This is a genomic window from Bacteroides sp. 3_1_23, from assembly GCF_000162555.1.
Lineage (GTDB): Bacteria > Bacteroidota > Bacteroidia > Bacteroidales > Bacteroidaceae > Bacteroides > Bacteroides ovatus.
In genome coordinates, this window is record NZ_GG774949.1 from 887,268 (window position 1) to 944,938 (window position 57,671).

Annotated in this window: 47 protein-coding genes, 1 tRNA gene and 1 pseudogene (2 of these 49 cut by a window edge); 28 read left to right on the forward strand and 21 right to left on the reverse strand. The window is 43.7% G+C overall.

The features are described 5' to 3' along the window. From HMPREF9010_RS20990 to folK, 11 genes are all read left to right on the forward strand, one after another. Positions 1–2,999, forward strand: partial view of a hypothetical protein gene (locus tag HMPREF9010_RS20990; protein WP_008646984.1) — the 3' portion only. The gene continues 157 nt to the left of window position 1, outside the view; the window shows 2,999 of its 3,156 coding nt (coding positions 158–3,156); its start codon lies off the left edge, out of view; the stop codon is at positions 2,997–2,999. A gap of 47 nt (positions 3,000–3,046) precedes the next feature. Next, positions 3,047–8,002: a DUF6443 domain-containing protein gene (locus HMPREF9010_RS20985; protein WP_032852439.1), complete on the forward strand. Its 4,956-nt coding sequence runs from the start codon at positions 3,047–3,049 to the stop codon at positions 8,000–8,002. Positions 8,003–8,561: 559 nt separating this feature from the next. Beyond that, positions 8,562–9,029 (forward strand): Imm65 family immunity protein, encoded by a 468-nt coding sequence (locus tag HMPREF9010_RS20975; RefSeq protein WP_008646987.1) that lies wholly within the window; start codon positions 8,562–8,564, stop codon positions 9,027–9,029. A gap of 92 nt (positions 9,030–9,121) precedes the next feature. Then, positions 9,122–9,451: a DUF6984 family protein gene (locus HMPREF9010_RS20970; RefSeq protein ID WP_008646988.1), complete on the forward strand. Its 330-nt coding sequence runs from the start codon at positions 9,122–9,124 to the stop codon at positions 9,449–9,451. 387 nt (positions 9,452–9,838) lie between these two features. After that, positions 9,839–10,738: a methyltransferase domain-containing protein gene (locus HMPREF9010_RS20965; RefSeq protein WP_004302886.1), complete on the forward strand. Its 900-nt coding sequence runs from the start codon at positions 9,839–9,841 to the stop codon at positions 10,736–10,738. A gap of 3 nt (positions 10,739–10,741) precedes the next feature. Further along, on the forward strand, positions 10,742–11,623 hold the full coding sequence (locus tag HMPREF9010_RS20960) for a cell division protein FtsX (RefSeq protein ID WP_008646992.1): 882 nt from the start codon (positions 10,742–10,744) through the stop codon (positions 11,621–11,623). A gap of 113 nt (positions 11,624–11,736) precedes the next feature. Then, positions 11,737–11,979, forward strand: coding sequence for a DUF3098 domain-containing protein (locus tag HMPREF9010_RS20955; protein WP_004298881.1), 243 nt, complete (start codon positions 11,737–11,739; stop codon positions 11,977–11,979). A 2-nt stretch (positions 11,980–11,981) separates the two neighbouring features. Beyond that, positions 11,982–12,836, forward strand: coding sequence for an undecaprenyl-diphosphate phosphatase (locus tag HMPREF9010_RS20950; RefSeq protein ID WP_004322592.1), 855 nt, complete (start codon positions 11,982–11,984; stop codon positions 12,834–12,836). Beyond that, positions 12,836–13,558: a tRNA pseudouridine(55) synthase TruB gene (gene truB / locus HMPREF9010_RS20945; RefSeq protein ID WP_004298886.1), complete on the forward strand. Its 723-nt coding sequence runs from the start codon at positions 12,836–12,838 to the stop codon at positions 13,556–13,558. The genes HMPREF9010_RS20950 and truB overlap by 1 nt, the downstream gene beginning before the upstream one ends. Before the next feature lie 17 nt (positions 13,559–13,575). After that, positions 13,576–14,634, forward strand: a complete 1,059-nt coding sequence (gene queA / locus HMPREF9010_RS20940) for a tRNA preQ1(34) S-adenosylmethionine ribosyltransferase-isomerase QueA (protein ID WP_004298889.1) — start codon at positions 13,576–13,578, stop codon at positions 14,632–14,634. Beyond that, entirely contained in the window at positions 14,634–15,119 is a 486-nt protein-coding gene (folK, locus tag HMPREF9010_RS20935) for a 2-amino-4-hydroxy-6-hydroxymethyldihydropteridine diphosphokinase (protein WP_004298891.1), read from the forward strand. Before queA ends, folK begins: the two co-directional genes overlap by 1 nt. Here the strand turns inward: folK and HMPREF9010_RS20930 are convergent. Continuing rightward, positions 15,094–15,282, reverse strand: a complete 189-nt coding sequence (locus HMPREF9010_RS20930) for a hypothetical protein (protein WP_004302899.1) — start codon at positions 15,280–15,282, stop codon at positions 15,094–15,096. The genes folK and HMPREF9010_RS20930 overlap by 26 nt on opposite strands. Positions 15,283–15,512: 230 nt before the next feature. Here HMPREF9010_RS20930 and metK point away from each other — a divergent pair, with 230 nt between their 5' ends. From metK to HMPREF9010_RS20875, 11 genes and pseudogenes are all read left to right on the forward strand, one after another. After that, positions 15,513–16,805 carry a methionine adenosyltransferase gene (gene metK, locus HMPREF9010_RS20925; protein WP_004298895.1) on the forward strand — a complete coding sequence of 431 codons (1,293 nt, stop codon included), beginning with the start codon at positions 15,513–15,515 and terminating at the stop codon, positions 16,803–16,805. A gap of 180 nt (positions 16,806–16,985) precedes the next feature. Further along, positions 16,986–18,649, forward strand: a pseudogene (locus tag HMPREF9010_RS20920) (tetratricopeptide repeat protein). Positions 18,650–18,775: 126 nt separating this feature from the next. Next, positions 18,776–19,147: a DUF3244 domain-containing protein gene (locus tag HMPREF9010_RS20915; protein ID WP_004298899.1), complete on the forward strand. Its 372-nt coding sequence runs from the start codon at positions 18,776–18,778 to the stop codon at positions 19,145–19,147. Between the two features lie 504 nt (positions 19,148–19,651). Further along, the gene (locus HMPREF9010_RS20910) at positions 19,652–20,239 is read left to right on the forward strand and encodes a TIGR00730 family Rossman fold protein (RefSeq protein WP_008646994.1); all 588 of its coding nucleotides are present in this window, start codon (positions 19,652–19,654) and stop codon (positions 20,237–20,239) included. Further along, positions 20,236–21,069, forward strand: coding sequence for a DUF4271 domain-containing protein (locus tag HMPREF9010_RS20905; protein ID WP_008646996.1), 834 nt, complete (start codon positions 20,236–20,238; stop codon positions 21,067–21,069). The genes HMPREF9010_RS20910 and HMPREF9010_RS20905 overlap by 4 nt, the downstream gene beginning before the upstream one ends. A gap of 4 nt (positions 21,070–21,073) precedes the next feature. Next, positions 21,074–21,820, forward strand: coding sequence for a uroporphyrinogen-III synthase (locus HMPREF9010_RS20900; protein WP_004307801.1), 747 nt, complete (start codon positions 21,074–21,076; stop codon positions 21,818–21,820). 5 nt (positions 21,821–21,825) lie between these two features. Beyond that, positions 21,826–22,215, forward strand: coding sequence for a ribonuclease P protein component (gene rnpA, locus HMPREF9010_RS20895; protein WP_004298908.1), 390 nt, complete (start codon positions 21,826–21,828; stop codon positions 22,213–22,215). After that, a complete protein-coding gene (gene yidD / locus HMPREF9010_RS20890) occupies positions 22,212–22,487 on the forward strand; it encodes a membrane protein insertion efficiency factor YidD (protein WP_004298909.1) in 276 nt (91 codons plus the stop codon). The genes rnpA and yidD overlap by 4 nt, the downstream gene beginning before the upstream one ends. Before the next feature lie 24 nt (positions 22,488–22,511). After that, positions 22,512–23,204 (forward strand): TatD family hydrolase, encoded by a 693-nt coding sequence (locus HMPREF9010_RS20885; RefSeq protein ID WP_008647001.1) that lies wholly within the window; start codon positions 22,512–22,514, stop codon positions 23,202–23,204. 86 nt (positions 23,205–23,290) lie between these two features. Then, positions 23,291–24,583 carry a tyrosine--tRNA ligase gene (tyrS, locus tag HMPREF9010_RS20880; protein WP_008647003.1) on the forward strand — a complete coding sequence of 431 codons (1,293 nt, stop codon included), beginning with the start codon at positions 23,291–23,293 and terminating at the stop codon, positions 24,581–24,583. Between the two features lie 107 nt (positions 24,584–24,690). After that, positions 24,691–24,761, forward strand: a tRNA-Gln gene (locus tag HMPREF9010_RS20875). A 572-nt stretch (positions 24,762–25,333) separates the two neighbouring features. Here the strand turns inward: HMPREF9010_RS20875 and HMPREF9010_RS20870 are convergent. The 3 genes from HMPREF9010_RS20870 to HMPREF9010_RS20860 are packed head-to-tail and all read right to left on the reverse strand — an operon-like array spanning position 25,334 to position 32,414. Beyond that, entirely contained in the window at positions 25,334–27,439 is a 2,106-nt protein-coding gene (locus tag HMPREF9010_RS20870; RefSeq protein ID WP_008647007.1) for a sensor histidine kinase, read from the reverse strand. A 27-nt stretch (positions 27,440–27,466) separates the two neighbouring features. Then, entirely contained in the window at positions 27,467–29,056 is a 1,590-nt protein-coding gene (locus tag HMPREF9010_RS20865; RefSeq protein ID WP_008647009.1) for a RagB/SusD family nutrient uptake outer membrane protein, read from the reverse strand. A 4-nt stretch (positions 29,057–29,060) separates the two neighbouring features. Then, entirely contained in the window at positions 29,061–32,414 is a 3,354-nt protein-coding gene (locus HMPREF9010_RS20860; RefSeq protein ID WP_008647011.1) for a SusC/RagA family TonB-linked outer membrane protein, read from the reverse strand. 429 nt (positions 32,415–32,843) lie between these two features. On the opposite strand from HMPREF9010_RS20860, the gene kduI reads away from it, so the two are divergent. The 3 genes from kduI (at position 32,844) to HMPREF9010_RS20845 (ending at position 35,986) form a co-directional block, all read left to right on the forward strand. Beyond that, positions 32,844–33,686 (forward strand): 5-dehydro-4-deoxy-D-glucuronate isomerase, encoded by an 843-nt coding sequence (gene kduI, locus HMPREF9010_RS20855; RefSeq protein ID WP_008647014.1) that lies wholly within the window; start codon positions 32,844–32,846, stop codon positions 33,684–33,686. Positions 33,687–33,726: 40 nt separating this feature from the next. Then, entirely contained in the window at positions 33,727–34,530 is an 804-nt protein-coding gene (locus HMPREF9010_RS20850) for a gluconate 5-dehydrogenase (protein WP_004307808.1), read from the forward strand. 214 nt (positions 34,531–34,744) lie between these two features. Beyond that, complete coding sequence (locus HMPREF9010_RS20845) at positions 34,745–35,986, forward strand: DUF4861 domain-containing protein (RefSeq protein WP_008647016.1); 1,242 nt, start codon at positions 34,745–34,747, stop codon at positions 35,984–35,986. A gap of 241 nt (positions 35,987–36,227) precedes the next feature. Here HMPREF9010_RS20845 and HMPREF9010_RS20840 read toward each other — a convergent pair whose 3' ends face one another. The 5 genes from HMPREF9010_RS20840 to HMPREF9010_RS25165 form a co-directional block, all read right to left on the reverse strand. Beyond that, entirely contained in the window at positions 36,228–36,698 is a 471-nt protein-coding gene (locus HMPREF9010_RS20840; protein ID WP_032849540.1) for a lipocalin family protein, read from the reverse strand. A gap of 49 nt (positions 36,699–36,747) precedes the next feature. Next, on the reverse strand, positions 36,748–37,467 hold the full coding sequence (locus tag HMPREF9010_RS20835; protein ID WP_369746128.1) for a hypothetical protein: 720 nt from the start codon (positions 37,465–37,467) through the stop codon (positions 36,748–36,750). 105 nt (positions 37,468–37,572) lie between these two features. Then, positions 37,573–38,208 carry an outer membrane beta-barrel protein gene (locus HMPREF9010_RS20830; RefSeq protein ID WP_004296878.1) on the reverse strand — a complete coding sequence of 212 codons (636 nt, stop codon included), beginning with the start codon at positions 38,206–38,208 and terminating at the stop codon, positions 37,573–37,575. Positions 38,209–38,228: 20 nt separating this feature from the next. Continuing rightward, entirely contained in the window at positions 38,229–38,720 is a 492-nt protein-coding gene (locus HMPREF9010_RS26250; RefSeq protein ID WP_004296879.1) for a hypothetical protein, read from the reverse strand. 99 nt (positions 38,721–38,819) lie between these two features. Beyond that, positions 38,820–39,050 carry a hypothetical protein gene (locus tag HMPREF9010_RS25165; RefSeq protein ID WP_083792313.1) on the reverse strand — a complete coding sequence of 77 codons (231 nt, stop codon included), beginning with the start codon at positions 39,048–39,050 and terminating at the stop codon, positions 38,820–38,822. Positions 39,051–39,069: 19 nt separating this feature from the next. Here HMPREF9010_RS25165 and HMPREF9010_RS26030 point away from each other — a divergent pair, with 19 nt between their 5' ends. Beyond that, the gene (locus HMPREF9010_RS26030) at positions 39,070–39,282 is read left to right on the forward strand and encodes a hypothetical protein (RefSeq protein ID WP_128858092.1); all 213 of its coding nucleotides are present in this window, start codon (positions 39,070–39,072) and stop codon (positions 39,280–39,282) included. Positions 39,283–39,745: 463 nt separating this feature from the next. Here HMPREF9010_RS26030 and HMPREF9010_RS20810 read toward each other — a convergent pair whose 3' ends face one another. The 12 genes from HMPREF9010_RS20810 to HMPREF9010_RS20755 all read right to left on the reverse strand — a co-directional run bounded on the left by HMPREF9010_RS20810 (position 39,746) and on the right by HMPREF9010_RS20755 (position 55,004). Then, entirely contained in the window at positions 39,746–40,360 is a 615-nt protein-coding gene (locus HMPREF9010_RS20810; RefSeq protein ID WP_004296883.1) for a polysaccharide deacetylase family protein, read from the reverse strand. A gap of 108 nt (positions 40,361–40,468) precedes the next feature. Continuing rightward, positions 40,469–43,882, reverse strand: a complete 3,414-nt coding sequence (locus HMPREF9010_RS20805; protein WP_008647027.1) for a DUF2723 domain-containing protein — start codon at positions 43,880–43,882, stop codon at positions 40,469–40,471. Between the two features lie 204 nt (positions 43,883–44,086). Continuing rightward, positions 44,087–44,860, reverse strand: coding sequence for a metal ABC transporter ATP-binding protein (locus HMPREF9010_RS20800; RefSeq protein WP_004296695.1), 774 nt, complete (start codon positions 44,858–44,860; stop codon positions 44,087–44,089). Positions 44,861–44,897: 37 nt separating this feature from the next. Next, positions 44,898–45,821, reverse strand: coding sequence for a metal ABC transporter solute-binding protein, Zn/Mn family (locus tag HMPREF9010_RS20795; protein ID WP_008647035.1), 924 nt, complete (start codon positions 45,819–45,821; stop codon positions 44,898–44,900). A gap of 44 nt (positions 45,822–45,865) precedes the next feature. Beyond that, positions 45,866–46,612 carry a tRNA (5-methylaminomethyl-2-thiouridine)(34)-methyltransferase MnmD gene (mnmD, locus tag HMPREF9010_RS20790; RefSeq protein WP_032851885.1) on the reverse strand — a complete coding sequence of 249 codons (747 nt, stop codon included), beginning with the start codon at positions 46,610–46,612 and terminating at the stop codon, positions 45,866–45,868. Between the two features lie 61 nt (positions 46,613–46,673). Then, the gene (locus HMPREF9010_RS20785; protein ID WP_008647037.1) at positions 46,674–47,153 is read right to left on the reverse strand and encodes a YqaA family protein; all 480 of its coding nucleotides are present in this window, start codon (positions 47,151–47,153) and stop codon (positions 46,674–46,676) included. Then, the gene (locus HMPREF9010_RS20780; RefSeq protein WP_008647038.1) at positions 47,138–48,148 is read right to left on the reverse strand and encodes a hypothetical protein; all 1,011 of its coding nucleotides are present in this window, start codon (positions 48,146–48,148) and stop codon (positions 47,138–47,140) included. The genes HMPREF9010_RS20785 and HMPREF9010_RS20780 overlap by 16 nt, the downstream gene beginning before the upstream one ends. Before the next feature lie 235 nt (positions 48,149–48,383). Next, positions 48,384–49,658, reverse strand: coding sequence for a phosphoribosylamine--glycine ligase (gene purD, locus HMPREF9010_RS20775; protein ID WP_004296700.1), 1,275 nt, complete (start codon positions 49,656–49,658; stop codon positions 48,384–48,386). Positions 49,659–49,723: 65 nt separating this feature from the next. Further along, positions 49,724–51,922 carry a S9 family peptidase gene (locus HMPREF9010_RS20770; protein ID WP_008647039.1) on the reverse strand — a complete coding sequence of 733 codons (2,199 nt, stop codon included), beginning with the start codon at positions 51,920–51,922 and terminating at the stop codon, positions 49,724–49,726. Between the two features lie 14 nt (positions 51,923–51,936). Then, positions 51,937–52,497 (reverse strand): ORF6N domain-containing protein, encoded by a 561-nt coding sequence (locus HMPREF9010_RS20765; RefSeq protein ID WP_004296702.1) that lies wholly within the window; start codon positions 52,495–52,497, stop codon positions 51,937–51,939. Positions 52,498–52,642: 145 nt separating this feature from the next. Further along, on the reverse strand, positions 52,643–54,082 hold the full coding sequence (locus HMPREF9010_RS20760) for a class I SAM-dependent RNA methyltransferase (protein ID WP_008647040.1): 1,440 nt from the start codon (positions 54,080–54,082) through the stop codon (positions 52,643–52,645). A 16-nt stretch (positions 54,083–54,098) separates the two neighbouring features. Next, positions 54,099–55,004 carry a serine O-acetyltransferase gene (locus tag HMPREF9010_RS20755; RefSeq protein ID WP_004302952.1) on the reverse strand — a complete coding sequence of 302 codons (906 nt, stop codon included), beginning with the start codon at positions 55,002–55,004 and terminating at the stop codon, positions 54,099–54,101. Between the two features lie 122 nt (positions 55,005–55,126). On the opposite strand from HMPREF9010_RS20755, the gene HMPREF9010_RS20750 reads away from it, so the two are divergent. Together HMPREF9010_RS20750 and HMPREF9010_RS20745 are read left to right on the forward strand one after the other, a co-directional pair. Then, on the forward strand, positions 55,127–57,178 hold the full coding sequence (locus HMPREF9010_RS20750) for a histidine kinase (RefSeq protein WP_008647041.1): 2,052 nt from the start codon (positions 55,127–55,129) through the stop codon (positions 57,176–57,178). Then, a protein-coding gene (locus tag HMPREF9010_RS20745; protein WP_004324209.1) for a LytR/AlgR family response regulator transcription factor crosses the window boundary here: on the forward strand, positions 57,175–57,671 show its 5' portion. The gene runs 283 nt beyond the window's last position; the window shows 497 of its 780 coding nt (coding positions 1–497); its start codon is at positions 57,175–57,177; its stop codon lies beyond the right edge, outside the window. Before HMPREF9010_RS20750 ends, HMPREF9010_RS20745 begins: the two co-directional genes overlap by 4 nt.

Consider the following 57,671-nt stretch of genomic DNA (forward strand, 5'->3'; position numbering starts at 1 on the left):
TGGTGAAATATCAGTCTTATCCTGTAGATCATTGTACAGGAGTACCTAACATAACTATTCCCTTGTATGATATAGTTGCAGGGGAGGTTACCATACCTGTTACTTTGTCTTATCATGCTTCGGGGCTTAAGCCCAAAGAAGGAAGCGGATATGCGGGAGCAGGATGGACATTGAATCTCGAACCGTCTATAGCCCGCCAGGTGATCGGGGTAGCAGACAATGACTATTATGGATGGTTTGATCGATATTTTTCTCAAAATACAGTCCCCGGTGATGAAAGAGACCGATTGATTTATTATGGGGAGATGGTAGATAATAAACGGGATACGCGTCCGGATAAGTTCACTTATAAGTTGCCGGGTGGCGGTGGAAGCGGATATTTTTCAGACAGGTCTTCCCCTCTTATTACTGTGCCTCATAACAGCGATGTGGTAAGGTATGTTGAAAGTGATATGAATATAACAGATGGAAATGGAGTCAAATATCTGTTCAATGGCGTACACGAGACGATGAATGATATTATTACCCGCTGGATGTGTACCTCTATTTGTTCAGCCCGTTATCCACATCCTACATTGGTTAGTTTTCAGTATCAAACCCTTCAGAATCAATGGGAACCTAGTGCTTATTATAATTTGAATGACAGGCTGGTCTTTGATGAAAGGGATAAAGACGGGAGTCCCAAATTGTATCTGATGGAACAAAAAAGCGGTGGCAATAACTATTATCAAATTACGGCAGGCAGATCGTCAGGTTCTTCCTCCTTGCCCAATGCCAATAAAGAGAGCGTTTCGAGCTATGTAGCGAATATGAGTTACCCGTCAGGTAGTTACTGTGCGGAGGGTAGGATGAGTACTACCCGATTGGCACAGGTGAATTTTATGGGAAACAGATTGTCTGTCAGTTATAAAGCAGTAGGTGAAGTGCCTAACAATACAAGTGTATTAGATAAAATGCAAGTGACGGATGAGAATGGAGAACTGGTGCGTACCATTAACTTTTATGTAACTCCCTATAATGGAAAAACCTCTTTGACTAAACTTGATTCTGTACGTATCTCCGCTCCCGGTGTAGAATCGCAAACTTATTCATTCAGGTATGTGGGTGTAAACAGCGTTCCTTCCATCTATACGAAGGCTGTAGATCATTGGGGATTTATGAACGGTTCGGAAGCGAGTGCTAATGGTAGTAAGTTGACAGTGCCGAACTTTTCGAAAAGAATACCTTTACCGGATACCAATAACACGGGAAGAAAAGACACTGTATTATTTGAGAATGCAGTCGGAATAGACCGTGAAGCGTCTGGTAACATTGTGGGTATTCTTGACCGGATAACAGATCCGCAAGGTATTGAAACCTCTTTCTCTTACGAAGGCAATTACGGCGCGTTTCGTGACAATAGCCAACAGCCGGAGTATCGAGACTACCTCTATTCGGTTGGCGGATTGCGGGTGAAGAGTATAGAAACCTATGATCCGAAGACAAGGAAAAGGCTCTGTAAGAATTATAGATATGGCCTGACGGTTATCAATAATGAGAAGTATGAATCCGTTTGGGGCGGCGGTGCTATTAAACACATAGTTACAGAGCGTGATTATTGTTCTACGGTAACGCAAGTAATGGACGACGGGCAAAGCCTTTGGAACGAATATTTGACAGTCTATCATTCGATGCCTGTCTCTAATATTACCTTTCGTAACGGAAGTCCGGTAATGTACAATATTGTCAGTGAAGAGATATTGGGAGGAGGCATTTCACAAAAGACCGTCTATTACTATGATGTGGATGCACATGCTTTTGAGGACGTTCTGCATTGGGAAAGTGGGGAGAATACATCCGCTTCTGTCCGGGAGTTTATGTTGAATCAACCGGAAAGCGTATTGAATCGACTTGGGCGGATGCTTCCCGGACATCCTTATGAACCTTCTGATGATTTTGTTACAGGCTATTTTGAGACCAATCAGAGAAATGGGGCTCTTATGGGTATAGACCGTTTCGACGGGCAAGAGCTAGTGTCATCTACCCGATACGAATATAAAAAAGTAATCGCGGGCCCGTATAATATTCCTGTGGATCTTCCTGTCCGGAAGCTGATAGTGGATGTTGATTTGTACATGAAAAAACCGAATAGCCTGCTTGGCAAGCTGGTATTTGTGGCTGACAATGACAATACCCATTCTGCTACGAATATGAGGACTACTTATTATTTGGATTGTGAAACGTATTGGGCACTCGATAAAGAAACGACACAATATTATTGCAAAGTGAACGGGAGACAACGGGTAATGTCGACGGAAAAGCAATATGCGTATGACGACCGCCATCTCTCCAATCCAGGTTCTTCGTTGAAGCCACGTAGGGTGGACTTTACAAACAGTGACGGCGTACAATTCTCGGATCATTATACTTATCTGGATGGTTATCCTGCCATACTCTCTTTGCATAAACACGTCGAAGACGAGCAATGCACGGAAAAGAGGATCTTGTTTAAGTCCGGCACCTGCCTCCCGGTGAGGGTGCAATTTAAAACTGACCGAATGGCGGACTTTCGTGATGAAGTCGTTTACCAATCGTATGACAGTAATAGTAATGTATGCGAAATTATGGCAAAAGACGATACGCCTGTTCTCTTCATTTGGGGATATCGCAACCGCTATCCTATAGCCAAGATAGAGAATGCTACCCGGCAGCAGGTGAGTGTGGCGCTTGGTTATGATGGAGACATCGAAGACGTTTTCGGTGATTGGGCCTCACTTGCCGTACCTACTGAAGAGATATGGGATAAGATAAACTCTCTTCGTGAGAGACTTCCCGGTAATACGCGGGTTACCACCTATGAATATGTCCCTTTGCAGGGAGTTGTTTCCATTACCGATCCCAATAATGTCATAACGAAATTTGAATATGATAATTATAGTCGGCTGACAGATAGTTATTATCTGGATGCGGACGCCCGTAAGGTAATGCTTCAACAGTATATTTATCATTTTGGTAAATGATAAGTAATTCAATGAATGGTTTAACTTGATAATGAAATTGATTTTTTATGAAAACTTATATATGTTTATTTTTCTTGTTATTCTGCTCTGTCTATTCGTGGGGACAGTCTTTGGAAGAACGAATGGCAACAGCTATTGACATTGGTACCTATTCGGAACCGTTTACTTATGAAGATACCCAAAGTACAGCTAATTTTAACTGTGGATTTATACCTCCGACCGATATGGATGATACGAGGGTGTTTATATCCAAGGATATTTTTTACAAACTAACAGTGACGCAGCCTATGAAGATTAGAGCCAGTGCAAAACCCAGTATCACTGATAGTGGTACTGTTTTCTTGCTCAATTCTTCGGGCATCCTCTTGAGTCGTACGATTTATGTGGAGGAAGCATGGGGAGATTATGGATATGGTTTGCTGCCTGGCGTGTACTATCTGGTTGCTAAACCTAACATCTATGAAGGGTATAAACCGGTGGATGCGGAAGATGTTACTATTTATGTAAAGACAACCCCTCGTGAATTGGGTGAAGATTTTTACAATCCGTTTGAGTTGGGGACATTTGGTGAGAATTTTGCATTGGCTGATTCTGCAAATACGATAGATTATCAATGTGATTATAATGCCAGTGATAACTATTGGGATAATTATTCTCGGCATGATGTAGTTTATCGCTTCACCCTGACAGAACCGATGGAGATTTGCCTGGATGATGATGGAACTGAATGTCCTTGGGAAGGGGATTCTTACAGTGTTCACCTTCTTTCAGCTTTGCATGATCCTGTTGTTCCCATCCGCACGCAAAAGCTTGGTACAGACTACGAGCTGAATGTGTATGATTTGGGAGCGGGCACCTATTATATTTATGTTTATGCTGACACGCCTATTTGGGCCGTGTATTATAGAATGAACTTGAGTGGGCGTACGTATGCTCCCGGAGTCAGTTTTTCTCGTCCTATTGATATAGGTAGCCGGGCGGACAGCTTTCAATATACAGATGTTCAGAACTCGGAACTCATGTCCGGCAATTTTCCGGAGAAAGCCGGCAATGAAGTTTTCTATCGGTTGGAGATTGAAAATCCGATGGAGCTGACCGTTGATAATTGCGGTTCGGAAGTTGCGGACACCTATTTGAAAGTGTTTTCCCAAACGCAGAAGTTGCTGTATTTCAATGACGATTCGGATGGTGACGGAGCTTGTGCAAATGCCAAAAGTGCCCGTATTCATATACCCGTGTTGCTCCCGGGCGTCTACTATATTGTGACCGACGCGGAAAAGAACGGCAACATTTCCCTGTCCATAAACGGGCGACTTCTTGCACAAACGGGAGACACAAAAGCACTTGCTATCGACGCTGGAACATATAAGGCGGGACTCTTCTTTTCCGATACCCGAGATACCTCTGTAGACTATACGGATGCTTATCCGGCAAGACCTGCGAATGACGTTTTTTATAAGTTGGTATTGCAAAAGGAGATGGATGTGGTGTTTAGTCACTGCGGTTCGGAACTGGAAGATACTTATATGAGCATCTTGAATGGAGCCGGTGAGCTCCTTTACAGCAATGACGATTATGCGGGAGAAGGTCAGTGTGAGAATGAGAAACATGCCCGCATTGAGGTCAAGAAACTTCCTTCAGGCACCTATTATGTTGTTTCGGAAGGCAGTGTCGATAACGGACGGATCACGACGACGATAGAGGCACCGAACTTTAGTGATGCTTTGTGTACGACCGAGGGGCAGCCCTGTGTGATTACTCTGACTCCCACTGTCTCCACAGATGATCTCTCCCAATTGCACACCTGTGATTATCTTCGCGAGATACAGTATTTTGACCATTTCGGGAATCCTTCACTTCATATATCTCATGGCTTCACTCCTTATAAAACCGACCTGCTCACATTGCAGGAGTATGACGGAATCAACCGCGAATCTAAACTTTGGCTTCCGGTAGCAGAATCGACTGCTGGCGGTGCTTTTCTTCCATCCGTAGAAGTCAGTGAGGCCGTTTGTAAAGCAAGCTATTACGAGAAAGATAGCTCTCCCTTCAGCTCTCCTGAATACGATAGTTCTTCATTGAACCGAATTGTCAAGAAGTATGGTCCCGGAGTTGCTTGGCAGAATCATCCGGTCAAAACAGACGTGTTGACCAATATAGAACGTAAAAACGCAGTTGATCGGGTAGACAGTTGCTTTATCGTGTGCCGTTATAGGATAAAGAATGACAGTTTGGTCTGTGCGGGTGAATATGATGCCGGAACATTGGAAGTGGTTCGTACGATAGACGAAGACAATCATGTGAGTTATGAATTTAAAGACAAGGCCGGTCGCATAGTTCTCGTTCGTCAGTCTGATGATAATCAAATATCTTATGATACGTACCATGTTTATGATAACTATGGCAACCTGTGTATGATGTTGCCTCCGATGGCAGCCGATTATTTTTTCGATGAAGGAGAATGGTCTGAAACGGCTCCCGTTCTTCAGCAATATGCCTATATTTATCATTACGATAAGTATAACCGCTGTATTTACAAGAAACTTCCAGGATGCGATCCTGTTTATACCGTTTATGACGCTGCCGATCATCCTGTCTTTACTCAAGACGGCGAACAGCGTGAGCGGAACGAGTGGAGTTTCAGTATTCCTGATGCTTTCGGTCGGACAGTATTGACCGGAGTTTGTGCGAATACGTTGGATTATGCTTCCAATCCTTTAGATACTATCGTCGTGTATGTCGATTGGGCAAATGAAGAGAACGGGTTGAAAGGCTATCAATTGAAAGGTGTAACTTTAAATTCTCCGAGCCTCCTTTCTGCCAACTATTACGACCATTATGAGTTTTTGGGCAAGAACGGCATTCCCAATGACATGACCACTGTTTACGTAGAGGAAACAGGCTATGGCAAGCGGAATGCAGGCGGTTGTAAAGGGCAGCTGACCGGGGTTTGGACATCGCTCCTCTCTGCCCGTCCGGGTACTTTTACGTATTCGGTAATGTATTATGACGACCGTTACCGGATAATCCAGCAAAGGGGTAATAATGAGTTGGGTGGTACGGAGATTGTCCATACAGCTTATAATTTCTCGGGAAATCCCTTGGAAGAAAAACGTATACATACATTTCCTGGTACTGGACCAACCGTAGAATTGCACCGGCATACGTATGACCATGCCAACCGTCTATTGAAGACTAGCTATCAGTTGAATGATAATACTCCTATTGTTTTAGTAGACAATGTGTATGATGAGATAGGTCGTTTGAAAACAGATAAACGTAATGGTGTATATGAGTTACGAACCGACTATGCATATAATCTTCGTTCGTGGATAAAAGGCATTAATGGTCCTTTGTTTAACCAAACGCTTAACTATCAGGAAACGCTAGAGGGGACTACTCCCTGTTATAATGGTAATATCAGCCGCATGTGTTGGCGTAGTGGCGAAAATGGTATGGCTACAGTTATTGATCCGCAAGAAAAGGGTTACAGTTTCACTTATGACGGTCTTTCCCGTTTGAAAGATGCTATTTATGGAGAAGGTACTAACTTAAAACAGAACCGTAACCGTTTCAACGAACAGATAACCGGCTATGACAAAATGGGTAATATCTTGGGGCTGCTTAGATACGGTCAAACGGGTACGGATTCTTATGGTTTGGTTGATAATCTGAATTTGATCTACCATGGCAATCAATTACAGTCGGTTTATGACAATGCCACCAACTCTGTATTTGGTAACGGTATGGAGTTTAAGGATAATGTCAATGAAACGGTAGAGTATGAATATGATAAAAATGGCAATCTGGCTAAAGATTTGAACAAAAAAATATCTGAAATTCAATATAATATCTTAAATTTGCCTAGTCACATTAGCTTTGCTGATGGAAGTAGTATTGAATATGAATATGCTGCAGACGGCAGGAAAGTCCGTACCACGCATACTATAAACAATAACGTCACGTCCACCGTTTATTGTGGTAATGCGATCTATGAGAATGGCAGTTTGAAGATGCTCTTGAATGAGGCGGGATATTATAGTTTCCAAGATAATAAGTTTCATTTCTATCTGAAAGATCATCAAGGTAATGTAAGGGTTGTTACTGACGAGGCCGGTAATGTTGATGAAGTGAATGATTATTATCCTTTTGGTGGTTTAATGTCTAATGGATGTAATAACGTTCAGCCATATAAGTATAATGGTAAAGAGTTGGATCAGAAAGGTGGATTGGATTGGTATGATTATGGGGCAAGAATGTATGATGCAACATTGGGAAGATTTATGAAGACTGATAGATTTTTAGAAAAGTATGTTTCTCTATCTCCTTATCAATATGGAGCAAATAATCCAGTGAATAATATAGATATAAACGGAGATAGTATTTGGTATACTTTAAATGACAATATTGTGACTATGCATGTAACTGCCAAAATATTCAATAATTCAAGTGATAATATAAATATGAAGAGAGCTGCCAAAGATATAGTTTCTGATATAAAAAGTACTTATGAAGGAGAATTTGAATGGAGTGATGGCAAAACTTATAATTTAAAGGTTGATATGGATCTCAAAGTGGTAACTTCTATGAAGGATGTTGAAAGTGCAGACCATTTATTTGTATTGGCGGATAGTGATGGTGAAGGGGCTCGTGGAGTTACAAGTATGTCTGGTGGAAAAGTAATGACTTTGGCGTCAAGGGATTTTGCGAATAATAATTTATTGTCTAATAATCTGTCTCACAATAACACCTTTACTGCAACTCATGAATTTGGACATGCAGCCGGATTGCTACATTCAAAGAATCCATTTAATATAATGAAACAAGGAGGTGTTTTTCACAATAGTAATTCGACACAAAGAAAAGTTATGCTGCAACAACAATATAATATAAATAGAGGTAGTAATTCCTTGAATTATATGAATAGAAAAATACCTTATCCATATGTTCACTATGATAATAATATTGTTGATGTCTATAGTTTAGGTCTTAAATGGAGATGATATAAATGAATTTGAAAAATAGAAAAGTATTAATGGTAACAGTCGGGCTGATGTTATTATGTGTATGTATTGTTTGTTTTGCATCTAGATCTACATTGATCTTTGTAGGGAACTCGTATGAAAATAGCCAAGATATTAATACTATTATTTCATTGAATGATAAAATAATATATAGTGGTTTTATAAAGGCTTATGAACTTCCAAGATTGTTAGAAAAAAGAAATATGAAAATTGGCTTTTATAAAGTTTCTGCAAAGCTAAATAATGTATTGATAGAACAGCGATTTTTTTATTTTTTACAAAAAACTATTTGGATAGATTTTGATTGTGCAAACAGTAACTCTTTATTAATTTCGAAATATTACAGGCAAATTCCATTGTAATTTAGCACTATCTCCTACCCAGCGCAGAAATGCAGTTTATCTAAAAGATAATGGACTAAAGAAAGATAGAAAAGGAATGTTGTACGAATATACTAAAAATCAAAGTCGGGTAAAATCTATTCGAATATTGGGTAATACAGATTTAGTACGATATGTAAAATATTAATAATATACTTATGAAAAACTTGGTTTATGTTATCTTATTTATTTTATTGGGAGGATGTGTTTCCCCCTCTTTTTCGCCAGTGGAGATACATCAACGAGTGGCAGAACAAGTTAAAGTATTGATAGATAGTGGATATCTACAAACTCCATATATTGAAATAAATGAAGTATTATCAAATGATTCCAGCATTATTTATAGTATTAAAGGGGCGGATTCTCCAGGTTCGGATGGTGCAGAGTTACCTTCTAAAGTGATGACCTATAAAGGGAAATATCTTTGTTTTATAGAATTAGATGAGCAGGAAATGTCGCGAACTGAATTGTTTGAAAAAGGAATTGTGGCAGATTCTAATTTTCATGAGAATCTCCATTTGGACGATGGGTGGGTATTGGCTCTTCGAAAATATGAAAATGGGTCAACTTTGGTAAAAAAGGTATTATCATCGGCTTTTCTTTTTGAATATCCGCAACTTTGGTAGACCTTTCAATCAGATTATTAGAATAGGTGGTCGAAATATACAGTATACAGCTTTTAAACTTTCTGATGGAACATTTAATATAGGAAGAATACATGAAATTTTATAGAATACCGACTAAGCAAGAGGAACAACTTATTGAATTACTTGTTCATAAGTCATCTTTAGAAATGTCTGAAGATTGGAAGAATGGCTTATTAGTATGTCCAATGGATGATGGGGAAATGGGTAGTTTGTATTTGTTTCCACAGGGGAAAATAAATGAAAGTAGGAAATTGGGTAGACAAATTAGTGAATTTCAATTTACAGATATTGATGGAGTTGAGGTTATTGCATCCTTAAATGTGGATGTTGATGGAGTTCTATTTGAACTTGATATATGGAAAACTAATTTTGAAAAACTTGTAAAACTCCCTGATTTATAGCTCGATTACTACCTTGACATGTTATAGAAATATTCTTAAGTGTCAGGGTAGTTTTTTATATTATTGTTCGATAAAACAGAGTGTCTTACCCTGATATGGAATTAGAAAATATTCTGTGTCAGGGTATCTTTTTATAAATGCGGAAATGAAAGGTTGCTTTCTCAATATAATAGATTAAATTTGCCTAACCACATGTCTGCGCATGCAGAATATGCATTTGATATTTCAGCTAGCCTAATTGTAGATACTGATGTCTTAATTGGTTTATCTATTAAAAGTCCTTAACGAAACCCCAATCCATCACTTTTTATTTGTTTCTTTGCACCAAATTCGGGTATAGTGTTGTCTTGTCATTCGAGGCAGCACTTAATTTTGCTTAGATAGTTAATGGAGAAACTCAGTATAAATGCTTGTCCGGTGTGTGGCGGTGCGCACTTGAAACGCGTCATGACTTGTACGGATTTTTATGCTTCGGGCGAACAGTTTGAACTGTATTCGTGTGAGGACTGTGGATTTACATTCACACAAGGAGTCCCCGTGGAAGCAGAGATAGGCAAGTATTATGAGACTCCCGACTATATCTCTCACACTGATACGCGCAAAGGCGCGATGAATAATATCTACCATTATGTACGTTCCTATATGCTGGGCCGCAAAGCGCGCCTGGTAGCTAAGGAAGCGCATCGTAAAACAGGGCGTTTGCTCGATATAGGTACGGGAACCGGTTACTTTTCTGATGCGATGGTTCGCCGGGGATGGAAAGTGGAGGCGGTGGAGAAAAGTCCGCAGGCACGTGAGTTTGCGAAGTTGCATTTCGATCTGGACGTAAAGCCCGAATCGGCTTTGAAAGAGTTTGCTCCCGGCAGCTTTGATGTTATCACTCTTTGGCATGTGATGGAACATTTGGAACACCTTGATGAGGTGTGGCAGCGACTTCATGAGTTGCTGACAGAAAAAGGAGTATTGATTGTAGCTGTACCCAACTGCTCTTCTTATGATGCTCAACGTTATGGCGAGTATTGGGCGGCATACGACGTTCCCCGTCATCTCTGGCATTTTACTCCGGGCACTATACAACAATTGGCTTCCCGTCATGGCTTTATTATGGCGGCGCGTCATCCGATGCCGTTCGATGCGTTCTACGTATCCATGTTGAGCGAAAAACATCGTGGCAGTTCGTGCAGTTTCCTGAAAGGGATGTTTGTCGGAACGTTAGCATGGTTTAATGCTTTAGGACGGAAAGAACGCAGTAGTTCCATGATTTATGTATTCCGAAAAAAGAGATAACGCATGGGAGATCAAAACAAATATAAGTCAGGTTCAATCTTCGACATGCAGTTCATTACGTCGAGTATCAGTACGACATTAGTGTTGCTGTTGCTGGGACTGGTTGTCTTCTTCGTATTGACAGCACACAATCTTTCCGTATATGTCCGCGAGAATATCAGTTTCTCCGTTCTTATCAGTGACGACATGAAAGAAGCGGATATACTGAAACTTCAGAAGAAGCTGAATCAGGAACCTTTCGTGAAACAATCCGAATATATCTCTAAAAAACAAGCACTGAAAGAACAGACGGAAGCAATGGGAACCGATCCGGAAGAATTCTTGGGCTATAACCCTTTTACCGCTTCCATTGAAATCAAACTCCATTCCGACTATGCAAACTCCGACAGCATTGCGAAGATAGAGAAAATGATTAAAAAGAACACCAACATACAAGATGTGCTCTATCGAAAGGAGTTAATTGACGCCGTGAATGATAACATACGAAATATCAGTCTGGTACTGCTTGCCTTGGCGGTAGTGCTTACTTTTATCTCTTTTGCCCTGATAAACAATACCATAAGACTGGCTATTTACTCCAAACGCTTCCTCATTCACACCATGAAGTTGGTAGGAGCGAGTTGGGGATTCATCCGGGGGCCATTCCTTCGAAAGAATGTATGGAGCGGGATATTGGCAGCCATCGTTGCCGATTCCATATTGATGGGGACCGCTTATTGTGCCGTGACGTACGAACAGGAATTGCTTCAGGTCATCACGCCTGAAGTCATGTTGATAGTCTGTGCAAGCGTATTGGCGTTTGGAATTGTAATAACGTGGCTATGCGCCTATTTCTCCATGAATAAATACTTGAGAATGAAAGCAAACAGCCTGTACTATATTTAGCGGATGGCGAATGGCTGACGGCAAACCTGTGTTTGCGTGTGATTAGCATCCGTAACAACCGACTGATAGATTAAGGGAATGATTGAAATTAGTAATTTGTAATTAAATAAACTATGTCTGACAAGCAGAAATTTGCCTTTGATAAAGTGAACTTTATCTTGCTCGCGATAGGGATGGCGATTGTTATTATCGGCTTTCTATTGATGACGGGACCTACATCGTCCGAAACCTCTTTTGAACCCGATATTTTCAGTGTACGCAGAATCAAGGTAGCGCCAGTCGTTTGCCTGTTTGGCTTCTTGTCTATGATTTACGCTGTATTACGCAAACCTAAAACACAAAAAACAGAAGAATAAAGATGGGGGATTTAACAACATTTGAGACGATTATTATTGCTATTGTAGAAGGGTTGACAGAGTTTCTACCGGTTTCTTCTACAGGACACATGATTATTACACAAAACATATTAGGAGTAGAAAGTACAGAATTTGTAAAAGCATTTACTGTAATTATTCAGTTTGGCGCAATTCTTTCAGTTGTCTGCCTTTACTGGAAACGCTTTTTCCGGTTGAACCATACACCGGCTCCTGCAGGCGCTTCCGCTTTGAAGTGTTTTCTGCATAAATTCGATTTTTACTGGAAACTGCTGGTTGCTTTTATTCCTGCTGCAATTTTGGGTTTCCTGTTTAGCGATAAGATAGACGAGATGCTGGAAAGTGTAGCGATAGTGGCAGTGATGCTGGTAATCGGTGGTATATTCATGCTGTTTTGCGATAAGATTTTTTCGAAGGGAAGTGAAGATACCGTGCTGACTGAAAAAAAGGCATTCAATATCGGTTTGTTTCAGTGTATTGCTATGATACCGGGAGTATCCCGTTCGATGGCTACCATTGTCGGAGGTATGGCCCAGAAGCTGACTCGTAAGGATGCTGCCGAATTTTCATTCTTTCTTGCCGTGCCAACTATGTTTGCGGCAACCGGTTACAAGGTGTTGAAACTCTTCCTGGATGGTGGCACCGAGATTCTTGTCAACAACATGCCGGCACTTATTATCGGTAATGTGGTGGCTTTTGTCGTTGCTTTGCTGGCTATCAAGTTCTTTATTAGCTTTGTTACGAAATATGGCTTTAAGGCGTTTGGCTGGTATAGAATTATTGTTGGCGGAACCATTCTGGTAATGCTGCTGCTTGGATACAACTTAGAAATTGGCTGATGAATTTTAAAAAGGGAGAAGTACTGTTTTTCAATAAACCTTTCGGATGGACTTCATTTAAAGTAGTAGGGCACGCCCGCTATCATATTTGCCGTCGGATCGGAGTGAAAAAACTAAAAGTCGGGCATGCCGGAACACTGGACCCTCTTGCAACAGGGGTGATGATTGTATGTACAGGCAAGGCAACCAAACGAATAGAAGAGTTTCAATATCATACGAAGGAGTACGTAGCAACGTTGCGCTTGGGCGCTACTACCCCGTCATACGATTTGGAACATGAAATAGATGCCACCTACCCTACCGAGCATATCACAAGGGAACTGGTGGAAGAAGTGCTGACGCACTTTATCGGTGCCATCGATCAGGTCCCCCCTGCCTTCTCTGCCTGTATGGTAGACGGCAAGCGTGCTTATGAACTGGCCCGGAAAGGAGAAGAAGTCGAACTAAAAGCAAAACAGCTTGTTATCGACGAGATTGAATTGCTGGAATGTCGCCTGGATGATCCGGAACCGATGATTCAAATCCGTGTCGTATGCAGCAAAGGGACTTATATCCGCGCCTTGGCCCGCGACATCGGCGAAGCACTCCATAGCGGAGCTCACCTGACAGGATTGATCCGTACCCGTGTAGGTGATGTCCGGTTGGAAGACTGTCTGAATCCCGAACACTTTAAAGAGTGGATCGACGGACAGGAGATAGAAAATGAGGAAGAAAATAATTAACGTAATAAGGAATAGATATGAAATTATCACAATTCAAATTTAAGTTACCCGAGGATAAGATCGCTCTACATCCTATGAAATATAGGGATGAGTCTCGTTTGATGGTATTGCATCGTAATACAGGTAAGATTGAGCACAAGATGTTCAAAGATGTGTTGGACTACTTTGATGATAAAGATGTGTTTATATTCAACGATACGAAGGTATTCCCTGCCCGCTTGTATGGTAACAAGGAAAAGACAGGTGCTCGTATCGAAGTATTCTTGTTGCGTGAGTTGAATGAAGAGCTTCGTTTGTGGGACGTATTGGTCGATCCGGCACGTAAGATACGTATCGGTAACAAGCTGTATTTCGGGCCGGACGATTCAATGGTGGCTGAAGTGATTGATAACACCACTTCTCGCGGACGTACGCTCCGTTTTCTTTATGACGGACCTCATGACGAGTTCAAAAAGGCACTGTATTCTCTGGGTGAAACTCCACTCCCCCATTCTATTATCAACCGTCCCGTAGAACCGGAAGATGCTGAACGCTTCCAGTCTATTTTTGCAAAGAACGAGGGTGCGGTGACTGCTCCGACTGCTAGTTTGCACTTCAGCCGTGAGTTGATGAAACGTCTGGAAATCAAAGGTGTGGACTTTGCATATATCACTTTGCACGCTGGTCTGGGTAACTTCCGCGACATCGACGTAGAGGACTTGACGAAGCATAAGATGGATTCGGAACAAATGTTTGTAAACGAAATGGCGGTGAAAACCGTGAATCGTGCCAAAGATAACGGTAGAAATGTATGTGCGGTAGGTACGACAGTGATGCGTGCTATTGAAAGCGCAGTCAGCACTGACGGACATCTCAAGGAATTTGAAGGATGGACTAACAAGTTTATCTTCCCTCCGTATGAATTTACCGTAGCCAATTCAATGATTTCCAATTTCCACATGCCGCTTTCTACCTTACTGATGATTGTAGCTGCTTTTGGTGGTTATGACCAGGTGATGGATGCTTATCATGTAGCATTGAAAGAAGGTTACCGTTTCGGCACGTATGGAGATGCAATGCTGATTTTGGACAAATAATGGCAAAAGTTTATTTGGGACTCGGCACTAACCTTGGGGATAAAGAACAAAATCTTCGGGATGCCGTGCAGAAAATAGAAGAGCAGGTGGGGAAAATCGTTTCCCTGTCTGCTTTTTACATAACTGCCCCTTGGGGATTTTCTTCCGATAACAGTTTCCTGAATGCAGCGGTTTGTGTAGATACCGAATTGGCTCCCATAGACGTTTTACAGAGAACGCAGGCGATTGAACAGAAATTGGGACGTACGAAGAAATCCGTTAACGGCATATATAGCGACCGCCTGATTGATATTGACTTGTTGCTTTATGATGATTTGATACTTTCCACCACTTCTCCTTCAGGAGCAAAGTTGATCCTCCCCCATCCGTTGATGGCAGAACGTGACTTCGTCATGAAACCACTGGCGGAAATTGCTCCCGGATTAGTGCATCCGGTACTTGGAAAAACGATAAAGGAGCTTACTTCTTCTTTTTCTCCGCAATAAAGACCGGTAAATAGGCAATGCATCCTATCAATACTGCATACAGCAAATGAATCTCCTGAAACGGCTTGTCGATGAAATGGCAAACAATGGCGTAGATAGCAATCGTGAAGCCTATATAAAGAGCCAGCACCAAAAGCGTTTTTAATTTCTTATTTAGAATCATTATAAATCTATTTATGTGTTAAATACAGGGCAAAGATACTCATTATCTCCGAAATCTCTTTATCTTTGCAACCGAAATGAAAGTGTGGACAGATTTGAGTAGCTTGCAACCACGGAAAAAAATGCTAAAACACGTCTGATTGACGCCTTTCGGTTTATCCTTTGCAGCACTCGCCTCTCCTACTCTCTCTCATTTTTTAATTTTCAATTTTTAATTCTTAATTTAAAAAGATGGGATACTTATTTACATCCGAATCGGTGTCAGAAGGACACCCCGACAAGGTAGCCGATCAAATATCGGATGCTGTGCTTGACAAACTGTTGGCTTACGACCCCAGTTCGAAAGTAGCTTGCGAAACACTAGTGACTACCGGACAAGTGGTGCTAGCGGGTGAAGTGAAAACAAAAGCGTACGTTGACCTCCAGCTCATCGCGCGCGAAGTGATTAAGAAAATCGGTTATACCAAAGGAGAGTACATGTTCGAAAGTAACTCTTGTGGCGTACTTTCCGCTATTCATGAGCAAAGTCCCGATATCAACCGTGGTGTAGAGCGTCAGGACCCGATGGAACAGGGTGCAGGCGACCAGGGTATGATGTTTGGCTACGCTACCAATGAAACGGAAAACTATATGCCGCTTTCTCTTGATCTGGCACACCGCATTCTGCAAGTGCTGGCCGACATTCGTCGTGAAGGAAAGGTGATGACTTACCTCCGCCCCGATGCCAAAAGCCAGGTTACTATCGAATATGATGACAACGGAACTCCTGTTCGCATCGATACAATCGTTGTTTCTACGCAACATGATGACTTTATCCAACCGGAAGATGATTCTCAAGCCGCCCAGCTGAAAGCTGACGAAGAAATGCTGTCTATCATCCGCCGTGATGTGATTGAAATTCTGATGCCTCGTGTCATTGCTTCTATCCATCACGATAAAGTGTTGGCACTGTTTAATGATAAAATCATTTATCATGTGAATCCTACGGGCAAGTTTGTAATTGGTGGTCCTCACGGAGATACCGGTTTGACAGGTCGTAAGATTATCGTTGATACTTATGGTGGTAAAGGTGCTCACGGTGGTGGTGCTTTCTCCGGAAAAGATCCTAGCAAGGTAGACCGTAGTGCAGCTTATGCAGCACGCCATATCGCAAAGAATATGGTTGCGGCAGGTGTAGCAGATGAAATGCTTGTACAGGTGAGCTATGCTATCGGTGTGGCTCGTCCGATCAATATTTTTGTAGATACTTATGGCCGTTCCCACGTTAACATGACGGATGGTGAGATTGCCCGCGTTATCGATCAGTTGTTCGATCTTCGCCCGAAAGCAATCGAAGAACGTCTGAAACTTCGTAATCCTATTTATCAGGAAACAGCCGCTTATGGTCACATGGGACGTGAACCGCAAGTGATAACGAAGAAGTTTTCTTCTCGTTACGAAGGAGATAAAACAGTGGAAGTGGAACTCTTTACATGGGAGAAACTTGACTACGTAGATAAAATCAAGGCTGCTTTTGGTCTGTAAGATAGCCTGAAAGCGAGCTTAGCTCATTCGATAAGAGCCACAATCTCAACTCCTTCTAGTAGGATATGAGGTTGTGGCTCTTGATTTTAAATAAGTTATATTTAAATAAATATCTTTTGGATATTAAACTTCTTTTGCCGGAATTTGCTACTTTTGACCTGTAAATAAACGGACTGCCTAATGAAAACAAGATGTTGTTATCCTAAACGCTATTTATTGGCGTTCTTTAGTTTACTTGTCAGCGTAGGTAGCATTCTGATGTCTGTCTCTCTATCTTCCTGCTCTTCTTCAGTGAAGAGTCCATTGCTATTATCTGCTGACTCATTGATGGAAATATATCCTGATAGTGCATTATCTATTTTGGAATCAATTTCCTCCCCACAGAAATTGCCACGTGCCGACAGAGCACTTTATGCGCTATTGCTTACGCAAGCAAGGCATAAAAATTATATTGCTTTAGAGGATGATTCGCTGATAAAAACGGCTGTTGAATACTATGGTGATAAGAAGAAAAGTGTACGTGCTGCAAAAGCTCATTATTATTGGGGAGCTACTTATGGTGAGAAGGGGTATACTTCATTTGCTGTAGACGAGTATCTGACGGCAATTCGGTTGATGCCTGTTAGGGATGAGTTCTTGGCAATGATATATGATAATCTTGCGGACTGTTATGAAAAAGATGATTTGTATGATATAGCGATTGAGGCTTATCGCCAAGCTTATCAGATATTAGAGGGGGCAGTCAGCAGACATATCCATTGAGAGGTATTGCACGTATCTGTTTATTACAAAATAAAAAGGATAGCGCATTGTTGTATTATCAAAAAGCTCTTGATTATGCATTAGCAGAGCAAGACTCTAGTTTGATAGGAGCTCTTTATCATGACCTCGCTATGGTTTACAATGAAAAAAAAGATTATGTTCAAGCCGATAAATATGTATCGAAAGCAATGATTATGCAAGGGGATGATGCTGTTAATGTCTGTTTGTCAAAAGCTCAAATTATGTTGAATTTGAATAAACTTGATTCTGCCAGTTATTTCTTTAGTAAGAATATAGACCAACTTAATATTTATGGAAAGGCTGTTTGCTATGATGGAATGCATCAAATAGCAAAGAAAAGAGGTGAATGGAAGATTGCGACAGAAAATATGGATGCATATAGAGTGCTTTATGATTCTATGCAGATTATGAATGACAATGAAGAACTCAATCGACTTATGGATAAACATCAATTAGAAGAACATAGGAGGCTATTGTCAGAACATACTAAAATGCTGGTTTTTACTTTGGTTTCTGTATTCTTTTTCTTAATGATTATTTGTGTCTTTTGTTTTATGTGGAATGATAGGAAAAGGAAAAAGCGTTATATAGCATTACAACGTGAATTGACCCAAAATCGGGTAGATACTATGCTGCTCAAAGAGGAAGAGGTCTCGGAAACTAATAAAGAAGATTTAGATAAGAAAAGGTCGAAGTTAACAGAGCAGCAAATTCAATTATGTATATCTGTACTTAAAACAACTAATTGTTACGATCAATTGGAAGCATTAGAGAAAGCGACTCCTAAACAACTATTGGTGATGCGTAGTTTGAGAAAAGAGATACGTTCTGAAATTTCTAGTGCATTTGTTGATGTGATGATGAATTTGAAGGAGCGTTATCCGGCTTTAACTGGTGATGATATATTTTATTGTGTTCTTTCATTGCTTTGTTGCTCGAAAACTGTCATGATGGAGTTGATGGATGCTACGTCAGATGCTCTTAAAACCCGTAAAAATCGTATAAAGAACAAAATGGATGCTCAAATTTTCGATCGCGTGTTTGGTGTTGATATTCAGTGAGATATGCTGATTCCTCTAGGTTTGTTTTGCTTCTAAATGAAAGGCTGTTACCATTGTTACCGCATAAAAATCGTTTCTTTTGCTTCATCTGTGTATTTTTGGAGCGAAATTTTAAACCCATTTATTATGAAAGCTAAATTTTTACCTTTTTTGTTGTTGACTGTCTTACTTCAAGTAAGTATGTTTTCTTTTGCACATGAAATGATATCTGCACGTCAAATCAGGCTAAAGAATAAAACTGAGGTACAACATCGGTCTATCCCTGTTACTCCTGATGCTTTTATTGAAAACTCATTGTTATCTATTGACCTTCTTTCTACTGTTCCCACTGTAACTGTTACCATCAAGGATGCAGAGACGGGAGAAGTGGTTTATACATCTACTGATTTAAATGTAGATAAGGTTTATATTGATCTTGCAGGTGAGGAAAAAGGTAAATATACTCTGGAGATACAACTTCCGAAGGAAGCCTTTATCGGAGATTTTGAATTAGATTAAATCTTTGGAATATATATTATTTGCAACTAACATAAGATGATATACCTAAATCATTAACTGTTGAAGCCCCGCTGCTGAAATATATGGCGCATTGCTGAAATGACGATTTAGATGACCGAAAGGGGAAAGAGTCGGTTAACTTTTATTCGTGGGCTTAATAAGCCTTGTGAAAGGCTCATTAAGGTATATTGAAACGTAAAATTAAAATCACTTTTTAATTGTGTGCTGGATTACTACTGGTAGGGTATTTGAACAATTTTATGGTTCAGATAATGAAGTTTATTCAGCAACAATGTGATACACCTGTTAGTAGATGAGAAATCTGTGATAGATGTATTCTCTGTGAGAAAAGCTCTTGGACTTCTAAAAAGTAAGAAGTCCAAGATTTTTTTTATGAAGATAGATAAATGCGGAGATAAAAATGATCTCTGATTAAGTTGAATATGAATAACGGAATTTTTTCGTAATTTTGCCTTCTCGATATAATAATGGATAGTGATGAAGATGAACCAGATAAATTCCGTATGCGTATATAGCGCTTCCAGTACCAAGATAGATGCTGTTTACTTTCAAGCAGCCGAGACTCTCGGCCGTCTGCTTGCCGAACACCATATCCGTTTGATAAACGGAGCTGGAAGTATCGGTCTGATGTGCTCTGTGGCAGATGCTGTGTTGAAAAATGGCGGTGAAGTGACCGGAGTGATTCCCCGCTTCATGGTGGAACAAAACTGGCATCATACTGGACTGACAGAGCTGATCGAGGTAGAATCCATGCACGAACGCAAACAGAAGATGGCCAATTTGAGTGATGGTATCATCGCTTTGCCGGGTGGATGCGGTACCCTTGAAGAATTGCTGGAAATTATCACTTGGAAACAATTGGGGTTGTATCTCAATCCGATTATAATTCTCAATACAAACAGATTTTTCGATCCATTGCTCGAAATGCTTGAAAAAGCAATCGATGAAAACTTTATGCGACGCCAACACGGTGATATATGGAAAGTGGCGCAGACACCGGAAGAAGCAGTTCAGCTGCTTTATGAGACTCCTGTATGGGATATTTCCATTCGTAAATTTGCAGCGATATGATAGGTGATACACTAAGTTCCCAGAACATGGATACCTTGTCTCTTCTCCAGCAGAAACAGATTAGTCCGGCAAAGGCAGACAGTGATAGCCTGCAGTTGGCCGATCTTCATGCTGTACAAGAGGTTGATTCTGGCTTTGAAGGAACCCCTATCTCCTACTCTCCCCGTACGGACGATGCTATCGCACTGACATTGCTGGCTTGCTTCTTTCTCTCCTCCATTGCCTTGGCACGTGGAAAGAAATTTCTCTCCCAACAGGTGAAAGACTTTGTGTTACATCGCGAACGGACGAGCATTTTTGATAGCTCTACGGCGGCTGATGTGCGTTATCTCCTTGTGCTTGTATTGCAGACCTGTGTCTTGTCGGGCATCACATTTCTCAATTATTTTCATGATACATGTCCTGCTCTGATGGACCATGTATCCTCCCTCCTTTTGCTGGGTATTTACGTTGGTTTTTGCCTCGCTTATTTCTTACTAAAATGGTTGCTTTATATGTTTCTGGGGTGGACGTTTTTTGATAAAAATAAGACAAATATATGGCTGGAATCGTATTCTGCGCTCATATATTATGTCGGATTTGCCCTTTTTCCGTTCGTTCTTTTCCTGGTTTATTTTGATTTGAGTCTAACGAATTTGGTTATAATTGGGTCTATTATTTTAATTTTCACTAAAATATTGATGTTTTATAAGTGGATAAAGCTTTTTTTTCATCAATTTAGCGGGCTTTTCCTATTAATTTTGTACTTTTGCGCTCTTGAAATAGTACCTTGTCTTTTACTGTATCAGGGTATGATTCAAATGAACAATATTTTGCTAATAAAATTTTAGGACGTTGAAAATTAAAAAAGTACTAGTGTCGCAGCCTAAGCCTGCGTCAGAGAAATCTCCCTATTACGACATAGCTGAAAAGTATGGCGTTAAAATAGATTTCCGGCCCTTTATTAAGGTTGAAAGTCTTTCGGCGAAAGAATTTCGGCAACAGAAAATTTCGATTCTCGACCACACTGCCGTAATATTCACTTCGCGCCATGCTATTGACCATTTTTTCACTTTGTGTACTGAATTGCGCGTGACAATTCCCGAAACTATGAAGTATTTCTGTGTGACGGAAGCTGTTGCATTGTATATTCAAAAATATGTGCAATATCGTAAGCGTAAGATCTTCTTTGGAGCTACTGGAAAGATTGAAGACCTGATTCCTTCCATCGTAAAGCATAAAACGGAGAAGTATCTCGTTCCGATGTCAGACGTACATAATGACGATGTGAAAAACCTGCTCGACAAGAACAGCATTCAGCATACGGAAGCTGTGATGTATCGCACGGTGAGCAACGACTTTACACCGGACGAGGAGTTTGATTATGATATGTTAGTGTTCTTCAGCCCTGCCGGAGTGACTTCTTTGAAGAAGAACTTCCCGGATTTTAATCAGAAAGAGATTAAGATCGGAACGTTCGGATCTACTACCGCACAGGCTGTACGTGACGCAGGTCTCCGTCTGGACCTTGAGGCTCCTACGGTGCAGGCTCCGTCAATGACTGCCGCACTTGACATGTTTATCAAGGAAAACAATAAATAAACAGAGTGGGTATATATACTTTGTGTAAAGCCGAAAGGCTGAATAGTAAAATTTTGATCGGAAAGATGTTTGAAGGCGGTGTTTCTAAATCGTTTTCCATCTTTCCGATACGCGTTGTATATATGCCTGTCGAGCAGGGCGAGGCTCCTGCCTCCATATTAATCAGTGTATCGAAACGTCGTTTTAAACGGGCGGTGAAACGCAACCGGGTGAAACGCCAGATACGTGAAGCCTACCGGAAGAACAAGTCTCTTCTGGTGGATGAACTGCAACGCCGGGAGCAACGGTTAGCCGTTGCCTTTATCTATCTGTCGGACGAGCTTGTTGCTACTGCCGAGCTGGAAGAGAAAATGAAAATAGCGCTTGCGCGCATCTCCGAAAAACTATTCTCATGAAACCTCATAACTCCCGGATATCTACCGCGTGGGTATTCGTTACGGGAATTTTGAGAAAGGTATTTTCCTTCTTCCTGCTTGTTCCCATCTATTTTTACCGGATTTGTATTTCACCCCTTACTCCTCCCTCTTGTCGGTTCACGCCTACTTGTTCAGCGTATGCGCTCGAAGCAATTAAGAAACATGGTCCTATAAAGGGGCTTTATCTTGCTGTGCGGCGTATTCTGCGATGCCATCCCTGGGGTGGTTCCGGTTATGATCCCGTGCCTTGAGACAACTGAAACGAGAAATAGAAAATGAAAAAGAATGTGACTGATATTTTAGATATCCATACTCATAAACAGGAAGTTGATACCCAAGGAAAATCCATCATCAATTATCCGTTATTGGCAGACTCTCCATTGTATATGCCTCTGGCAGAGAATGTGGAAGTGGCTGTGGGTAGAGGATCTTATTATTCTATTGGTATTCATCCTTGGGAGGTGAGAAAGAGTAATGTCAGTCAGCAATTGAGCTTTCTTCAACAGCAGCTACAGAGAAAGCAGTTTGTAGCTGTAGGAGAGGCGGGGCTGGATAAATTGGCAAAAGCTCCGATGGAGCTTCAGTTAGCGGTGTTTAAGGAACAGGTAAAGTTGTCGGAAAAGCTCGGTTTGCCGTTGATTATTCACTGCGTGAAAGCAATGGAAGAACTGCTGGGTGTGAAAAAAGAATCTCGCCCCCAACAACCTTGGATATGGCATGGCTTTCGTGGAAAACCGGAGCAGGCGGTACAGTTGTTGAAGAAAGGGTTTTATCTTTCTTTTGGGGAATATTATCCCGATGAAACGATGCAGATAGTCCCCGATGAACGCCTATTTTTGGAAACGGATGACAGCTTGCTTGATATTGAAGATATCCTGTGTCAGGCAGCCAGGGTGCGTGGGGTAGAAGTGGAAGCGTTGTGTGAGGTGATTCGCCGGAATATCCAAAATGTCTTTTTTAAGGCGTAAGAGTTGTATCTTCCGAGAAAGAGTCGTACTTTTGTCGCACATGGAATTGAAATACAATAAAAACCAAATAATTAAAGAGTAATACGATGAATTTTGTAGAAGAATTGAGATGGCGTGGCATGTTGCAGGACATCATGCCGGGAACAGAAGAGTTGTTAAGCAAAGAGCAGGTGACTGCCTACTTGGGTATCGACCCGACTGCCGATTCGCTACACATTGGTCACCTTTGTGGAGTGATGATCCTTCGTCATTTCCAACGCTGCGGTCATAAGCCGTTGGCATTGATCGGTGGCGCTACAGGTATGATTGGTGACCCTTCCGGTAAATCGGCAGAACGTAACCTGCTGGACGAAGAAACATTGCGTCACAATCAGGCATGTATCAAGAATCAGCTTGCCAAGTTCCTCGACTTCGAGTCGGATGTACCTAACCGTGCCGAGCTGGTGAACAATTACGACTGGATGAAAGACTTCACTTTCCTCGATTTTGTTCGCGAAGTAGGTAAGCACATCACTGTAAACTATATGATGGCGAAAGACTCTGTGAAACGTCGTCTGAATGGTGAAGCGCGTGATGGATTGTCATTTACCGAGTTCACTTACCAATTACTTCAAGGATATGACTTTCTTCATTTGTATGAAACAAAGGGTTGTAAACTCCAAATGGGTGGTTCTGACCAGTGGGGAAACATCACTACCGGTGCCGAATTGATCCGCCGTACCAATGGGGGAGAGGTGTTCGCATTGACTTGCCCGCTGATTACAAAGGCTGATGGTGGTAAGTTTGGTAAAACAGAATCCGGAAATATCTGGCTGGACCCTCGCTATACTTCACCATACAAGTTCTATCAGTTCTGGTTGAACGTAAGCGACTCCGATGCCGAACGTTATATTAAAATCTTCACCTCCATCGAGAAAGAAGAAATTGAAGCATTGATTGCCGAACATCAGAAAGCTCCGCATTTGCGTCTTCTCCAGAAACGTCTGGCTAAGGAAGTGACTGTGATGGTTCATTCTGAAGATGATTATAACGCAGCAGTAGACGCATCGAACATTTTATTCGGTAATGCGACTTCGGAAGCTTTGCGCAAACTGGATGAAGATACGCTGCTTGCTGTATTCGAAGGAGTGCCTCAATTTGAGATTTCCCGTGATGTATTGGCAGAAGGAGTAAAGGCTGTTGATCTATTCGTTGATAATGCGGCCGTATTTGCGTCGAAAGGTGAAATGCGTAAATTGGTTCAGGGCGGTGGCGTTTCGCTGAATAAGGAGAAGCTGGCAGCCTTTGATCAGGTAGTTACGACTGCTAACCTGCTCGACGAGAAATATCTGCTTGTTCAGCGCGGCAAAAAGAACTATTATCTGCTGATTGCAAAGTAATAATGCACGATTCATTCGATAGAATATAAAAAAGTGAACGAAATATTTGGAGGTTTGCTTGCAAACCTCTATCTTTGCACCGCTTTTTAACAGAAAGCACATAAGTTTGGACTATGGTGTAATGGTAGCACAACAGGTTTTGGTTCTGTTTGTCCAAGTTCGAATCTTGGTAGTCCAACGAAGAAAAGCCCTGAAAGAGATATCTTTCGGGGCTTTTTCTTTTTTTGTGGATGCAAAGTCACTTCTTAAGTCATTAGAACGTTCACATACGGAACAACAACATGATGATTTCTATAGTTTGGTTGCAAAAACGGAGGAAGATGCCTTGAAGAAGTATCTCTCTATTAGGATGTAAGAAATTTGTTATAGCTTATTTGTACGTAATATTGACTGTTTCGATGTTTGCCTTACTCATCTTTGAATAGACTTCTATATTGTTAGCAACAATATATTTACATTTCTATAATAAATCCGAATACCGTTTTTAATAAATAGTGAGAGAGTTTATTAAGAACGGTATCTGAGTTTATTAGAAACTATTTTCAGAGAATTATTGGAATATGTGGGATTTATATATACAAAATGGGAGAAAATCAATACTGATTTTCTCCCATTCGGTTCTTCCATATATGGAAATATATGTTTTGATAATGTGTTATTATGTCTTGATTTTTATATAACTCATATTGCTTTTTTCTTTTTCTGTTCCTCAAAGATACAAAATAAAAAGAGGAAAGTCAATAGCTAATCTTATTTTAATGGAAGTATAAGCAGAAAACGTGCACCATTGGTGTAGCTCTTGTCTACTTTGACTTCTCCATGTAATCGTTCGGCTATGGTGCGGCATATATTCAGTCCCAGTCCTGATCCCTGTTTGAACTCATCCAACTTCTTGAAGCGTTCGAATACACTATCCATCTTATCGGCAGGGATGCCCGGCCCGGTGTCGCTGACAGAGAACGTGATTCTGTCGGGATACTCGGTCAGTGAACAATGCAGATGGATTTCCCCTTTTTCTGTGTGCTTCTCTGCGTTGGTAAGGAAGTTGATAAGCACTTGTTGCAGGCGTTGTTCATCTGTGGTGATCTGGAAATCGTCTGCCACTTCGGAGGTATAATAAAGCTTCACTCCTTCCGCTTTTCGATCCATTACGGTAGAGAGTATGAGCCTGCACATTTCGTTGCAATGGCAGGAAGTCAGGTTCATGGTGTATTTGCCGCTTTCCAGTGCGGAAAGGTCAAGAATATCGTTGACAAGCGTGGTGAGCAGTTCGGAGTTGTGTTGGACGAGCGAGCTGAATTCTAGCTTTTCTTCATCTTCCAATGGCAGATCCGGGTTGGATAATAATTGTGAGAATCCTACGATGGCATTGAGCGGGGTACGGATTTCGTGGCTCATGTTCTGCATGAAATGAGTCTTCATCTTGTCTGCCTGTTCGGCACGGTCGCGGGCAATCGTCAGTTCTTCGTTCTTCTCTTGCAGTTGTCTGATTGATTTTCTGCGTAGATAAAGGTAGAGCGTGAGGGCTATGGCAAAGAAACAGAAGAATATCAGGATGAATTTCAATATCATCAGCTGGCGTTCGGATTCTGCCTGTTTAGCTACCATAAGACTCTGTGTACGTTCGGTTTCCGCTTTGAATTGTGCGAGCTCCAGGTTACGGTTTTTTAGTAGTAGCTCGTTATTTTCGGCGTTCATCTTCTCGATTTCCACTTGTGATTTTGTTTGTTGTAGTTCGAGCGTTGTCTTTTGCAGGTTTAATTGTGTGTTTTCCAGCTGCAAGGCTTGCGCTTTTCTTTTCAGTTGTTCGTTGCCGATACGCACATTCAGTTCCGACAGGTCGGCAGTCTGTATAAGCTGATTCAGAGAGTCCTGTAGGCTATGGAGCTTCTGTAGTGACTCGTAAGCGTCTTTGTATTTCTGCTCTTTTGCGTAGATATTTGCCTGATAAGCTATTCGTTCATGTAAGCTGGAAGTGGAATCGGCAAGAGCATGCGCTTTATCATATTGTTGGTTGAGTATATAATTGTATATCTTCAACTTATTCAGTTCATTCCTTCTGGTTTCACCATGTTTTTCGGTCGCTTTTAAACATTCCTGATAATAGCTTTTGAACTCTTCCTCCCTGTCGAGCGCGTATAAAAGTGCGCATTTGCGCAGCATACAGGCATATTTGTTGGTTGAAGTCTTGGCACACTTGATTCCTTTCTCGGCATTTTCGTAGGCTGCTTCATATTGTTTCAGGTTTTGTTGGAGCATGGATATGTTCCAGTATATATAAGATATATCCTGTTCAGGGAGCTTCTCCTGTGTGTATACCAGTGATTGTTGGTAGTAATCCAGTGCCGTCCGGTATTCTCTGCGCGCAAAGTAAATGTTTCCCATCATTCGCAGGCAAGTGGAGATACCGTAGGGATAGTCGTCGGCAAATGCCTGTTCTTTAGTCAATTCAGCCTCCTGGAGCGCACGCAGGGTATTACCTGTGTTCATCAGGTAATTAACTTTGTAGATGCTGCCAAAGTAGTAATATTGCAGGTAGTTGTTCTTTCGGGATATCTCCTGAAGCCTGCTGATTGCTTTCTCCAGTAATTCCGTTTTCCCATTATTGAAATAGTAGATTACCGGAATGGTAAGAGCGAGGCATTGTGCCTTTTTATCGTTGATCCGGATGGCTTTGGTATAGATAGTATCAGCTATTTCCAGTCCGGTTGCGTTGTTACGGTGTTTAGTTGCCTCCTCATAAAGTAGATAAAGAGAGTGGTCTATCTTGTACGGATTGTCCTGCGCCTTGGTTGGAAGGAGAGATCCGATAAAGGTGAACAACAAACATATACTGATATACCTGACTATTTTCATCTTGATTACTATGGATTTACAGTGTTCTTATTGTTTATTTATGGCATTGTTATATTCGTACTCTTTGGCGGGAATCACCCACATCCAGTTGTTGGCGTCTTCCGGGTTGATAGTTACGGCTGCGTTGGTCATGTAGTTTCCTCCGTCTTCGAAGGTGTGGCGTACGATGGTGTCTTTGCGCCGTTTGAAGTCGAACCAGCTGAATCCTTCGCCCCATAGTTCGATGCGGCGGTAGAACTTTATTTCGTCGAGCAGTGCCTGACCGCTCTTATCGCAAATATATTGAGGGTCGCGTCCGCTGTCGCGGATCAGTTCTTTCAGTAATTGCCTTGCTTCCGCTTCTTTTGGAGGCGTCAGGTGGCAGTTGGCTTCTGCTTCGATGAGATACATCTCCGAACTGCGGAAAAGATTGAAAGGCATGGCACCTACTTTGTCGATACACTTAAATTTGAACGACATATAAGCGTATATTTTTGCCGAAGTATTCAGGTCGGGATGCAACCCTTGGGCGTAACTGGTGAGTGCACTTCCGCCCAGACCATTGTTTGTTATACCACCCGTGTTATAAGTATATTCGAGCGGATCGAGAAAAAGTCCCCTGCGGATATCACTTTCCGGTAATGCATCGTACAGTTCACGGTTGATACAGGCCGGATAAGTGCATACAAGAGTAGAGGAGGAGTTGTATGCAAGGCGTGCGGCGAGGGATGAGTTTCCCAGCGATTCTTCTTCACTGTCATAGATACTCCATATCCATTCGCGGTTGACGGTACTGAATCCGTCGAAATATTCATCGGCATTCATAAGCGGATAACCGGCACGTGCCAGTGCAGCGTAATGGGCGGCAGTACTCCAATCCTCACGGGTGAGTGCGGCACGGGCATAGGTGGCGTAAGCGGCATTCACATTGATTTTGTGATTCTCGTCTTCTTTACGGGCAATTCCGGATGCCTGATAATAGGTGATGGCCTGGTTAAGGTCGTTGTAAATCTGTTCGTAGCAGGCCAGCATAGAAGAAAGAGGACAGTCGCCGGTAGAAGATGTATTGAGCCGGAGAACCACCCCTTCAGCACTGCCGTTTTGCGAATCACACCAGCGTGGCGAGTAGAACTGCAGCAGTTGCAGGTAACAATAGGCACGGTAGGTTAGTGCCTGCGCATAAATATATTTGAATTTATGACTACCTTCGGGGTCGACATAATTTATAATAGCGTTGGCATTACTGATTACTTTGTAGTAATAATGCCACATATACTCCGTGTAACTACTGGTAGGTATGGCATGAGAAGCCCCGTTGAATATCGTATAGAAATTGTTGCGGGGACAATACATGTCAGCCCCCTGATACTCGGCATACATCAGTTTGACAGATCCTTCACCGTTGAATGACACGCCATCGAGTTTATTAGTGGGGTAAGTGGTTTTCATCAACTTCTCCAATCCGCTGACAGCATAGGCAGCGTACGCTTCATCCTTGAATAAATCGGCAGGAGATACCTGATTGGTAGGGGCGGTATCCAGATAGTCGCTGGCGCAGGAGTAACACAACAGCGTCAGGAGCAGGCAGAATCCTATGGAGTGATTCAGGAATTTCATGTGTATGGCTTTTTTCTTCATAAGGCTATAAGTTAATGTTGACTCCGAACGAGAAAACACGGGCGATACTCGTATAATTGTTGACGATTCCGTCAAAGGTCTGTACCGGGTTCAGCCCTTTGCGTTTGCTGAACAGGGCGACATTCTCTATGGCAGCATGTAAGCGGATGCCGCCGAGTTTCAATCGTTTGCTCCATGTGGCGGGCAGCCGATAGGAGAGGGTGATGTTCTTGATGCTTAGATAGTCGCCGCTTACAATATAGCGTGTAGATGCTTTCTGGCTGTTATATCCATTGATCGTTGCATCCAGATTCACTTGCGGAATACCCGATGGATCGAGACGGTTGGGCGATGTGGGCGTCATGCCTTCAGGGATTGCTGTCCATGCATTCAGTAAATCGGGAGTCAATGAATGTACGCCTACCGATGTCAGAGTCTGATAAGGCTGGTCGAAGACTTTGGAACCGCAACTGAAAATCATCAGGGCGGACAGAGTCAGGTCTTTCCAGCGGAGAGAGGTGGTGACCGAGCCGTTTATCTTCGGTAATGAACTGTCCGACCAGTCTTTGCGTGCATATCTCGGGTCGCCTGTATAATATTGTCCGTTGATGTCTACCCAACTGTCTGTCGGAATCGGATTTTTGCCTTCGGTGCTCTCTTCTCCGTTTACGGGTGTTTTTCCATCCTCTCCGGCAATGTAATAAGCGTTGAAGTCCGGCAGATATACACTGCGACCTGTCATCTGGTCTACGCCAGCATACTGGTACAGCCAGAATTCATAAATGCTGTGTCCCTCTTTGAACTTCTGGAAATCTCCGTTCGTAATTCCCTCTTCCCGATCTTTATCCGGCAGTTTTCCGATCTTGTTTTTCACTTTGGAAAGGTTCAAACCTACATTCCATTCCCATTCCCGGTTGTGGATGATATCCCCGTCGGCAGAGAATTCCCATCCTTTATTGGAAACGTCTCCAATGTTTCGCCAGACGGTGGAAAGGCCTGTCGATGAGTCAGTGGCACCGGCAGATAGTGGTTGGATAAACTTGAACAGCAAGTCGTCCGAATGCTTGTTATAGTATTCGAAACTTAGGTTCACACGGTTGAAAAGACGAGTTTCCAGACCGATATTCAGCGAAGAATTCGTTTCCCATTTTAGTTCCGGGTTTTCGTTCTGCACTTTGTAGTAAGCGGCTTCTCCACCGTTGACGGCAGAGCCGTAGAGAGACATCCACTGGTACAGGCCATTACTGCTTCCGAAGTTATCGTTTCCCACTTGCCCGTAAGAAACCCGTAACTTGAGGCGGTTCAGCCACGACACGTTTTTCAGGAACGCTTCGTTGGAAAGCATCCAGCCGATACCTACGCTCCAAAAGTTACCCCAGCGATGGTCTGTATGGAAGATGGAGGAACCGTCGCGCCGGAAAGAAGCTTCGGCAAAATAAGTTTCGTTGTAGTCATACCGGGCCCGTGTGAAGTGACCCTCTGTACGATAGGTGTCTTTATATCCCTCACTGTAAGTTGTGGTGGTGAAATTTGAAAGTTCGTCTATTCCGGGAAAGCTCTTATTCTTTTTCTGTATGGCGTCGAAATTAAGCTTGTAATCATAGTTCTCGTGCCCCACCATCCATTCTACGAAATGCCTGCCGAACTGGTGTTTCCATGCCAGTAGCTGTTGCAGGGTATATTCCTGATCGATCTTGCTGATAAAACCAGTGTCCTTGTAAGCGCCTATTTCCGCATTTCCGTATTGGCTGTCCTCGATATTGCGCAGGCTGATATTGCCTTTCAATGAGAATGTAAAATCGCGTAGGAAAGAAACGTCCACATAGGCATTTCCTTGCAAGGTATTGGCAGCGTTCCACAACTTGTTCTTTTCGCTTTCCCACAGTAGATGGCGTCCATTGCTGGCGGCATCCGATTCCGAACGGCTTTCCGAACCGTCATCATATTGTTTTCCGCCTTCTTCGTTCAGGATATAATCTCCTTTGGAATGAAGCAATGAGCCGTCGCTGGCAAATACATCCTCTGTATAGTGGAGATGCACCGGATAGATAGGTGCTATTCTCCGTGCAAAGTAAAATGCATTCGACAGGTTATTGGATTGCGCACTTCCGGCGGCTCCTACATCCCAGTTCGTTTTCTGGTGCGTGCCTCCGAGCGACAAGCCCGTTTTTAGCCATGGGCGTGGGGTGAAGTCAGCGTTGAGTGAGCCGCTAAGACGATTGAAATCACTTTTCCTGGTATATCCGTCTTCATTAAGATAGCCTAGCGAGAAACGGATCCGGCTCTTTTCATTGCCGGATTCTCCGCTTAGGTTGTATTCCTGGCGGTGACCGTTACGTGTGTAGGGAGAATACCAGTCGAGATCGTCCTTATATCCGTCCAATATCCGGGCGTCGGATACCAGATGACCGTTTGCGTCGAAAAGGGCATTATCGGCTTTGTTATAGATGTTGATTCCTACTTTGCTGATAATGTCATTGTTGGTGGCGATGGTCGCTTCTTCGGGACTACTGCCGTTGCTGATAAGCTGGTTCCGATACCCCTGCCACATCGTTTCCATGAATTGATTGGCATTCATACGTTCGTAATCACCCTGTCCACGCGCGCTGAAGCCGTGGCGAATGTCCAGTTGAAGGGAAACTCCCTGTTTCTTCGCCTTTTTGGTGGTAATTAAAATCACACCATTCGAAGCCCGGCTACCGTACAATGCGCATGAAGCAGCATCTTTCAGTACGCTGACGCTTTCTATGTCTGCCGGATTAAGATCGGTGATCCATCCCGTATAGGGCATACCGTCTACCACGTAAAGCGGCTTATTGCTTCCGTTCACCGAACTGTATCCCCGGATACGAACTTCCGCTTCGATACCAGGCTGCCCCACTCCGTCAATTATCTGTAGCCCCGGTACCGCTCCGTTGAGCACGGAGATAACAGAACCGACCGGACGCATTTCGATTTGCTTACTGTCCACTACGGAAACAGCCCCGGTAATTGATCTTTTGAGGGCAGTGCCATACGCCACCTGCACTACTACTTCATCCAGTTCGTTCACGTTCGGACGCAACCGGATTTCCATCATATTATGCCGGGCAGACACTTCGATAGTTTGGTATCCTATGTAAGAAATAACCAGCATTTGCTGTCCGGGGAGGGTTTGTTGGAGGGTAAACTTTCCATCCAGATCTGAAATACAGCCTTGCCGACTGCCTTTCACTGTGACGAAAGCACCTGTCAATGGTTCCCGGCTTTCCTCATCAATGATGATTCCTGTTATATTTTTTGTTTGGGCAAAAGCTAGGTTAATGGATAGAAGCATGTAAATACATATCACTCCTATCTTTATTAAAGTATCTTCTGTCCGTCCTTTAATAATTGTCATAAGTTGTATATCTTGACGTATTTGTTGATTTTGCTTGCTTATTTAAACATTTACAAAACTAATATATTATAATTAGTGTTATAATACATTGCCTCTATTTATGCAATTTTAACGGTGTAGACTGCTAATTATTAGCTGAATTGACAAATTAGATGCTTTTTCTTGTTCCATATTTTATATTATTTGCTCTTGCGGCTCGAGAGATAGAGGCTTCTTTCTTTTTTTCATTGCATTAAGTAGAAATCTCTCCCAAAACGTATTATAGTTCGTTAAAAAAGTGTACATTGCACGGATTCTGGACATTTTTGGTGGATAATTGGAACAAAATTGCAAGGTAAACCCGTTTTCTTTTGCTATTTTTGCATCGTGTACGTAAACGAAGTGCACGTAGAATAGAGAACTTATTCAATAACTATAAATAAATAAGGTATGAAAACGAACTATGAAATTCGCTATGCTGCGCATCCGGAAGATGCAAAAAGTTATGATACAACAAGAATTCGCAGAGATTTCTTAATCGAAAAGATATTTGTCCCCAATGAAGTAAATATGGTATATTCCATGTACGACCGTATGGTGGTAGGTGGTGCGCTTCCGGTAGGAGAGGTGCTGACGCTCGAAGCGATTGATCCGCTGAAAGCTCCGTTCTTCCTCACCCGTCGCGAAATGGGTATCTACAATGTTGGCGGTCCCGGTATTGTGAAAGCAGGCGGCGCAGAGTTCGAACTGGACTATAAAGAAGCTCTTTATCTGGGTTCGGGCGACCGCGAAGTGACTTTCGAAAGCAAAGACGCTGCTCATCCTGCTAAATTCTACTTCAACTCACTGACTGCACACCGCAACTATCCCGACCGCAAGGTGACGAAAGCCGATGCCGTAGTAGCTGAAATGGGTTCTTTGGAAGGTTCCAATCACCGCAACATCAATAAGATGCTGGTGAATCAGGTGTTGCCTACCTGCCAGTTGCAGATGGGTATGACGGAACTCGCTCCGGGAAGTGTGTGGAACACGATGCCGGCACACGTACACAGCCGTCGTATGGAAGCCTACTTCTATTTCGAAATTCCCGAAGATCATGCTATCTGCCACTTCATGGGTGAGGTAGGCGAGACGCGTCACGTATGGATGAAAGGCGATCAGGCCGTTCTTTCACCCGAATGGTCAATCCACTCGGCTGCTGCTACCCACAACTATACCTTTATCTGGGGAATGGGTGGCGAGAACCTCGACTACGGCGATCAGGACTTCTCGTTAATTACAGATTTGAAATAACAACTACAATAGTTTTCCTAATTTAATAACAAAAAGAATTATGAATCAGTTTTTGAATTTTTCTTTGGAAGGTAAAGTAGCTCTCGTTACAGGTGCTTCTTATGGTATCGGATTTGCTATTGCTTCTGCATTTGCAGAACAAGGTGCTAAAGTTTGTTTTAACGACATCAATCAAGAGTTGGTAGACAAAGGTATGGCTGCTTATGCTGCAAAAGGTATCAAAGCTCACGGTTACGTATGCGACGTGACAGACGAACCGGCTGTTCAGGCGATGGTTGCTACGATTGCAAAAGAAGTAGGTACAATTGATATCCTTGTAAATAACGCAGGTATTATCCGTCGTGTTCCTATGCACGAGATGGATGCTGCTGATTTCCGTCGTGTAATTGACATCGACTTGAATGCTCCGTTCATCGTTGCTAAGGCTGTTTTGCCGGCTATGATGGAAAAACGTGCAGGTAAGATCATCAACATCTGTTCTATGATGTCTGAATTGGGTCGTGAAACTGTATCTGCTTACGCTGCCGCTAAGGGTGGTTTGAAGATGCTGACTCGCAATATCTGTTCTGAATATGGTGAATACAACATCCAGTGTAATGGTATCGGCCCGGGTTACATCGCTACTCCGCAAACTGCTCCTCTTCGTGAGAAACAAGCAGACGGAAGCCGCCACCCATTCGATTCATTCATCTGCGCTAAGACTCCTGCCGGTCGTTGGTTGGATCCTGAAGAACTGACAGGTCCTGCCGTGTTCCTTGCTTCTGAAGCTTCTAACGCTGTTAACGGTCACATTCTCTACGTAGATGGTGGTATTCTTGCTTATATCGGAAAACAACCGAAATAATAGCTGATAGAAGAAATTCCGGTAAGGTGATAGAATGGCAAAGAGCATCCTCTTTTCATCTGTCACCTTATTTTTTATTATTCCCTTTGCAGGAGCTATATGGCCGATTTATTGGACATATATGCCCAACGTGTTGAACATATAGCTCCAACATGCCGAATATAATAGCCTCTGATTTGCAAAGTATATGTTATTCATTCAATGTAGACTAATTATGAGAAAGATATTAATTCTGTTTGCTGTAGCCTTGATTGGTTTTGCTTCTTGTGCCGACAGCAAGCAGTCAATGACAGTCACAGTGACCAATTCTTTGGCTCTTGAACGGGCAGGGGAGATGGTTGAAGTGCCGATGAGCGATGTGGTCGCTAAATTGAAACTGGCGGATACGGCACAGATTGTGGTGCTTGACGTCGACGGTCAGCAAGTGCCTTATCAGGTGACGTATGATGAGAAGGTGGTCTTCCCCGTTACGGTAGGGGCAAACAGTGCGGTTACTTATACCATTCAACCGGGCACACCGGCACCTTTTGATGTCATTGCTTGCGGTAAATACTACCCCGAACGTCTGGACGACGTAGCCTGGGAGAATGATCTTGGCGGATTCCGTGCTTATGGTCCTGCTTTGCAGGCTCGTGGAGAACGTGGTTTTGGCTATGATCTTTTTACGAAGTATAATACTACGGAGCCGATTTTGGAATCTCTGTATGCTGAAGAACTTAATCCTGAAAAGCGTGCCAAGATAGCCGAACTGAAAAAGACAGATCCGAAAGCCGCTTCCGAATTGCAGAATGCCATCTCTTACCATATCGATCATGGATACGGTATGGATTGCTATGCCGTAGGTCCCACGTTGGGCGCCGGCGTTGCCGCTTTGATGGCAGGTGACACTATTATCTATCCTTATTGCTATCGCACACAGGAAATCCTTGATAATGGTCCGCTGCGTTTCACGGTGAAGCTGGAGTTTAATCCGTTGGTGGTCCGTGGAGATTCTAATGTGGTGGAAACACGTGTCATCTCTTTGGATGCAGGTTCTTATCTCAATAAAACTGTTGTTTCATATACCAATTTGAAAGAAGCAATGCCGGTAACTACGGGACTTGTGTTGCGTGAACCGGATGGTGCGGTTGTGGCAGATGCTGCAAATGGCTATATCACTTACGTAGATCCTACAACTGACCGTAGTGGTGCAAACGGTAAGATATTTGTGGGTGCTGCATTCCCTGCACAGGTGAAAGAGGCGAAAGTGGTTCTTCTTTCCGAAAAGGAAAAGAAAGATCGTGGTGGAGCCGACGGTCATGTGCTGGCTATCAGCGAATATGAGCCTGGTTCTGAATATACTTATTACTGGGGATCTGCCTGGGATAAGGCGGCTATCAAGACTCCGGATGCCTGGAATAAATATATGGCTGAATATGCGCAGAAATTGCGTACTCCGTTGGCGGTGGCATATTAATTAATGTGCTGAATTGCTTATACAGTCAAAAAAGAAGGATTGTCGAGGTGTGACGAAACGCCCTCTTTAATTTCTTTTACTCACTGAATACGCGATTCATTATTGAATATCATGCGTCTTTTCTAATAGATGAAGCAAAGGTTTCTTTTTATCAAAGGAACCTTTGCTTATTTTTATCTTTCTGAAAAAGAAAGAGAATTAAGAATGTGTCTTTCTGGAAAAGAAAGATAATGTCCTTGAGCTATCTTGTAAAAGCGTGTTGTTCGTAATATTCGTATGTCGTTCCGTCTTCTTTCTCTTTCTCACGAAGTTCATAGACTAATTCATTCTCTGTCATTGTGGTCACTGTCCACACTTCTGTGTAATTATCCTCTTCAGTGTCGATGAGAGTCAGCTTATTACCGGAGTAGCTCCATGTACCGTGATAATAATTAGTACTTCTGGAGGAGTTGTAGACATCTTTTTCTACATACGTACCATCTTCCTTTAACTCTATGGAATAACGGTTGGTTCCATTTACAAAATCTTCTTTAGAGTCACTTACCTTTTCACCATCTTCCCATTCTTGTGAAAGATAATACACTCCATTCCATGTTCCTAACAATAAATCGCGTGAACCGACAGCGTCATCGTCGTCATCGCCACAGGAATAAATGCTGAACGACAGTAATACTGCAACTATGCAAACGGTTGCTTTCCAGATTGTTTTCATAATAAATTGTTTTAATTGTTTGATTTTGAGATGATTTGTTTTTATGGGATTATTTGATAATCGTTTCCACATGTCCATTCTTGAAGAATAGGTAGAACGAGCTGGAATACATCCATTGCACTTCTCCATTTGATTCTTGAATAGTCTGCGGTTTGCCGAAAGCCAGCAGACATTCATCTTCCGTCATGCCTTTCACCGGCTTGTTGATACTGATTTCATTCCAGTGAGTGATTGGTGAAAGTTGGTTCGTTACGATGAAGTCGAACATTTTATTCAATACTTGCGATTCCACCTGTACGAAGTCATCCATGATTTCTTTGTGAGATGCTTTCTTGTCCGGTTGCAGCTTCTCCATGGGAGTGATTTTTTTCATTATCACTGCTGATGATTCTATCCGTATATTGGAAAGATAGTAGACCAGCTTGCCGTCTTTTACTTGAAACAGGGCTTTGCAATAGTAAGTATTCTTCTGATTTGAATCTGCTTGCGAGGCAAGTATCAGATCGCAACTGAAGTTTTTAGCCCGTACGTTTACCTCTGTGATCCCTTCCCGTAGCTGCGGACAGACATTTTTGACGGTCCATAACAGTGCATTAGCGTAGATGTTCTCGTCATGCATGCTGCTGAAAGGGGTAAATCCGCTGACCACATATTTATTGCCGTCTGCACTGACGGGATAGCTCTTTTTCTGTTCGGTGAAAGTCTGTGCTATCAGCGGGATAACTCCCGTCAGCAGATACATGATTGCCAGAAATTGTCGTTTGGTCATCATATTCCGTTATTTTTAAGAAAACAGCATCCACGGCCCTTTTTGCGAAGAGAAAAGATCGTGGACGCTGAATAAATAATATGGTTTATTGAGGTTTGGTTGTCCTTAGAAGGCAATACCTAGACGAATCATAAAGTTACTGGTCTTGAATCCGTCGGCATCGCTGAATGTATCTATGAATCCGCGCTGATAGGTGAGATCCAGGTTGAAACGGTCGTACCAGACTCCTACACCGATATTCATACCGGCATCGAAATGATTGTAGTCAACTTCCATGTAATCTGCGTAATCTCCCCAACTGATGCTCTCTCCGTCTGCTTTCATTTTGCTCGTGTAATCGTAGCTGGCAAAGACTCCTACATGCGGGTCGATATGAACATTGTCCGCCACTGCAAATTTCCATCCGAATGTGAACGGAGAGTATTGTATATTATGAGCCATGCACTTCGTGTCTTCCACTTTGAAACCACGGGAGCCGAGTCCAAATTCCATTCCCCAGTATCCTCCTGTGCTGCCTAAAGGCTTCTGGTAGCCAAATGTTGCGTTATATCCGATGTTTGAGTCAGCTCCTTCGGCTCCGTCACCGGAGAAGTTCATGATATTCAAACCTGCACGCAAGAACCATTGTGTGCTGCTGGCTTGCTTCTCTGTTTTGACGATTGCACTTCTGGATGATACGATTTGCGCTTGAGTTCCTACGCACAATAAGAGTGCGGCAATCATTGATAGTACTTTTTTCATTGTTATTTATGTTTTAGTGATTAATTCTTATTCTTAACGACAGGTGCTATCTGGCTTTTTCCATCCGTGGGTGATAACTTCTGCAGACGTATCCATTCATAATCGTCCTGGGTGGCAGGATGCCAGTTGACAAAGATGCCGGGATAACCTACTACTGTAACCGTGTATCCCCCTGTTTTTTCATTATCTTCCACTTTGAAAGTGGCTCCCATGATGACATCGCAGTTGTATTTGATGGTGGACAGATACGTCCCCCATGCACGGATGTTGTCAAGTTCTCCTTTCATGGCGATCTCCACTTCCTCTTTGCTTAGTGTCCATTCATCCTTGATTCGTCCCTTATCTTCCAGTATTTTCACCTCGACAACTGTGGGTTTGACACAAACTTCAGTAACTGCATCGCCTGCACGTGCCTGTGCATCACGAAACTTGAAGACCGTCTTTTGCGCATGGGCTCCGACGGCACAACTGACAACCAGAGCAATAATCAGAAATAGTTTTTTCGTTTTCATGTCCTTTTGTGATTATATGTTAATATGCCTGCAAAGGTATGCGAAAGGAGTATACTACCGGGTGAAAGCATAGTTCCAAGAACGATACGGAATTGTATCCTATTTGGATACACTGGGGAAGTTTCCGGTATTGATGCTGTCGGAAAGATCGCGGAAAAAATCATGGCCGAGGATGAAGGAGATGCGCCAGAGCAGGTGGATGTCGATATTCTCTTTCCGGAATATCTTGTAAACATTGGGGCGTGTGCAGCATAGTTGGGTAGCGAACCAGGTGACGGTGCGTCCCTGTTCGTGAAGCGTGCGTTCAATAAGTTGTCCCGCATGAATCATGTGCCTATTCTGCTTATGTGTGTCCCCCAGACTCCCGTTGGGCGGACAATTCAATCTATTGTTGACAGGAATATATAGAAAAGGCGTGGGAATCTCTCACCTTCGTCCGTTCCGTGTTCAAGGCCTTCGCAATGCCAACTATCGGGAACGAACAACGCAGAAAGCCCACGCCGATATGTACAACACCCGTAGCCTCCCTTTGTTTTCCAAAGTGAGGCACGGATGTATATAAATACACATCAGGAGGACGTCTTTGTTGCTGTTAGTCATTCCGATAGGTCAAAGTTTGCGAAGTTCTGAACACAAATGACAAACGCTTGTAAACGTCTTCTCAATATAAACGTCTCTCCCTCGCCACCCGGAGGCTTTCTGCGGAAGAGACCGTTGCAAATGTATAAAAAAATACGGTTGGAAATGGTAATGTGAATCAGAAACTTTTTGAATGCAGGTTGTTTTGCCCTCTTTTTGCCTTTTTTTGCCCTTTACCAGGCGAAATGCGGTTGCACTGGCATCTTGTAAGAAAGAGGAGGGATCTTTCAATTTTGGGCACGAAACGGGCTTTAAACTACAAAAGCCGGGGCATAATACCTCGGCTTATATTTTTTTTCTTATCAGGGAGCTTTTTTATTCATCAGAAACCTTTTCTTTCTTATCAGGAAGCTCTGCTCTTTTCGAAGTTTCTGTTTTTTCAAAGATTATAACACCTTGAATTCATAACCTTCCTCTTTCAGGAACTCGATGGCACGGGGAAGTGCGTATTGCAGGTTACCGTTGTTCCATGACTTCAGCGAATCGTGGAAAGTGATGATAGAACCGTTTCGCGCATAGCGTTTCACGTTGTTCAGCACTTGTTCCGGGCGCATCCGCTTACTGTAATCGCGGGTCACGAGATCCCACATAATGATGCGGTAATGATAGCGCAACGTATAATACTGCCTGAATCCCATGTGTCCGTGTGGTGGACGGAAGAGATCGGAATGAATAATATCATCTACCTTTCTGGCATTTGCCAGGTAATCCGGATTGGAATATTCAAATCCACGGATGTGGTTGAAAGTATGGTTACCGATGCGGTGTCCGTGCTCTACCACCATCCGGTATTCATCCGGGTGTTTGCGTATATTGTCGCCTACCATGAAAAAGGTAGCTTTAATATGATGCTTTTCCAGTATTTCCAGTACCCAGGGAGTTACTTCGGGGATGGGGCCGTCGTCGAAAGTCAGATAGACTGCCCGCTCATTCGGGTCCATCCGGAAGATAGCTTGTGGATACAACGCCCGGAAAAGCCAAGGTGGTTGTTCTATAAACATGAGAGTCTGTGTTTTGAAGTATTAGGAAATAAGTATTAAGTATTATACCTTACGGAAAACATGCCGGAAGCTACGTTAATACTTAATACTTATTACTTCATACCTAAATTATTTCCCTTTCATTCTCGTCACGTACTCGTTGTATAGCTGATCGAGTTGCGTAGAGTAATGTTTTGCGAGTTCTTCTGATTTGTATTTTTCCATTAGGCGGACTTCGGCGTCAAGCAAACTGGCGTTGTACACGAAGTTTTCGCTGGCAATGGCAAGCTGGTTATCGTTCAGGCTAAGATACCAGATCATGTATTCGAGCGACTTGTTGGCAAGCTCGTCGATAATCTTGTTGGCTTTCTCGTTCTGTCCCAGTTGATAATAAGACTCTGCCATTTGGAAGGCGCCATTTGCCCAGTCATACGGTACGTTGATTGCCGGAATCATCTTTTCGGCGTAATCGAGTGCAGCGAGTGCCTTGTCCTTCTTACCTTCTTTGATAAGCTGTCCTACGAGCTGCGTGAAGATACGGCGGTGCGTGTAGCACATACGCATCACGTTCTCGTCGATGTAGATACCCGGCTTGTCGATACCGCCGAACTTGAACTTGTTCATCAGGTTGTCGTACATCTTTTCACTGTCGATCTTGCTGTCCAGTTTGTCCGTATCGAACGGAGTGAAGCGGTAGGCGAGACCCTCCTGTGTGAAGTGGTTGCCCATGCCCAGATGGTTTTCGCTTCCTACGGTGATTGCCATATAGATAGGACGTTCCCAGTTAGCGTTGGCAAGCATTTCGAGCATCATCAGCTCACTCTTGTAGAGGGCGCGTTTCGGGTTGCCGTTGGCGTCTCTAAGGGTGATTGTCATGTATTCGGGGATAGAGTCGCCCAGAGCTTCCGGTATTTTCATGCCGGAGCGGCGTACGGCTTCCTTATCTATCTTCATGACGATGCTGTCCGTAGGGATGAGCGGAAGCTGTATTTCTTTTCCTGTCTTCTTGAGAAGTTCTTTCAATTGGTCGTTCTTGCCAAGCATCCAGCGGTTGATGATTTCCTTCAGTTCATAAGGATTCTCACCGAAGATGGAGTGAACGAGCGACAATATGGTAGTGTCTCCCTGTGCAGCCAGTTCGTTTGCCTGTTTGAAATAGCTGTCGATAAGAGCTTTCATTTCCGGACGGATAGAGATATATTCGTTTTGTCCTTCCACGTATTCCACACGGTCCCAAGTGATAGGGAGTGACGGAGAATCGTAGGCCGGACGTTTCATCTGGTCTATATACCAGTCTGTTTGCAGGTAACTTAAGTTACAGGTGCGGGCATCCGTACGGAAACCTTCCGTTTCCTGATTGTACCACAATGGGAAGGTATCGTTATCACCATTGGTGTAGATAATCGGGTTACCTTCTTCCTGCAAAGTCATCAGGTAGTTCTGTCCGAAGTCGCGGGCAACGAAGCGTCCGCTACGGTCGTGGTCATCCCATGTCTGTCCCGCCATCTGGATGGGGACGAACAAACAGAGCACTGAAGCCAGAACGGCTGCCGGAAGTTCCTGCATCTTGGCATAATCTCGCAACATGCGGATGATACCTGCCACTCCCATACCTACCCAGATGGCAAAGGCATAGAACGAACCGGCATACGCATAGTCTCGTTCACGGGGTTGTGCAGGAGTTTGGTTGAGGTAGAGCACGATAGCGATACCTGTCATAAAGAACAGGAAGAATACCACCCAGAATTGCTGGATACCTCGCTGGCTATGGTAAGCCTGCCAGAAGAGTCCGATTAAGCCGAGAATCAGCGGCAGACAGTAGAATACGTTGTGTCCTTTATTGTTTTTGAGATCTTGCGGAAGCAATTCCTGGTTACCTACCAGTAGGTTGTCGATAAACGGAATACCGGTGATCCAGTTGCCGTGCTCAATTTCTCCGCTACCCTGTATGTCATTCTGCCGTCCGGCAAAGTTCCACATGAAGTAACGCCAGTACATGAAGTTTAGCTGGTAGGAGAAGAAGAATTTGATATTTTCCCATTGGGTAGGCATGTTTACCATCACCATCTCTCCACACTGGTCGTAAGGAACGTCATATCCCTTGATGTCTACCCATTGTTTGTAGAGCGGTGCGTGTGACGAACTGTACATACGCGGGAAAAGCATATTCTGTGCATATTCGTATTCCACACGTCCGGGAAGTTCGATATAAGAGTCTTTTTCGTCGGGCGAAGTCTTTTCCTTGCGGACAAACTTACTTCCTGCTTCCGATTGGCGCGGAATACAATAGCCGTCTTTTACGTCAAGTGCCACTTTCGAAGAGAAAGCAGGGCCGTAGAAGAGCGGACGGGTTCCGTATTGTTCACGGCCGAGGTATTCGCCCAGGGTGAATATATCCTCCGGTGAGTTTTGATCCATCGGAGTGTTGGCAGTAGAACGGATAACGATCAGTGCGTAAGAAGAATACCCGATTACGATCATCATGGTGCACAGCAGGGCTGTGTTCATGGTGCGGGCGGAAATGCGCCATTTCTCCTTAATCTTGGTCTGAATGTTCGGAGCAAGATAAAGACCCAGTGCAGCGATGACCAAGATTCCAATAACAATACTGCTGGCTCCGTGCCCATAGAACGGGATACCCAGTAGGGCAATCGTCAGGATAAAGGAGATAGCCATGCGTGTTTTGTTCTTTTCGGTATAGCTTTCGTATACGCCCCAGATCAGAGCCGCTGCAAGCAGAATAATATAAACCACTACACCTGAATTGAACGACATTCCGAGTCCGTTGACAAACAACAACTCGAACCAGCCGCCTACTTTCACAATACCCGGTACGATGCCGTAAAGCACGGCTGCAACGAGTACCATTGAGCCGAATAACGCAATTAACGAACCTTTGGCGGTAGCGTTTGGAGTTTTCTTGTAATAGTATACCAGTACGATGGCGGGCAGACAAAGCAAGTTCAGCAAGTGAACACCGATACTCAATCCCGTCAGATAGGCGATGAGGATAATCCAACGGTCGCTGTGCGGCTGGTCGGCTACGTCTTCCCATTTCAGAATCAACCAGAAAACAACAGCGGTAAACAGGGAGGAGAAGGCATATACTTCACCTTCCACGGCCGAGAACCAGAATGTGTCACTGAATGTATAAACCAGTGCACCGATCAGTCCGCTACCCATCACTGTGATAAGCTGTCCTTTGGTGATATTGTTTTCGTCAGTGATAATCAGTTTGCGTACCAGGTGGGTGATGCTCCAGAAAAGGAACAGGATACAGGCGCCACTCATGAGGGCACTCATGTAATTCACCATTTTAGCAACAGTTGTTACGTCGGAAGCAAATTGAGAAAACAGATTCGCCACTAGCATGAAGAAAGGCGCGCCGGGCGGGTGTCCGACTTCCAGTTTATAGCCGGTGGTTATGAACTCCGGGCAATCCCAGAAACTTGCGGTCGGTTCTATTGTCAGGCAGTAGACGGTTGCCGCAATGATGAATGTAAGCCAACCCATAAGGTTGTTTACGGTTCTGTACTGTTTCATTAGCACTATCGTAGTTTATTCGTTAAAAACAAATTATGAGGTCGCAAAGATAGTGATTTGTAAGGATAATGAGGAAGAAAGTAAGAAATATTAAGTAACAAAGGGGTGATTTACTATCTCTTTCACTCTTCCGGAAGGCAGCAGAGAGGGAAGATACATTTTAAAACAAGGAAGCCGTATATCTATATAGAGTCTATGGCAACTTTAATGATGGTGATGATGCTCTCCTAAAACCCGGTGAGGCAATGTACCGTGTCCCAATAGCTCGATAGGGCAGTTGAAGTTCCTTTCCAGCCATTCGGTAGTAACGCCTGTATCCGGATGGTAATCCAGCGTTTCGTTGACGCAAGCGATAGATTTTACCTGTTGCAATACAGTGCCGATGTCGTGACTGACAAGGATAATGGCACATTCTTTATTGATTTCAGCCAATAACTCATAAAGGCGTGCTTCGAAACGCTTGTCGATATACGTGCTGGGTTCATCGAGAATCAATACCGCAGGGTCGGAGATGATGGCACGTCCCAACAGGGCACGTTGCAGCTGCCCGCCGCTTAATTGCCCGATAGAACGGTGTTCGAGTCCTTCAAGCCCCATGCGGGAAATAATCTGTTTACCTTTCTCTTTCTGTTCGGGAGTAAATCGTGAAGTGAGCGATTTTTGTATGCTTAATCCGGATAGGATCACTTCTTCCACGGAAATAGGGAACTTCCGGTCTATACTGTTGTATTGAGGCAGATAACCCAGGAAAGTAGAAGTGGTTTTAGTAGATGCTTTTTCAGGAGTATGGAATATAATTTCCCCTCCGGTTGGCTTCAACAGACCGAGGATGCACTTTATAAGCGTCGTTTTGCCGCCTCCGTTCGGACCTATAATACCTAGAAAATCCCGTTCGTAGATGCTTAGATTAACATCGTGGAGAACAGTGCGACCGTCATATCCGGCGGAAAGATTCTTTATTTCGATTATTGGTTTCATCGTTGGAAATGGCTTGATGGGTTCTTTCTTTATACATTTATTTTGTTGCAGCCTGTGGCGCGAGGGCTTTGGCTACATTCAGCATTTCTTCTTCCCAGTCGTAACTTAGCGGATTGATAGGGATCACTTTCGTTCCGGTTTGCTGCGCGATGGTTTCCGCATTGCGTTTGTCAAATTCCGGTTGAACAAAGATTACACGTACATCTTCTGCCTGACACAGGTCTATCAAGGCTTTCAGATGGGCGGGAGAAGGTTCTTTGCCCCCTTCTTCGATGGAAATCTGATGCAATCCGTAGTCGCGGGCGAAGTAGGAGAGAGCCGGATGATAAATCATGAAGGCTTTGGCTGCTTTGGGAGCGGAGAGTTGACGGCGAATCAGGCTGTCGGTGTGCTGGATACGCTGGCAGAGCGAATCGTAGCGGTTTCTATAGTATACCTCATTTGTCTTATCCAGTTGGCTAAGAGCTTTGTAGGTGTTTCCTGCAATGATTAAAGCATTACCGGTGGAATTCCATACGTGCGGCTCTACAGCATGGATATGCCCGTCGTGGCTGTTATGTCCGTGGTCGTGGTCATCATTGTTGAGTATGAGGTCAATCCCTTTGGAGGTGTCGAACACTTGAATATGGGGGGTATTGTTCATCAAACGATCCATCCAGGTCTGTTCGAATCCGATGTATCCGATGCGGAAATAGGCTTTGCTGTCTCCCAGAGAAACAAGTTGTTGGGGGACAGGATCATAGGTTTCCGGGCTGGAACCTTTTGGGACCATGCTGACTACTTTAAATTTATCTCCAGCAATAGCTTCCGTGAAATAACGTTGCGGTTCCAGGGTGACGGTAATCACCGGTTTTGCTTCGTCATCGTTGCTTGCTTGGGAAGAGCGTCCTGTGCAGGCTGCCATTAGGAGGCAGGCACTAAGGAGGAAAAGGGTTCTCATATCTTTTAGTTGTTTTTTCATGACTTCTTCTATTTCGGGGGTTCTTTTTTATCTTGTTTCTATTCTTATTTTCGGGCCCGTAATATTTCCCGTTTACCACCCGGAGGTCCGGGCAGACGTTCTACTGTGAATCCGGCTGTCTGTAACATCCGGCGGACGACACCTTTGGCGCAGTAAGTGGTCAGGATGCCGTCTCTATCTAATAAAACGTAGAGGCGGTTGAATAGTTCTTGCGACCACATTTCCGGTTGCTTTTCCGGTGCAAAGGCATCGAAGTAAATGAGGTTAAATGAAAGATTCAGGGCAGGTGATTCGGCGTTGGTTACGCTATCATTGATATTGCTCATTGTTCGTTCTCTGTTCTCAACCCATTTGTTTACGTCTGTCTCTACTTTCCGTAGGGTGAAGTGTGGAGTGAGTTGCACGTCTTTCTCCCAAGGTGATGTATGAAGTTGCTTAAACAATTCGATAGCCGGTTGCTGCCGGGCGGTCGTCGTTAATTGTTCATCATTGGAGATATATCCTAATTGCTCTATCGTCTGCCATTCCAGTGGATAGAGTTCCAATCCTGTATAGTGTATATTCCGTCTGCTTCTTTCTGCTTCTTCAAGGGTGAGCCAGGCGTTTAGCCCTGTCCCGAAGCCGATCTCAAGAATATGCGGAGTAGTGGCGGAAGAGGCTTTAAGTCCCATATCGATGAAAATATGTTGAGACTCCGTGCGTGCCCCTTTCGTTGAATGATAATGTTCATTCAATTCCGGAACAAACAGGGTAGCGCTCCCGTCGTCGGTTTTCTCAATAATCCTTTCCATCATACAATCTCTAATGCTTACTGTCTAACGTCTAATCCTTTTTACCTGATATTTAAAATCCTTACCCTGCTATAGCGTCCCAGGCACTTTCGAGTGCATACAGGAGAAGAATATAACGTATCAGTTTGCCGACAAACATGGAAACTATGGTGAGCCATGTGTTGCTTCGCATAAATCCCAGTGCAATGGCTATCACTTCCCCAATAGCGGGAAGAAAGGTGAAGAAGGCCATCAATGCTCCTTTTCCTTGCAGGAATTTCACCATTTTGTCTACTTTCTCTTTCTTTACCTTGAAATATTTCTGGATCCAACTGATTTTGCCCAGACGTCCCATATAGTAGCAAGTCATTCCGCCTACTGTGTTGCCCAGAGTGGCGGAGATCAGACAGGCTATCGGGGGCAGACCGAGTTTCACCAGTGCCACCAGTACCAGTTCGGAACTGAAAGGCACGATGCTCCCAGCCAGTAAAGCCGAGATGAATAATCCCGGGAGTCCCCATTCTATGAGGAGTTGTATCGTTGAATCTATAAAAGCGTCCATATATTAAAAGCGAATAAGAGGATGAGACCGACCAATGAAATGATGAAAAACACATTCGAACTTTTACTATTGGTTAGTACAAAGAAATGTCCGATCAGGATGCTGTTGCTTATGATAAGCAAAGGCAATAGGGCACTGCAATATATCGGTTGCAGGGCAATCAGCAGGAACAGGAAAATCGTCAGGTCTATCAGGAATTGGAGATAGGCGCGTGTGCGTATCTTATCCTCAAATCCGGCGGCGATGCAATGGACGGCACTGACGATGAACATCACCAACAGATAGCCGAGTATTGCCAGTTCCCAAGGCTGGAGGATTTGCAGGTTGAAGAATTCCCCGATAGTTAGTAGCTGATTGAAAGGGCGATAGAACAACTCCATCTCGTTGTAGAAGAAGGCGTGTCCGAACAGCATCCAGTATGGCAGCATCCATCCGAGCAGCGCACCGCAGAAACTACGCGGAGTGAGCGACTGGAAACGGTAGGCTTCGAGCAACCAAAGCACCGAGAGGATGGTGAACTGTGGGAACAGAATACTTCCCGCTCCGATAAAGAAGAAGGAGTAGAATAAATAACCCGCAGCTTGAGTTTGCTGATAGCTTTTAAACAGAAAATAAATGGAAATGAGAAAGCCCAGGGCAATAATATCTCCTGTATATAGGTAATGCATTTTCGGGCAGACGGTGACCAGCAGGAAATAGATAGCTGTCTGCATGGAAGCCCTCATACGGATAATGCTGAACTGATTGTTCAGCTCTATCAGAAAGTAACCGATGGTTGCATAAATCAGGAAGCTGACAATCCGGTCTGCCCACCCCGGAAGCAGAAAATCGCGGGCGGGTTGCCAGGCAGAAGGGCTGCCTTCGAGTACGGTTGAGGCTATGGAACCGGGAAATAAAAAGTAAGTCAACACCCAGCCCAGGGCGCAGATAAAGATAACGGCAGGCAGGGTCCACCGTCCTGCCGTCACTTGACTTTGTAGTCTTTTATTTCTCATGAGTTTATTACTTGTTATCTCTTGATACTATAGGTACATTCGGTTGATATTCTGGATATTAATATCCTGCATGCTTGATGTTAACAACCATCCTGTCAGCTGTTAATACCTGATTCCTCAAGTATTAACAATTGTCGTCTAAACTATTAATACTTGATAACTCAACTATTAATGCTTGACAAGTCATGGTGTTCAACGCTATGCGGAATAGGGCTACTTGCGTGCGAAACTTGAATTACAAATCGAATCCGATATCGCGGCGGAAATACTTCTTGTCGAAGTCGATCATGTCTGCCACTTTGTAGCTCTGTGCCAGTGCCTCTTCTTTCGTTGCACCGTAAGAGCAAACGGCAATCACACGTCCTCCGTTCGTCACTACTTGTCCGTCTTTCATGGCTGTTCCGGCATGGAAAATGATACTGTCGGTAGCGGCAGCCTGTTCCAGTCCGCTGATAGGGAATCCTTTTTCGTAGGCTTCGGGATAACCGCCGCTGACAAGGATGACACAGCCGGCTGAACGTGGGTCCATCACCAGTGTTTTTTCGTTCAGGTTGCCTGCGGCAGTACCTTCAAGCAGTTCTACGAAGTCGCTCTGGATACGGAGCATCACGCTTTCTGTTTCCGGGTCGCCCATGCGGACGTTGTATTCGATCACCATCGGTTCACCTTTCACCTTGATAAGGCCGAGGAAGATGAAGCCTTTGTAAGTGATGTTTTCTTCTTTCAGGCCGTTGATGGTCGGTTCGATGATGCGTGTGCGTACTTTCTCCATAAATACTTCATCGGCAAACGGAACGGGGGTTACGCTACCCATACCGCCTGTATTTAGTCCTTTATCGCCTTCACCGATGCGTTTGTAGTCTTTGGCTACGGGGAGGACTTTATAGTGTTCTCCGTCTGTCAGTACGAATACAGAGCACTCGATACCGCTTAGGAACTCTTCGATTACAACGGTTGCCGATGCAGAGCCGAACATGCCACCCAGCATTTCTTTCAGTTCTACTTTAGCTTCGTCCAGTGTAGGGAGGATAAGCACTCCTTTTCCGGCACAAAGACCATCAGCCTTCAATACGTATGGAGCTTCCAGCGTTTCGAGGAAAGCGAGACCTTCTTCGAGGTTTGCGGAAGTGATGCTTTTGTAGCGGGCTGTCGGGATGTTGTGGCGCATCATGAAGCCTTTGGCAAACTCCTTGCTTCCTTCCAGTTCTGCTCCTTGAGCCGAAGGACCGATAACGGCAATATGCTTTAGCTCCGGACGGTTCTGGAAGTAGTCGTAGATTCCTTCTACCAACGGATCTTCGGGGCCTACTACTACCATTTGAATGTTCTCTTTCAGAGCGAAAGCGCTGATGGCTTCAAAATCGGTTGCTTTGATGTTGACATTCTCGCCTACGGCAGTTGTTCCGGCATTTCCCGGAGCAATGTACAGTTTTTCAACTTTCGGACTTTGGGCAATTTTCCATGCCAGTGCATGTTCGCGGCCGCCCGAGCCAAGTAATAATATCTTCATCTTTGTGCTATTATAAGTTATACTGTTATATATGATTCGTATAGATGCGGTGGACTTCACAGGTTTTATAAGTTCTGCTCAAAGTACCGGGTGATTTTCTCGTGCAGATGTACACGGTCGCGGCCTGCTACGTTGTGCTTGTGGCACGGGTAGATAAACAGGTCGGGATAAGTGCGGGCATCTACACAGGCTTTCATGAACGACAGGGTGTGTTGTGGCACGCAGGTGTCGTCGTGGTCGTCGTGAATAATCAATAGGTGACCTTTCAGTTGGCCGGCAAGGTTTTTCAGATTACATTCTTTGTAGCCTTCCGGATTGCTTTCCGGTGTGTCCATATAGCGTTCGCCGTACATTATTTCATAGTAACCCCAGTCGATTACCGGACCTCCGGCAACGCCTACTTTGAATATCTCCGGGTAACGGAGCATCAGGGCGGTAGTCATGTGACCTCCAAAGCTCCATCCATGTACGCCGATGCGCTCGCTGTCTACGTAGGGGAGGGATTTCAGGAATTCAACGCCTTTTACCTGGTCTTTGCCTTCTTCGATGCCGAGACGGCGGAAGGTGGCATTTTCAAATGTTAGTCCGCGGTTGCTGCTACCGCGATTGTCGATGGTGAACATGATATAGCCTTTGCTTGCCATGTATGTGTCCCATCCGCGTGCGCCGTTCTGCCATCCTCCGGTGACGCATTGCGCGTGAGGGCCTCCGTAGACATATACGATTACGGGATATTTCTTAGCCGGATCGAAGTTTGCCGGCTTCATCAGGCGGTAATGCAGGTCGGTAGTGCCGTCTGCCGCTTTGATTGTTCCGGTTTCGATGCTTGGCATCTGGTATCCGTCGTAAGGATTTTCGGATGTCAGCAGGTTGGCTGTTTCTTTGAAGTTTTTGGTGTCTACCAGGTTGATGACGCGGGGTTGGTCTTTGGTGGAATAACGGTCGATAAGGTATGTGCCAGAGGCGCTAAGTGTTCCGCTATGTTCGCTTTCCTTGCAGTTCTCGAACGGCTGGCTTATCTTTCCATTACTTACGTTTACTGCAAAATGGCCGCTTCTCAAGCCTTCTACGGCAGTGAAGATGACCTCTTTACGCTTTGTGTTGAATCCCAGGATTTCGCTGACCAGCCAGTTGCCTTTGGTTAGCTGTTTTACTTTACCGGCCTGGAAATAACTACCGCCGTTGGCACTATTATAGGTTTCACCTTTCATGTTTGCTGCATTTGTCTCAAAGAGATAAAGGTGATTGTAGCCGTCACGCTGACTTTGATAGATGAACTTGGTAGGGTCCCACGGCAAAAATACGATGGGGTTTTGCGGTTCAACGTATTTAGGGTGCATTTCTTCATAGAGAACTCCCATGGGTTCTCCTGTCTCTGCGTTGTACTGGCAGAGTTTGGCATGATTCTGGTCGCGGTTTACTTCGATCAGGTAGAGGCTCTTTTCATCCGGTGCCCAGCTGATGTTAGTGAAATAACGGTCTGTCGGATCGCCTGCATTCAGATAAATGCTTTTACCGGTAGCAGGGTTGTAAATGCCTACTTTTACCTGATGGCTCGTCATTCCGGCCATCGGATAGCGTACGTTATTTACTTCGCCTACACGTGCAGTGATGTCTACAAGCGGGTATTGTGTCACCATGCTTTCATCCATACGGTAGAAAGCGAGCAGGTTACCTTTCGGACTCCAGAAAGTTCCTTTGTTGATACCGAATTCATTGCGGTGCACTGTTTGTCCGCAAACGATGCCTTCGGGTTCATTGGTTACTGCTTTCTCATTCACATATAGATTGTTATCTATCGTGTAAGCCACATTTCCACTGGCTGCGCAATAGTCTTCATTATTTGCCCCGTCCTTTGGTTTGAAAGTGCTGATAACCTGATTGTTCTTGAAATCATATACAATGAACTCTCCTGCTATCGTGAATAGCATTTGTGCCTTGTCTGTCCATAGAAAACGGACGGAATACAGGTGTGATAATTTTCCTGCCTTGTTTTCTTCAAGCACTTTGTTGATTTGCTCGCGAGTGATAACCATTGTTTCTTTCCCGGTTTTGGGTTGAATTGAATAAAGGGTATCTACTCCTGGCTTGATACATTCGTCGCCCCACCATTGCAGCCCGTACAGGTTTTCTGCATAGAGGTAACTCTCGCCGCCCGGAATCAGTTCTTCCAGCGTCGGTTTTTTGGTTTCTTGTGCCATAACATTGAATCCGATTGGTAGTGCCAACAATAACAGAATGGCTCTTTTTCCAATTTTACTCATTGCTTTTTTCTTTATTATTTGTTTTTAAATCCTTCTATTTTTACTCTGTCCAAAGGAGTCTGTCTTGATTGGATAATTGCACTTATTTTAGCAAAGGCATTAAATAGGTCGTCAAATTGTTTTTCGTAACTTTCCCTATCAGAAGTAATATCTTCTTCGAGATATTCGATGCGTTGTTTTAATTCTTCCAACTCCTTTTTAGGTATATTGGATAGAAGATATTGGCGCATACGTACAAAAGCACGGATAATATTGATATTTACTTCCACAGCGGTCTTGGACTTGAGGACGCTGGATAACATAACTATACCATATTCAGTAAATGCAAACGGAAGATATTTGATGTTATATCCTTGTCCTGTTTTCAAGGTCGCAATTTGCGACCTTGAAATTGCAACTTCTTCTTTTGTTAGCTCGAACATAAATTCAGCAGGAAAGCGTTCAATATTACGACGCACTTGTTCCTTGAGGCGTTTAGTCTCAACTCCATACATTTCTGCCAAATCAAAGTCAAGCATAACTTTTTGCCCTCTGATTTCGTATATTTTGTTTTCTATAATGGCTATATCATCCATCTTTTTTTGTTTAGACAGGTTCCAATTTGTGACTGAACATTAGAACTATGATGTAAACTTGAAGTTCCAATTTGGAATTTCAAGTTTTTAATTAATTATTAACTAGCGAATTACAGGGTAAATAAGTTGTTGGGATTATAACCGCTTATTCCTCTTCCTTCTTCGGAATCCTCGGCTCCCGATTTCCCCTAAATTCTCTTGGCCCTCTCGAATCTCTTCCTCCGCGGAATTCTCCCCGTGGCTTTCTATCTCTGTCGCCGCCTTTGAAGTCGCCACCTTCTCTGCGTGGCTTGTATTCTCCCTCTCTGCGAGGTCTGGACTCACTATCCCGGCGTGGTTTGAATTCACCTTCTCGACGTGGCTTAAACTCTTTTCTTTCTCTGAATCTTGGAGCCTGTTCACCTTCACCCTCTTTCTTCTCTTCGCCCTCTTCCTGGCTCTTGAACTCTTTATATTTTCCGTCAAAAATCTCATATTTGCGGAATTCACACTCCAACGGTCCATTGAACAAAGGAACCTTCTGGCTTGCCTTCAACCCAATCTGGTCGAAACACTCTTCCCGATAAGAAAGCACCCATGCTTCGTTTCCTACAAATGCATGTTTCAGACGTTCGCCGATCATCTGGTAAAGACCGAGCAAATCATTCGTAGAGATACGTTCCCCATAAGGAGGATTGGTGATGATGATTGATTTCTCTTTCGGCTGTTCGAACTGCTGGAACGGTTGCAATTTCAACACGATATCTTTCGATACACCGGCAGCTTTTATATTGTGAGTTGCAATCTCATTCGCTTTCGGATTGTTGTCATACCCATAAATTTTATGAGTAAACTCACGCTCCTGACTGTCGTCATTGTAAATCTCATCAAACATATCCGCATCGAAATCCACCCATTTCTCGAAAGCAAACCCTTTACGGAATACTCCCGGAGCGATATTCTTAGCAATCAGTGCGGCTTCTACAGGGATAGTACCCGAACCACACATCGGATCGATCAGATCACATTCTCCACGCCATCCGGTCATTAAAATCATGCCGGCAGCCAATACCTCATTCAACGGAGCTTCTACCGCTTCCTGGCGATAACCGCGACGGTGAAGTGATTCTCCGGACGAGTCCAACGACAAGGTACAGGTAGTCTGTGCAATATGAATGTTCAGAAGTACATCCGGGTTGTTGATGCGTACCGACGGACGTTTACCCGTTTTCTCGCGGAAGTAGTCCACAATCGCATCTTTCACCTTGTACGAAACGAATTTCGAATGGCGGAACTCCTCACTGAATACTACTGCATCGATAGCAAATGTCTTGTTCACATCGAGATATTCTTCCCATGGAATAGCCTGTATTTGATTGTAAACCTCGTCAGCATCTTTGGCCGTAAAGTTCTTGATGGGTTTCAGGATACGGATGGCGGTACGTAGACAGAAATTAGCCTTGTACATCATACGTTTATCTCCTGTAAATGAAACCATACGACGTCCTATTTGAATGTCGTTGGCTCCTAATGCTGTCAGTTCTTCTGCAAGTATCTCTTCCAGTCCCTGGAAAGTCTTGGCTATCATCTCGAATTGTTCGCTCATATAGATTCTTTTGATTTTATTTTTTTGCTTTAGTTTGTACGATTCTTGCTCCTGCGGGCACGTTTTCCGTTACCCAGATATTACCGCCTACGGTTGCATCACGCCCGATGGTGATTCTTCCCAGAATAGTGGCGTTGGAATAAACAATTACATTGTCTTCCAGGATCGGATGGCGGGGGATTCCCTTGATCGGTTTTCCGTCGGCATCCAGCGGGAAACTCTTGGCTCCCAGCGTGACACCCTGATATAGTTTGACGTTGTTTCCGATGATACTCGTGGCGCCGATTACGACACCCGTACCATGGTCGATGGTGAAGTGAGTGCCAATCTTTGCGGCCGGATGGATATCAATTCCCGTTTCGCTATGCGCCATCTCCGTGATGATACGGGGAATCAGAGGAACACCCAGTTCCAGCAATTCATGCGCGATACGGTAATTGCTGATCGCTTTAATGGCCGGATAACAGAATATGACCTCTCCATAGCTTTCGGCAGCCGGGTCACCGTTGTAGGCGGCTTCCACATCTGTTGCCAGTATCTTCCTCATGGCGGGTAACTTACTGATGAATTTAGCAGCAAGACGTGCAGCTTCTTCTCGTTTGGAGTCGGAGCAGACGTTGCATTTCCCCTCTATGGAAGTGCTAAAACATAATCCGGCCAGGATTTGCTCACAAAGTAAATCAAACAATTTTTCAATGTTTACACCGATGTGATAATTGATGGTCCGGCTGTTAATAGTAGAATTTCCGTAATATCCGGGGAAAAGAATGGAGCGTGAAAGCTCAATAATTTCATACAAGACTTTTGCAGAGGGCAGTGGTTCGCCATCTTTGTGCTGATGAAACAGTCCTTTATAAGATTCGCTTTCCGATAGCTCATCGACTGCCTGTGTCAAAATGTGGGTGAAGTTCAGTGGACTCATTAGGTCAGTTGCTCATATTTATATGGGCACAAAGGTATTAAAAAAATAATAAAATTCGCTGGGATTCAGGATAAATAATGTATTTTTGTCACATTCAAAACATGACATGAATAAGGGGACTGATGAATCAGAAGACTGCTATGAAACTATTTGGACTGTTGGGGCTGTTGATGTTGTTGAGTTGCGGATATGCTGATAGACACCGCAATAGCTCTTCATGCGAACAGGCGTTGGTTGATTCTCTGGAAGTTCGTGTACAGGATTCTTTGTTTTCCAATGTGCATTATTCCCGCTCACAACTGCTTGAGGCACTGACGCAGACGCAAGATTCCCTGGTTTATTATCGTCTGCTCGCCCTTTACGGGAAAACATTTTTTGTCTCTTCCGATTTTGATTCTATACTCTATTACAACCGCCGGGTAAAAGAATTTTCCCGCAATGCTTCCCAATCTTCTGAATCTCTCCAGTCTCCACGATGGAATGATGTATTGTCCGATGTCTATAATATCGAAGGCAACGTATGGATGCAACTGAACCGCCCTGATTCTGCAATTATCGACTATAAGAAAGCCTATGGATATCGCCTGAAAGGAAAAAAACTACACCTGCTTCCGGATATTTGTATCAATATAGCTGATGCCTATCTGCATCGCAGTGACTTGGCGCACACTGCTTTGTATTACCGGCGCGCCCTGTTTCTCTGTGATTCTTTGAACTTGTCCGAGCACACGAAATTTCCTGTCTACTACGGATTGGGGCAGACTTACATGGAACTGCGCGATTTCGATTTATCCAATCATTACTATGAATTGGCCGGGCAGTTCTTCGATGAAATGAACGTGAGCGAGCAATGGACCTATCTCAACAATCGCGGCAACCATTATTATTACCGGAAAAACTATCAGGAGGCTTTGAAATATATGCGCAGGGCCAATGCACTCGTATCTTCTTATCCGCAGATGGTGTTTGAACAGAACTTTATCAAAGTAAACCTGGGAGAATTGTACTTGCTGACTGACAAACTGGACTCCGCACAGATCTGCCTAGACGAAAGTTATCGTTTCTTCTCCGATATACAGCATAACTCGGCTGTTCATTACATTGAAACCCAGATGATTGAACTGGCATTGAAGAAAGGTAATATAGCCCAAGCGAAGACTATGATCGCCCGGACTGCTCCTGTGGGGCATCTTGACGCCAATATGTTGACTATACGCAATCAGTATCTGCAACATTATTTTGAGCATACCGGTGATTATCGCCGTGCCTATGAATACCTGAAACGTGATTGCCATCTGGACGATTCCATCCGGAGCGAACGGATACAGATGCGTGTTGCCGAATTGGATATGCGTTACCGGCAGGATACGATAGTGCTTCGTAAGGAAATGAAGATTCAGCGACAGGCGGCAGAGATGAGAGTGCTCAAGTTGAGCGTATCTATCTGGGTACTTGTCTGCGTGTTGCTTGTGGCAGGGGTAGTGATAGTTGTCTGGTATATGCGTAAAAAGAGGGAGTTTCTTCGCCAGCGTTTCTTCCAGCAAATCAACCGTGTCCGCATGGAGAATTTGAGAAGCCGGATTTCTCCTCATTTTACTTTTAATGTACTGGGACGTGAGATCAATCAGTTTAACGGCTCGGAAGAGGTGAAACATAATCTGATGGAACTGGTGAAATATCTCCGTCGTAGCCTCGAACTTACCGAGAAATTGAGCGTATCTTTGCAAGACGAACTGGATTTCGTCCGTACATACATCGAACTGGAACGTGGACGTGTCGGAGAAGATTTTGTCGCAACAATCACGGTGGAGGACGGTTTAGATGCAACCCGCATCATGATTCCATCTATGATTGTGCAAATTCCGGTGGAGAATGCTATTAAACATGGACTGGCGGGAAAGGACGGAAAAAAGGAGCTAATGGTATATGTTTCCCGTGAAACAAATGGGATTCGCATAACGGTTACCGACAACGGACGCGGGTATCTCCCGCAGGTAGTTTCCGCCACACGGGGTACTGGTACAGGATTGAAAGTGTTGTATCAGACCATTCAATTACTGAATACAAAGAACAAGAGTGATAAAATACGTTTTAATATAACCAACAGAAGCGATGGACAAACCGGTACGGAAGTGTCGGTATATATCCCGTTTCGTTTTTCTTATGATTTATGATGGAGACAGAAGAAAAGTATAAGGTAGTCATCGTTGACGATGAACGTACAGCGATTGATGCTTTGCGCCGAGAGTTGGAGCCCTATCGTGAATTTGAAGTAAAAGGAATCGCAGGGAATGGTGCAAAAGGTAAAAAGATGATTATGGAGTTGCATCCGGACTTATTGTTTCTTGATGTGGAACTTCCGGATACGTTGGGACTCAATCTATTAAGTGAAATCAGGGAGGATATTTTGTGGGATATGAAGGTTGTGTTTTACACCTCTTATGACAAATACTTGCTTCAGGCGTTGCGTGAGTCGGCTTTCGACTTCCTGCTGAAGCCTTTTGAAGCAGAAGACCTGAAAGTAATTATGGACCGTTACCGGAAGGCTATGAGCTCTACTTCGCTTCCTCTTTTGCCTTCTTTTGCTTCTTCTATTAGTGCATTGATGCCCCAGCAAGGCATGTTTATGATTAGTACAGTGACAGGCTTCAAACTCTTGCGACTGGA

Coding starts and splice junctions, on each gene's coding strand:
- HMPREF9010_RS20985 (WP_032852439.1), top strand. CDS start 3,047: ATGAAAACTTATATATGTTTATTTTTCTTGTTATTCTGCTCTGTCTAT.
- HMPREF9010_RS20975 (WP_008646987.1), top strand. CDS start 8,562: ATGAAAAACTTGGTTTATGTTATCTTATTTATTTTATTGGGAGGATGT.
- HMPREF9010_RS20970 (WP_008646988.1), top strand. CDS start 9,122: ATGAAATTTTATAGAATACCGACTAAGCAAGAGGAACAACTTATTGAA.
- HMPREF9010_RS20965 (WP_004302886.1), top strand. CDS start 9,839: ATGGAGAAACTCAGTATAAATGCTTGTCCGGTGTGTGGCGGTGCGCAC.
- HMPREF9010_RS20960 (WP_008646992.1), top strand. CDS start 10,742: ATGGGAGATCAAAACAAATATAAGTCAGGTTCAATCTTCGACATGCAG.
- HMPREF9010_RS20955 (WP_004298881.1), top strand. CDS start 11,737: ATGTCTGACAAGCAGAAATTTGCCTTTGATAAAGTGAACTTTATCTTG.
- HMPREF9010_RS20950 (WP_004322592.1), top strand. CDS start 11,982: ATGGGGGATTTAACAACATTTGAGACGATTATTATTGCTATTGTAGAA.
- truB (WP_004298886.1), top strand. CDS start 12,836: ATGAATTTTAAAAAGGGAGAAGTACTGTTTTTCAATAAACCTTTCGGA.
- queA (WP_004298889.1), top strand. CDS start 13,576: ATGAAATTATCACAATTCAAATTTAAGTTACCCGAGGATAAGATCGCT.
- folK (WP_004298891.1), top strand. CDS start 14,634: ATGGCAAAAGTTTATTTGGGACTCGGCACTAACCTTGGGGATAAAGAA.
- HMPREF9010_RS20930 (WP_004302899.1), bottom strand. CDS start 15,282: ATGATTCTAAATAAGAAATTAAAAACGCTTTTGGTGCTGGCTCTTTAT.
- metK (WP_004298895.1), top strand. CDS start 15,513: ATGGGATACTTATTTACATCCGAATCGGTGTCAGAAGGACACCCCGAC.
- HMPREF9010_RS20915 (WP_004298899.1), top strand. CDS start 18,776: ATGAAAGCTAAATTTTTACCTTTTTTGTTGTTGACTGTCTTACTTCAA.
- HMPREF9010_RS20910 (WP_008646994.1), top strand. CDS start 19,652: ATGAACCAGATAAATTCCGTATGCGTATATAGCGCTTCCAGTACCAAG.
- HMPREF9010_RS20905 (WP_008646996.1), top strand. CDS start 20,236: ATGATAGGTGATACACTAAGTTCCCAGAACATGGATACCTTGTCTCTT.
- yidD (WP_004298909.1), top strand. CDS start 22,212: ATGAAACCTCATAACTCCCGGATATCTACCGCGTGGGTATTCGTTACG.
- HMPREF9010_RS20885 (WP_008647001.1), top strand. CDS start 22,512: ATGAAAAAGAATGTGACTGATATTTTAGATATCCATACTCATAAACAG.
- tyrS (WP_008647003.1), top strand. CDS start 23,291: ATGAATTTTGTAGAAGAATTGAGATGGCGTGGCATGTTGCAGGACATC.
- HMPREF9010_RS20870 (WP_008647007.1), bottom strand. CDS start 27,439: ATGAAAATAGTCAGGTATATCAGTATATGTTTGTTGTTCACCTTTATC.
- HMPREF9010_RS20865 (WP_008647009.1), bottom strand. CDS start 29,056: ATGAAGAAAAAAGCCATACACATGAAATTCCTGAATCACTCCATAGGA.
- HMPREF9010_RS20860 (WP_008647011.1), bottom strand. CDS start 32,414: ATGACAATTATTAAAGGACGGACAGAAGATACTTTAATAAAGATAGGA.
- kduI (WP_008647014.1), top strand. CDS start 32,844: ATGAAAACGAACTATGAAATTCGCTATGCTGCGCATCCGGAAGATGCA.
- HMPREF9010_RS20850 (WP_004307808.1), top strand. CDS start 33,727: ATGAATCAGTTTTTGAATTTTTCTTTGGAAGGTAAAGTAGCTCTCGTT.
- HMPREF9010_RS20845 (WP_008647016.1), top strand. CDS start 34,745: ATGAGAAAGATATTAATTCTGTTTGCTGTAGCCTTGATTGGTTTTGCT.
- HMPREF9010_RS20840 (WP_032849540.1), bottom strand. CDS start 36,698: ATGAAAACAATCTGGAAAGCAACCGTTTGCATAGTTGCAGTATTACTG.
- HMPREF9010_RS20835 (WP_369746128.1), bottom strand. CDS start 37,467: ATGACCAAACGACAATTTCTGGCAATCATGTATCTGCTGACGGGAGTT.
- HMPREF9010_RS20830 (WP_004296878.1), bottom strand. CDS start 38,208: ATGAAAAAAGTACTATCAATGATTGCCGCACTCTTATTGTGCGTAGGA.
- HMPREF9010_RS26250 (WP_004296879.1), bottom strand. CDS start 38,720: ATGAAAACGAAAAAACTATTTCTGATTATTGCTCTGGTTGTCAGTTGT.
- HMPREF9010_RS25165 (WP_083792313.1), bottom strand. CDS start 39,050: ATGATTCATGCGGGACAACTTATTGAACGCACGCTTCACGAACAGGGA.
- HMPREF9010_RS20810 (WP_004296883.1), bottom strand. CDS start 40,360: ATGTTTATAGAACAACCACCTTGGCTTTTCCGGGCGTTGTATCCACAA.
- HMPREF9010_RS20805 (WP_008647027.1), bottom strand. CDS start 43,882: ATGAAACAGTACAGAACCGTAAACAACCTTATGGGTTGGCTTACATTC.
- HMPREF9010_RS20800 (WP_004296695.1), bottom strand. CDS start 44,860: ATGAAACCAATAATCGAAATAAAGAATCTTTCCGCCGGATATGACGGT.
- HMPREF9010_RS20795 (WP_008647035.1), bottom strand. CDS start 45,821: ATGAAAAAACAACTAAAAGATATGAGAACCCTTTTCCTCCTTAGTGCC.
- mnmD (WP_032851885.1), bottom strand. CDS start 46,612: ATGGAAAGGATTATTGAGAAAACCGACGACGGGAGCGCTACCCTGTTT.
- HMPREF9010_RS20785 (WP_008647037.1), bottom strand. CDS start 47,153: ATGGACGCTTTTATAGATTCAACGATACAACTCCTCATAGAATGGGGA.
- HMPREF9010_RS20780 (WP_008647038.1), bottom strand. CDS start 48,148: ATGAGAAATAAAAGACTACAAAGTCAAGTGACGGCAGGACGGTGGACC.
- purD (WP_004296700.1), bottom strand. CDS start 49,658: ATGAAGATATTATTACTTGGCTCGGGCGGCCGCGAACATGCACTGGCA.
- HMPREF9010_RS20770 (WP_008647039.1), bottom strand. CDS start 51,922: ATGAGTAAAATTGGAAAAAGAGCCATTCTGTTATTGTTGGCACTACCA.
- HMPREF9010_RS20765 (WP_004296702.1), bottom strand. CDS start 52,497: ATGGATGATATAGCCATTATAGAAAACAAAATATACGAAATCAGAGGG.
- HMPREF9010_RS20760 (WP_008647040.1), bottom strand. CDS start 54,082: ATGAGCGAACAATTCGAGATGATAGCCAAGACTTTCCAGGGACTGGAA.
- HMPREF9010_RS20755 (WP_004302952.1), bottom strand. CDS start 55,004: ATGAGTCCACTGAACTTCACCCACATTTTGACACAGGCAGTCGATGAG.
- HMPREF9010_RS20750 (WP_008647041.1), top strand. CDS start 55,127: ATGAATCAGAAGACTGCTATGAAACTATTTGGACTGTTGGGGCTGTTG.